Source organism: Allorhizobium paknamense, from assembly GCF_030815125.1.
GTDB lineage: Bacteria > Pseudomonadota > Alphaproteobacteria > Rhizobiales > Rhizobiaceae > Allorhizobium > Allorhizobium paknamense.
On sequence record NZ_JAUSWH010000014.1, the window covers coordinates 1 to 56969 of the forward strand.

Here is a 56969-nt window from a genome sequence, read left to right on the forward strand (position 1 = left end):
CAAGGCCTCAGGGCCTTGCCTTGCGCTTGTTCGCGGCCATTCAATCCCATCCCGTTCAACAGAACACCCATCCTGATTGAGTTTTGACCCTAGAGTGCTTCTGTGTTTCATGGAAACACAGAAGCACTCTAACTCTTTGTTTTTACGTATTTCCGGACGGAAAACCGGTTTCCACTTTTCCTGGAAATACCTAGTGATAAAAGCGCAGCTTTGCGCCACGCTTTCGCTAACCCACTGCATTTGGCAAAAGCCCGAGGCAATCCCGGTGATTTAGGGAGAAGACAAAGAACAAGAAGCGCATTTCAGAGGCAATGGCATGACGAACGGTTTGGCAGCGGCCATCTCCAGCTATCAGGCAGGAGATTTCGAAACAGCCTATCAGATGCTTGAACAGCAATTGACCTTAGGCGAGCACCTCGGTGCGCAGGCCTTGCTCGTTCTTGCACAATGCGCGACCAAAACCGGCAGAACCGAGAAAGCGATCACCTGCTATCGTCAAGCCGCGCAAAACCTGCCGGAGCAAGCACCGCAGTTGAAGGCTTTCGCCGATCAGTTGGAGAAGAAGTTGCATGCCCAAAGGCAATTGCAGCGTCTCCAGGCAGGGCGACTGGACCTCCGGCGGGGCATGATGACGCCATCGGTCCAGAGAGATTATCGCGAGGCTCTGCGAACAAGCCTCGCCATCGATGAGCAGCGCATCATGGATCAGGCCATGCTCGACCGGCTTCATCGGCGCGAGACGGACTGGATGACCCTGGACCGACCGGAACACCATCTGGCCTGGTGCGATGACCCCACCCTGAACGAAGCGGTGAGCCGTGCCGGAATGGCTGGCACAGAGGACAGCAGCGGCAGACCGGCTGCCGCTTCCACCGGTCCCGTGAAAATGGCATGGCTGGGTGGCAAAGAGGCTGAGAGGGACGGCAGCCGCCTTCTGCTGGAAAGCCTTCTAAACCATCTCGACCCTGCGCTTTTCGATTTTTGGATGATCGATGATGGCGACAGTCTCTTGCCGGAAGCAAGCCGCCATATCTCCATCGCAGGGCTGGAGGAGAAAGATGCGCAGGCGGTGATCGCCGCCGCCGATTTCGACATTCTCCTTGACCCGGCAGGTCCGGCCTCGGCAAGGCCAAGGCTGCTTTCGCGGCGGCTGGCGCGTTTTCATCTCGGCCTTGCCTTCTATCCGGGCCCTCGTCACGGCCTGATCTGCGATGGCCTGCTAGCGGACGAGCGGGTGATCGCGCCTGATACTGAAAAAAACTATGGCGCGCCTGCTCTGCGGCTGCCCGGCTGCTTTGCGCCGCTGCCGCCGCTTGCAAGGCATATTACCCTCCGTCAAAACCTCGGCTTGCCGCAGGACCGCACCGTACTTGCCGCCTTGCTGCCGCCGGAACGCATTGGACCACGCACGGCCGATCTCTGGGCAGACCTGCTTCACGCCGTCCCGGACAGCATGCTTTGGATTGGCATCGCCCATGAGCTCGCAAGACAGAATTTCACCCGCTGGTTCACGGAACAGGGTCTTCCCGTAGAACGTCTGCATATCAGCGACATGCCGAAGCCCGGGGAGCAGGCCGCCTGGCTTTCGGCAGCCGATCTGGCGCTGGATAGCTTTCCTTTCAACAGTCTGGATCAAAGCATCGCCGCGCTTTCCAGCGCGACACCTCTTGTCGCGCTCAAGGGCCGCACCTTCGCGGGACGCATGACCGCCAGCCTTCTCCAGGCAGCAGGTCTGGATGAGCTGGTCGCAGAAACCCGGGAGGACTATCTGCAAAGGCTGGTCACCCTTGCCGGATCGGCCGAGGTACGGGCTGCCATGCAGCACAAGATCAGGGAGCAGTTGAGCGGCCCATCCGCCTTTGGCGGGGAAGCCTTCGTGCGCGCGCTCTCGCCGATGCTGCTGGAAATGGCGGGGCGCCAGACCGCCTGAACCGAAGGTCCATCACGGCTCTCGAAATCACCATTCCGGCAATTGTCGTTGAGCGGGAAAACTGCTAAGGGACGCCGTTATGGGATCGAAATTCGGATGTCTCACGCCCGGTATCTATGTGCTGCAAGACCATAAGCGTCTTCCGGCGCGCTTTTTTGCGCGTGTTTGCGGCGCACTGAGCGATTATCTCCCGGCCTGACGGGAGTAAGCCATTCTGCCTGCATCCCCAATTCAGCCGAAAAGTCCGTTCAGGCTTTCCCTGTTTGGGATGATCCATTGACCTTCTTTCAAATCGACGGACTGAGAGCCATGAGCGCACCTCGCACCCTTTACGACAAGATTTTCGACGACCATCTGGTCGACCGTCAGGATGACGGCACCTGTCTTCTCTACATCGACCGTCACCTCGTGCATGAAGTGACGAGCCCGCAGGCCTTTGAAGGTCTGCGCATGACGGGGCGCAAGCTGCGCGCGCCGGAGCGGACGCTGGCCGTGGTGGACCACAACGTGCCGACCTCGCCGGACCGCCATCAGGGCATCAAGAACGAGGAAAGCCGCATCCAGGTCGAAGCGCTGGCCAAGAACGCCGCCGATTTCGGCGTGGAATATTACTCCGAAAAGGACAAGCGCCAGGGCATCGTGCATATCGTCGGCCCCGAGCAGGGCTTTACCCTGCCGGGCATGACCATCGTCTGCGGTGACAGCCACACCTCCACCCACGGCGCCTTCGGCGCGCTGGCGCATGGCATCGGCACCTCGGAAGTGGAACATGTTCTCGCCACCCAGACGCTGATCCAGAAGAAGGCCAAGAACATGCTGGTGCGTGTCGATGGCAAACTGCCGGAGGGCGTGACCGCCAAGGATATCATTCTTGCCATCATCGGCGAGATCGGCACCGCTGGCGGCACCGGCCATGTCATCGAATTCGCAGGCGAGGCCATTCGGTCGCTCTCCATGGAAGGCCGCATGACGGTCTGCAACATGACCATCGAGGGCGGCGCCCGCGCGGGTCTGATTGCCCCCGACGAAAAGACCTTCGAATACATCAAGAACAAGCCGCGCGCGCCGAAGGGCGAGGCGTGGGATCGCGCCGTCTCCTACTGGCAGACGCTGTTTTCCGACGAAGGCGCGCATTTCGACCGCACCGTGGTGCTGGATGCCGCCAACCTGCCGCCCATCGTCTCCTGGGGCTCTTCTCCGGAAGACGTCATCTCGGTTCAGGGCGTGGTGCCAAACCCGGACGAGATCGATGACGAAACCAAGCGTGCCTCCAAGTGGCGTGCGCTGGATTATATGGGCCTGACGCCTGGAACGAAGATCACCGACATCGCCATCGACCGCGTGTTCATCGGCTCCTGCACCAATGGCCGCATCGAAGACCTGCGCGCTGCCGCTGCCGTGATCAAGGACCGCAAGGTGGCTGCCACAGTCTCTGCCATGGTGGTTCCGGGCTCCGGCCTCGTCAAGGAACAGGCGGAAGCCGAAGGTCTGGACAAGATCTTCAAGGATGCCGGTTTTGAATGGCGTGAACCGGGCTGCTCCATGTGCCTGGCCATGAATGACGACCGCCTGAAGCCCGGCGAGCGCTGCGCCTCGACCTCGAACCGCAATTTCGAAGGCCGTCAAGGCTATAAGGGCCGCACACACCTCGTTTCCCCTGCCATGGCCGCCGCTGCCGCCATTGCCGGCCATTTCGTGGATATTCGTGACTGGAAATAAGTGCTGCGAAGCGGAAACAACAAAGGGCGGCTCGGTGAGCCGCCCTTTTTTAGATCGAATGATTCACGTGAAATAAGAGCATTTCCAGAAAAAGTGGGAACCGGTTTTCCGTCCGGAAATGCGTAAAAACAAAAGCTCTAGAAACTTGCCGTCATGGGATCGGGGCCAATGCGCGCAGACGCGCTGTCCAGCTTGGCGATCTCGGCCATATCCTCGGCTGACAAGGCGAAATCGAAGACCTTGAAATTCTCCTCGATGCGCGACGGGGTCACGGACTTCGGAATGACCACCAGACCGTTATCGATATGCCAGCGGATGATGACTTGCGCCGGGGTCTTGCCGTAGCGCTTGGCGATGCCGCCGATCACCGAATTGTCGAGGATCTTGCCCTGGCCGAGCGGGCTCCAGGATTGGGTGACGATCTGGTGCTTTTCGTGGAAGGCGCGGTGCTCCTTCTGCTGGAAATCCGGATGCAGTTCGATCTGATTGATCACCGGCACAACGCCGGTTTCACCGATGATCTTCGTCAGATGGTCGGGATAGAAGTTGGAGACGCCGATGGAGCGCGCCCGGCCCTCCTCCTTCAGCCGCACGAACGCCTTCCAGGTATCGACGAACAGGCCGCGATGCGGCGAGGGCCAATGGATCAGGTAGAGATCGACATAATCGGTGCCAAGGCGCTTCAGGCTGGCATCGAAGGCCTTGAGGGTGGAATCGAAGCCCTGATCGTTATTCCAGAGCTTGGTGGTGAGGAAAATATCCTTGCGGGCCACACCCGAGGAACGGATACCTTCGCCCACGCCCTCCTCATTTTCATAGACGGCCGCCGTATCGACATGGCGGTAACCTGCGGCAAGGGCAGCACTCACGGCAGGTGCCGCGCCATCATTCGGCGTCTGCCAGACACCAAGCCCCACCTGGGGAATACTGTTGCCATCGTGAAACGTGATGAAAGGTTGGTTTGTCACGGGAAATCTCCGGTTTTTGAAAACGGATAGGCCAAGCGCCAGAAGATGCACGGGCGAGACGCCCGGCGAAACGGAAGGCCCGGCGCGAGAGGCCAGGTATATTCCTATGTAGGTCAAAAGCTGTGCGGTGAAAGGACTGAGCAAAAAATTACGACCGAGCCGGGTGATCCCAATTGAAAAAGTGAAGAATATTCACGTTCAGAGCCCCATCACCTTCATGACGGTGCGACGGGAAAGATGGGGCAAGAGACGCCGCATATCGCGAGGCGCAACCGCCACGCAGCCCTCTGTCGGCCTATATCCGGGCCGCGCCTGATGGAAAAAGATGGCCGAACCGCACCCGCGCTGGCGGCGGTTCACGTTCCAATCCATCACCAGACAAAAATCATAGAGATCGTCCTGCCGCAGCAGGCGTTCATGGCTGACCGCCAGCGGCAACCGTACGAGGCGGTTATAGGCCGGATGCGCAGGGGCATCGCACCAGAGAAGATTTGCGGTAATCCGGCGCATCGGCAGCGATGTTGCAACGGTTTTGCCGCGATGAAAGCCTGAAAGCAGCCGCATTTGCCCCCGCGGCGTGCCGCCATCGCCCTCCCGTTTCCGGGTGACGATACCGGAGCGGCCGAGCGCTGCGCTGAGCCGCAAGGGACCGGCCTGCAGAATGCCCTGTTGCGGATGCCCCGGCTTTGGGCGCACAACGAGTGTGTTCAAGGATCGCTTTTTTGACGTTTTCACGACTTTTTGCTTTCTCCGTGACTTCTCTTGTCTTGAAGGGCCATTACGTAACACAATGTGCACGACAACAGGGCGTAATTGCCTTGCCATTGATAATGGAGACGATTGAAACATGGCAGCCCGGACGATCCTTCTGGTCGACGACGATGACGATCTGCGCGAGACGCTGGTGGAGCAGCTTTCGCTGTATGAAGAATTCTCCATCCAACAGGAATCCAACGCCACTAAAGGCGTTCAGGCTGCGCGCGCCAACCAGATCGACCTGATGATCATGGATGTGGGCCTGCCGGACATGGATGGGCGCGAGGCGGTGAAACTGCTGCGCAAGGGCGGCTTCAAGGCCCCCATCATCATGCTCACCGGTCACGATACCGATTCAGACACTATTCTTGGCCTGGAAGCCGGTGCCAATGATTACGTGACCAAGCCTTTCCGCTTCGCCGTGCTTCTTGCCCGCATCCGGGCGCAACTGCGCCAGCACGAACAGAGCGAGGATGCCACCTTCACGGTCGGCCCTTATGTGTTCAAGCCGAGCCAGAAGCTTCTGACCACCGAAGACGGCAAGAAGATCCGCCTGACGGAAAAGGAAGCGGCGATCATCCGCTATCTCTACCGCGCCGGGCAAAAGGTGGTGACGCGGGACGTGCTTCTCGAAGAAGTCTGGGGATATAATTCCGGCGTGACCACCCATACGCTGGAAACCCATGTCTATCGCCTGCGCCAGAAGATAGAACGGGATCCATCCAACGCCGAAATCCTGGTCACGGAAAACGGCGGCTACAAGATCGTTCCATGAGGTTTTCGCCGTGGCGCTCAGTGACGACATGCAATTGCTGTCCAGCCTGCCCCTGTTTCAGGGGCTGGAACCGGACCAGTTGCGGCTGATCGCCTTCGGCGCGGAACATCGGCCTATTGCCACCGGCCATTTGCTGTTTCGCGAGCGCTCACCCGCGGAATGCGCCTATGTGGTGGTGCGCGGCCGCTTTGAACTCTCCACCCAGGGCCGCGACGGCAAGCCACACGTGGCCGCCGTGGCAGAACCTGGCACCATGCTCTCGGAACTGGCGCTCGCCACCATGGTGGAGCGCAAATATACTGCCATTGCGCTGGAAGAGGCGGAGGTTATCCGCATTCCCCGCCCGCTCTTTCACCGCCTGCTGGAGGAATATCCCCAGCTTGCCCGCGTCATGCAGGAGCGGATTCGCCAGAACCTTCTGGCGCTGGCGAGCGGAGCCAAGGCCCTGGAAGACCGCTTTCGCTGACATCCGTCAGCAGCCAAGGTTTCTTACAGATCAAAATAGGCCGTCACCGGCACATGGTCGGAGGGCTTGTCCCAGCCACGGGCCTCGCGCAGGATATCGATGCGCTGGAGAACAGGGCGCAGGTCCGGCGAAGACCAGATATGGTCCAGCCTGCGGCCCCGGTCGGCGGCGTCCCAATCCTTGGCGCGATAGCTCCACCACGTATAGAGTTTTTGCGATGGATCGACCAGTTCCCGCATCAGGTCTACCCAGCCGCCCCGGCGGATCACTTCGGTCAGGCCCTCGGTTTCGACCGGCGTGTGGGAGACGATCTTCAGAAGCTGCTTGTGCGACCAGACATCGTTTTCCAGCGGCGCGATATTGAGGTCACCGACCAGAATGGCCGAGGTGTCCGGCTCGGCGGCGGCGGAAAGTGCCTTCATTTCCTCGACAAAATCCAGCTTGTGGCCGAATTTCGGATTGATCGTGCGATCTGGCTCGTCGCCACCGGCGGGTACGTAGAAATTATGCAGCCGGATGCGGCGTCCGCCGCGCTCGAAGATCGCCGAGATATGGCGGCTGTCGCCAACGCCGCAGAAATCCCGGCGATGATCTTCCGTCAGCGGAATTTTCGAAGCAATCGCCACACCGTGATAGCCCTTCTGCCCATGCAGGATGATGTGCGGATAGCCCAGCGCCTGCATGGCTTCCAATGGAAACTCGTGATTCTGGCACTTGATTTCCTGAAGGCAGAGAATGTCCGGGCGATAGGTGCCCACGAAGCGCTCGACAATCGGCATGCGCAGGCGCACGGAATTGATATTCCAGGTCGTCAGGGAAAGAACCATTCAAGACATCCTTTGCGGCAGGCGTGCCTGCCGGGGGATTACAGCATAATTCGACCGGAGTAAAACGAGGATCGATAAAATTATGCTTCCAAAATAAAACGTTAGAGCGCCGATCTGATTCAATCAGATCGAAAAGCGCTCGAAGAGAGGTTACAACATGCCGCCGGCTGATGAGGGGACAGTTGCAAACGAAAACCTGCCGGTTTCGGCGGGAACCCGGCAGGTTTGAGGATTTACCGTATCTTGTCCGAAACCGGAATTATGCAAAGAGGGAAACAGGCTTTCCTGCCCATTTTTCTGCGGTCCCGGCTGCTTATAGCAAGGCTCGAAGATGCGTCAGCCTCCTCGCCTTGAAAGATTTCGAATATCCCGGTTGCATCAGGTGCTTGAGATATTCGAAAATGGAATCCGAACTGCCATCTTCAATCACTCTTCGTATTATTGCCCGCGCCGGTTCACATCGTCATAGGGCACTTCAAAGACCTTTTCATCGAAGTTGACGCCCTGCTGGACGTTGAAGATCATCACCGAGGTATCCTTGCCCTGGGCGTCCGTTACCGTCCATTGGCGCAGTTCGAAGGTCTTGGGGTCGAACATCAGGGTAATGGTCTGGTCGCCGAAGATCGACTTGTCGCCCAGCACGATGGTGGTGAGATCCTGCTCTTCCTTCACCTGCCGCACCATCTGGTGAGTCAGATCGATGCGATCCGACAACAGCAGGCTGAGCGGGGTTTTCGACAGCGGATAGATATCCCAGGTCTTCAGCTTGAGATTGCCGATCACGACATTGCGGCCATCGGAAATCACCCGCATCGGCGAGGGCTGCTCATAATTGAAGCGCAGCTTGCCGGGCCGCTCGATGTAGAATTTGCCTGCCGTCTGTTCGCCGCGCGGACCGAACTGCACGAATTCACCCATCATCGTCTTTACGCTGGCGAAGTGATCGGCAATCTTCTGCGCGGTGCTGGCTTCGGCCTGCGCAAAGGCAGGGGTGGCAATTATGCCTGCTCCAAGGCCTGTCACACCCAAACCGGCAACACCAAGACCGGTCAGCCCAAGAAACATCCGCCGGTTGATTTCGACAAAAGGCCGCCTTGGGGCAGCAGTCTTTTTCATCATTCTCGTCTCCTTTTGTCCTTCCTTCATCACCAAGACGGCGTGATGATGACAGACACATGATTGTGAAATCCGCACCGGCCTTTCATGGAGAGGCTCACTCGACGGAACAACGCGGCATGCCAGCCGTGCGTTCCGGTGCAATGGACGGAAAGGTTCCCTTACCGTTCGATGATATCGGATTCCGTCGGCACCAGGATTTCCCGCTTGCCGGCATGGTTGGCGGGGCCAATGACGCCTTCCTGCTCCATGCGCTCGATCAGCGAGGCCGCCCTGTTATAGCCGATGCCGAGACGGCGCTGGATATAGGACGTGGATGCCTTGCCATCGCGCAGCACGATGGCGACTGCCTGATCATAAGGGTCGTCCGAATCGGAGAGATTGCCGGTTCCGGCAGGGCCATCGCCATCCTCGTCATCCTCATCGATGGTGATGGCCTCGAGATAGTCAGGCGCGCCCTGCGTCTTGAGATAGGCAACGATGTCTTCCACCTCGTTGTCCGAGACGAAAGGCCCGTGTACGCGCTGAATGCGCCCGCCGCCCGCCATGTAGAGCATGTCACCCATGCCCAGCAATTGTTCGGCCCCCTGCTCGCCTAGAATGGTGCGGCTGTCGATTTTCGATGTCACCTGGAAGGAGATGCGGGTCGGGAAATTCGCCTTGATCGTGCCGGTGATCACGTCCACCGAAGGGCGCTGCGTGGCCATGATGACGTGGATGCCTGCCGCGCGCGCCATTTGCGCCAGACGCTGCACCGCGCCTTCGATATCCTTGCCCGCCACCATCATCAGGTCGGCCATTTCGTCAATGATCACGACGATATAGGGCATGGGCTTGAGATCGAAGGTTTCGGTTTCATACATCGCTTCGCCCGTCTGGCGGTCGAAGCCGGTCTGCACCGTGCGGGTCAGCACCTCGCCCTTTTCAATGGCCTGTTCGACGCGGCTGTTGAAGCCGTCGATGTTGCGCACACCGATCTTGGACATTTTCTTGTAGCGCTCTTCCATCTCGCGCACGGTCCATTTCAGCGCCACCACGGCCTTTTTCGGATCGGTCACGACAGGCGACAGCAGATGCGGTATGCCGTCATAGATGGAGAGTTCCAGCATTTTCGGATCGATCATGATCAGGCGGCATTTTTCCGGCGGCAGCCGGTAAATCAGCGACAGGATCATGGTGTTGACGGCAACGGATTTACCTGAACCGGTGGTGCCCGCGACCAGAAGATGCGGCATCTTGGCCAGATCGGCAATCACCGGCTCGCCGCCAATCGTCTTGCCCAGCGCCATGGCAAGCTTGGCCTTGGAGCCCTCGAATTCGCGATTGCCGATCAGTTCACGCAGGAAAACCGTCTCGCGGGTTCGGTTCGGCAGTTCGATGCCGATGGCATTGCGGCCCGGCACCACGGCGACGCGCGCGGCAATGGCGCTCATCGAGCGGGCAATATCGTCGGCAAGCCCGATGACACGGGACGACTTGATCCCCGGGGCAGGCTCCAGCTCGTAAAGGGTTACGACCGGGCCGGGGCGCACTTCGATAATGTCGCCCTTGACGCCAAAATCCTCCAGCACGCCTTCCAGCATCCGGGCATTGTGCTCCAGCTGGTCGGCGGAAAGGCTGGCATCCTTGGCAACGGCGCGCGGCTGGGCCAGAAGTTCGATGGACGGAAGCTGATAGCCCCGGCCATTGTTGGGCGAAAAACCCTGAGCCGGACGCGAGCGCTCCGGTGGCGGCGGCGCCACGCGGCGGCGGGCGGGCACAGGCGCGGGTTCGTCCTCCTCGTCATCGAAGAGAATATCGTCATGGGAGCGGCCCCGTGCCTTAAGATCCGGCATGGGCAGATCGTCTTCGTCATCGAGCGAGACCGGGGGCGCGCCAATGCGGCGGCGGCTCGGCTGCTCGAAGGAAGGCTCGGCGCGGCTGCGGCCACTTCTCTCCGCCACGGGCGCGGCAAACTCTTCCTGATCGTTGAAGTCGTAGGGCTGGTCGAAATCGGCCCTTTCGCGCCGCTGCGGCGGCAGGCCGGCAAGACGGCGCAGACGGGCCTGCGAGGTAAACCAGGCATGGGTGAGCCCGCCCACCAGAAGCGCAATCGGCCCGGCGCGCTCATCGTCCTCTTCTTCCTCCTCGATGGCCACAGCCTTGGAGCGGGAAGCCTTGACCGGCAGTTCCGGGATATCATCCTCGAAATCGTCTTCCCGCCCGATGATCGCCGAGGCAAACAGCATCAGCCACAGCATCGGCACGGCAAAGACCGCACCCAGCACCATGGCGAAGGTGCCTGTGGGATAGGCGCCGACGAACAGCGCCGGAAAGCGCAGGATCATATCGCCGATGACCCCGCCAATGCCGTTGGGTAGTGGCCAGGTGGCTGGCGGCGGAAAACAGCCGAAAACGGCGGCACCAGCCACGGCGCTGGCGCCCCAGGCCATCAGGCGGCGCGACAGGCGGCGCACGCGGCGTCCGGAAATCAGCGCCAGCGACCATGCCAGCACCGGCAGCAGCGACAGGACGGCGGAGAGGCCGAGAAATTGCATGGCAAGATCGGCAAAGGCAGCACCGGGGTGCCCCAGAATATTGGTGGGTGCGCGCGCCGTGGCATAGGAGAAGCTCGGATCGGCGACATTCCAGGTGGCCAGTGCCGCCACCGCCGCCATCAGCCCGAGAAAGATGCCGAAACCGATCAGCGACAGAAACTGCCGATACAGGAAGCCGAACACGATGCTGCGCGGCGACCGTCGTTCCATTGCTGCCAGCGTGCTTCTGCTCATCCGTTTCGCCTGCCAATCCTGTTCGAAACCGTTGCCGGACATGGTGCCCGCACGGTTCACAAGATCGGGCGGGCTTCCGAATCAGAAGAATATCAGCAGGGGGGTTAATGTTCTTTTAACCATGAGGGACGTCCTCGATCAGCGGTCCCTCACCCGCTCAAAACAACGCGGCGGCGATCAGGTCGTCATCATCACCGGCATTGCTTGCAGGCGCGCTCGTGGTTTCAACGGCCCTGTCCATGGGCAGCAGGTTCTGATGGATCGTGCGTTCCTGCGCCATGGTGTAGATCGCAAAAATCCTTGCACTCAGCTCCGCCATCAGCGGATGCGACAGGTTCAGGTGGTGGCCCCGGCTCAAATGCGGTTCCAGTTGCGCGACGCAATTGTCCAGCATTGCGGCCAGTTGATCCTTGAAATCCAGTGTGGAGACAGCGGCATTGATGCGGGTAAAGACCTGCTGGCCCTCTTCGAAAAAGACCTTGAGCCCCTGATCCATCTGGCCAGACACCGCCTCCAGCGCGGTCAGCGCCGCCTGCAGCGGCTCGTTGATATGGTCGATATCGCCATTCTGATCCGCAACCAGCGTCAGGGTGACGTCTTCCACCCGGCGCATATCCTCGACAATGGCGTCCGCCGGCGTTTCAAGCTTGGCGGCGAAGGTGCGCAACTCGCCGCTGACGACATTGACCGAGCGCCCCTGATCCCCCAGCCGCGAGCAGCGCAGGTTGGAGTTGAGCGCCATGTAATGAATATCCGTCTTGATCGCACGGATCGTTTCGATCCCGGCCAGAAGCTCCTGCGCCGTCTGCGTGACGGAGCCGACAAGACCGTCGGATTGCTGGCCGCGTTCCTGCACCCGTTGCGAAAGATCGCAGGCCTGGCGGATATCCGCCTGCATCCGGTGCAGCAGGCTTTCCCCCTCGCCGCCGCCAGAGCGGTTCAACTCGTCCCTCAGCGTCAGGATTTGCGCGGCATCGGCGGTGAAGCTGGAAATGGTTTCGAAGATCGCTGCGCATTTCTGCCGGAAATCGGTGAGCATGTCCTGCAATTGCGCATGGGCAAGATCGAGGATCGCCTGCCGGAAGTGGCCCGCCGCCTCCGCCTCCCCGGCGGGAAGCCGGGCAAGCTGTTCCTCCAGATAGTCGAAGCTCGTCTGCACATGCTCGATGCGCTGGCGGGTGATGTCGCCGATCTGCAAGGCGGAGAGCACGGTGCCGACCTTGCTCTGGATGCCGAGCGCGATGGCTTTGACGTCGCGGGCAATCGCCCCCATGCTGCGATGCTGGTTTGCAAGCTCGGCGGAGCTTTTTTCAAGGCTCGCCGCAATCTTCGGCACCGTCTCGCGAAATTCCGTCAAAATGCCTTCCGAAAAGCTGCGGGCGGTATCGAGCTGGCCGCGCATGCCGGACAAATGCTCGGCAAAACGGTCGATCTCGGTGGCGCCCGACTGAATACGCTCCTGGATTTCCTCGGCAAAACCGGCAAATTCAGCGATCCCGGCCCCCGTGATCTTCACGGTGATGGCAAAGGTGCCGAGATAGCGGATGATCTCGCGCATCTCCACCACGTGATCCTGGGTGGAATGGCACAGATCGGTAATGCGGTTGAAGGAAACCTGCCGGGCCTCGGCCAGATCGGGCAGCCGGGCGAGATCCGCCACGGTGCGCCGCAGGCCCGTAACGGTGGTCTCCGTGGTCTTGCCGTCCAGGATACCGGCGAGGCTATTCAGGCTCTCCACCAGGCCGTTGATGATCTCGGTCACGGAGATCAGCGCATTGCCGCCGTCCAGAAAGGATTTTTCCAGCCGCGAATGGGTGGCCGCCAGCACGGTCTGGAGATCGTTTGCCCCCCGGAAGGACGAGGAAATTGGCTTGGGCTGGGAATACACGGCGTGACCTTTCATGGCTCTTTCGCTCAATTCCGAAGTCTGTCCGGTTCCTAATGAACCGGACAGACTTCGGAATTCCTCGTTTTCGTTTGTCTTTTCGGGAAAACCGGCTCCCACTTTTCCCGGACAAACTTTAGGACACAAAGAAGAATAGCAGGTAAATCCGTTTCAAATTCACACGAATTCCCATCAACGAACACCAGACCCAGCCACGAAGTCCCAAAATAGGCGTCAGGCCGCTGCGGTGCTGCGGGCCTGCGGCATCAGGGCCAGAACTTCGTCCGCATAGGCTTCGGCATTGGCCAGCGCCTTGGCAAGATTGCTAACCTTCTGCGGCTCCAGCATATGCAGGGCGCGGCGATATTCGAACATGTCGCGAAAGGCGGCCCGTTCGATGATCGGCGTATCCAGCACATGCACCGAGCGTGCCGCCAGCAGGCTCTTCACCGCCTGCAGGCCGCGCGTCGTCACCATGGAGTTGACGCGCGAAAGCAGGACCGAAAACGGGATGGAAATTCCGGCCTTGCGATCCAGATATTGCAGCAGTTCGATGACCTGCGCCCCGCCCTGGGCATCCATGCTGCTGCCCTGAATGGGAATGATCACATGATCGGAAAGCCCAAGCGCGGTGGCGAGAAGCGGCGATTGCGCGCCCGGCAGATCGACGATCACATGATCCACCTCGCCCTGATAGGCGGTGATCGTGCGCTGCAGGGCCGCCACCGACACATAGGTCGCCACCGTCAGCCGCCCGCAGGCCGGTGCCTCTTCGAACCAGCGGGAAATCCAGCGCTGCGGATCGGTATCGATCACCGCCACGCGAAAGCCGCGGCGGCCAAGCTCCGTGGCCAGCAACAGCACCGCCGTGGTTTTTCCCGCGCCGCCCTTGGTATTGGCAAAGGTGATGATGGGCATGGGCTTGACCTCTTTCAGCCTGAACAGCTGGCTCGGATACCATTGCCCCGCAAAATGCTGCGCAGGGGTCGGCATCCGCACCGGATTTCCTCGAAATCGCTTATATGTGCCTGCCCGGACTGGATCGAAGCTTATGGTGACGCAACCCAAAAGCGAAATCCTCTCCTTTCAGATTCACATTTCATCGCCGCTGGTCCTCCGCCAGAATCTCCGAAGCCAGCAGCGATAGCGGCAGCACCTTGCCAACACCGCCATGGGCAATCGCCTCCTTGGGCATGCCAAAGACGATGGAGCTCGCCTCATCCTGGGCCACGGTCTGCGCTCCGGCGGCCTGCATCTCCTTCAATCCACGCGCGCCGTCATCGCCCATGCCGGTCATGATGATGCCCATGGCATTGGCCCCTGCGGCGCTGGCCGCCGAGCGGAACAGCACATCCACCGAGGGGCGATGGCGGGAGACCAGCGGCCCCTCGCGCACAGAGACCTGATAGCGTGCGCCGCGCCGCTCCAGCAGCATGTGCCGGTTGCCAGGGGCAATCAGCACGTGACCGCGCAGGACCGGATCGCCATCCTCCGCCTCCTTGATATCCATGGCGCAAAGACCATTGAGCCGCCGGGCAAAGGCTGCCGTGAACTTCTCCGGCATGTGCTGGACGATGACGATGCCCGGCGCATTGGCGGGCAGTTTTTCCAGCACCTCCCGCAAGGCCTCGGTGCCGCCGGTCGATGCGCCGATACAGATGACCATTTCCGTGGTGCGGGCCATCGCCCGGCCGGAGGGTGGCGGCAGCACGGCATCGGCGGTCAGTTTCTGCTCGGGCGTATCGGCGGGCTTGCGCAGCAGACGGCGCTTTTCCAGCCGGGCATGGGCCGCGCTCTTCACCACATCGCAGATATGGGCGGCCTGTTCCGCCAGATGTTCAGCCACGCCGATGCGCGGCTTCAAGAGAACATCCACGGCCCCGGCCTCCATGGCCTGCATCAGCGTTTCACTGCCGGCATCGGTCAGGGAAGAGCACATCACGACGGGAATGGGCCGCTGCGCCATCAGCTTGCGCAGGAAGGTAATGCCATCCATGCGCGGCATTTCCACGTCGAGCGTGATCACATCGGGGATTTCCTCGGCGATCTTGCGCGCGGCGACAAAGGGGTCTGAGGCCGTTCCCATGACCTCAATGGCTGGATCGGATTCCAGCACGCTGGTCAGCGTCTGCCGGACACTGGCGGAATCGTCGATGATCAGCACACGGGTCTTTTTCGGCATGCTTCAAACCTTTTGAAAAACCGTATTTCCCAGCTGACGGATCGGCAAATTCATACCCGCCACCGATTCCGAATGGCCGACGAACAGATAGCCGCCCTCGTCCAAGCACTGGCAAAGCCTGGAGAGCACCTTGAGCTGGGTTTCCTTGTTGAAATAGATCAGCACGTTGCGGCAGAAGATGATGTGCATGGGCTGGCCGACGGGATAGCTCTCATCCATCAGGTTCAGCCGGGCAAAGCCCACCTTGGCGCGCAGTTTTGGGGAAATACGCACCTCGCCGCGCGCACGGTCCCGCGCCTGCATCACATAGCGGGACATATAAGGTGGTGGCACCGGCTGCAGCATTTCGGCGGGATAGATGCCGCGATGGGCCCTTTCCAGTACCTCGCAGGAGAGATCCGTGGCCAGGATGCGGAAATCCGGACCACCGCTCTGTTCGGCGTAATCGGCCATGACCATGGCGAGCGTATAGGGTTCCGCGCCGATGGAACAGGCCGAACTCCAGGCCCGGACCTGACGATGCCCCTCAGCCGCAAGGGCGGGAAGGGCCTTCTGGGCCAGAAACTCGAAGTGGCTTGGTTCACGGAAGAAATCCGTCTTGTTGGTGGTGACGGCATCTACCAGATGGATCAGCTCGGTTTCGAGCCCGCCTTCATCGAAGACGTGGTCGCAATAGGCATCGAAGCTGGTAAAACCGGTGGCGCGCAGACGGCGGCGCAGACGGCCCTCCAGCATCGTCACCTTGGTTTCCGGCATCTTGATGCCGCTATAGTCGAAGATGAAACTGGAAAGCCGCCGGAAATTGCGCGGGCTGATCCGGTCAGGATCCAGCGGCGGCAAGGAGGCGGAGACGCTTGCGCTCTCAAGCATGGGCCATCTCCGGCAGATTGGTCAGCGCCGGTGTTTCGGCGGCGGTGAAGAGCCGCACGAGATCGATGATCACCACGAATCCTGTCTCCCGTCGCACGACGCCGCGAATGTAATCGCTGCGCCAGGCGATGCCGATATCCGGCGCGCCCTCGATCTGCTCGAGCCGGAAGGGAATGACCTCGAACACCCGGTCCGCGACCAGCCCCACCGTCAGCACGCGATCGGCAAGCGGAATATCCATGACGAGAATGCGGGTATGCTGGGTCTTGACCGTGCGGGTACGGCCAAGCTTCAGACGCAGGTCGATGATCGGCACGCCCTGGCCGCGCACGTCGCGCAGCCCGAGCAGATATTCGGGACCATGAGGGAGTTGGAAACTCTCCTCATGATCGAGGATTTCGCGCACCGATTCCACCGGCACGGCAAAGACTTCCTCCCCCAGGCTGAAGGTCACGAACTGGGCTTCGCGTTTTTCAGCCGCCATGCTCATGCGCTTTCCCGGAAGTGGCGGTCTTCCTCGTCGGCGCCGCCCATGGAAAGGTCGAGCGCAAAGCCCTTGGCGCGGGCCTGCTGCTGGGAAACCGACTGGCCGGAGCCCTGGCGCGGCGAGGCCGAAACCGGACGCGCTGCCGGGCGCGGGGCCTCCTGCCGGATGCGGCGTACCGGCTCGCTCGGCTTGCCGCCATCCACCTTGAAGAAGGCAATGGAGGTTTGCAGCTCTTCGGCCTGGGCGGCCAGCTCTTCCGACGTCGCCGACATTTCCTCCGAGGCGCTGGCATTGCGCTGGATCACCTTGTCGAGCTGCTGGATCGCCTCATTGATCTGGCTGGCGCCGATATCCTGCTCGCGGCAGGCGGCGGAGATTTCCGAAACCAGTTCCGCCGTCTTGCGGATATCCGGCACCAGACGGTTCAGCATGTCGCCAGCCTGGGTGGCCACCTGCACGGTGTCGCCGGAAAGCGTGCTGATTTCGGCAGCAGCGGCCTGGCTGCGCTCGGCAAGCTTGCGCACTTCCGAGGCAACCACGGCGAAGCCCTTGCCATGCTCACCGGCACGCGCCGCTTCGACGGCGGCATTGAGCGCCAGAAGATCGGTCTGGCGGGCGATTTCCTGCACAATGGAAATCTTCTCGGCAATCGTGCGCATGGCGGTTACGGCACGCGAGACGGCCTCGCCGCTCACTTCGGCATCCTTGGCGGACTGGCGGGCAATCTTTTCCGTCTGGGCGGCATTGTCGGCGTTCTGCTTAATGTTGGCGGCCATCTCTTCCATGGAAGCCGAGGCTTCCTCGGCGGCAGATGCCTGTTCGGTGGCGCCTTCCGACAATTGTTCGGAGCTGGAGGAGAGTTCCTGGCTACCGGACGAGACATTATCGGCAGACGACAGCGCGTCGGCGACAACGCCGCGCAGCCGTTCGATCATGGTGTTCACATATTGCAGAAGCTCGCCAATCTCGTCGCGCGAGGTGATCTTCGCATATTCGGTCAGGTCGCCTTCGGAAACCTTGCGAACGGCATGGACGGCACGATTGATACCGCCGGTGATGCTGACGACGATCCAGAAGGCTGCAACCACGCTGACCAGAGTGGCAAAGCCGGCCAGTGACAGCAGCGTCAGGCGGATATTCGCATAATCCTGATTGGTCTGTTCATCCGTATCGCGCAACCGCTCACGCTCGATATTGACGATCTGCTCAAGCAGCTTGTCTATTTCACCGGTGGTAGTGCGCAGTTCACCGTTGGAGACCTTGATGGCAGCAGCCCGGTCGCCTGCATTGAGGAAGCCAAGCATCTTTTCATCCTGCTGGCGGAACTGGAGATTGAGCTCGGCCACCTTGTCCCAGATTGGCTTGCCTGCACTGGTCGCTTTCGATTTGGCGGCCTCGAGATCGGCCTCCAGTTCGGTACGGAGTTCCCGTGAGCGCTTGAGTGCGCGATCGGTTTCCTCCTGGCTGTCGGAAAGCAGCAGGTTTTTCTGCTGGCGCACGATCTGCGCCTGATTGCCCTGCAAGATGAGTGCCAGGCGCAACCGGTCCACTGGGCCGGCAAAGGCGTCGGTGATGGCGGTATTCATGGAAGAGACGCTGGAAATGCCCAGAACGGCACTTGCAATGAGCAGGGCCACGACGAAGCCGAAAGTCAGGGCAAGTTTCAGTTTGATGGTGAATCGCATGGCATCCTCGTTAGGAAGAGGTGGCGGCAGTGAGGACTGCCCGCTCGGTGTGATGGGAGAAAATCGCCAGGAGGTCGGGGAGAATGATGAATTCACCTCCGCGCTTGACAAGGCAATCGATGAAGTCGGCACGCCAGCGCATGCCGATGGCCGGGGGCGGTTCACTGGCGGCACGGGTCAGCGATGTCACTTCGTAGACCCTGTCGGTGCGGATACCGACCAGGATGGGCTCGCCCTCCATGTCGATCTCCGCCACGATGATGCGGCTATCGATGGTCGCCACCGCCGGCATCATGCCGAAGGCGAGCCTGATATCGGCAAGCGGTATGACCTTGCCGCGAAAATTGATGACGCTGGAGACGAAAGGCCGCGCCCCCGGCACCAGGGTTTCCGGCAGGAGATCGATGATTTCCTGCACCATGGTGGCCTTGATGGCGAAGGTCTCGGCGCCGAGGGTGAAGGTCAGCACGGAGAGATCGTCCTGATCGCCCCAGACCTCGTGAAAATCACGTTTGACGATGTTGGCGTTCATCCTGCGGCTCGCAATTGCGCCTCCTGATATTGTCCGGCAGCGACCAGATGCGTGACATCGAGGATCAGCGCCACGCTGCCATCGCCCAGAATGGTCGCGCCGGAGAAGGTCTGGACGTCATGATGCAGCTTGGACATGGATTTGATGACGGTCTGGTGGTCGCCGATGATCTGGTCCACCACCAGACCCACCCGCTCCTCGCCGGTGGAAATGATCACCACCTTCTGGTGGGGGTCCGGCACGGTTCCGGTGCCGAACAGGTCGCGCAGCCGGATGAAAGGCACGAGGCTGTCGCGCAGCGAAATGAAGTTGCGGTCGCGCGAGCGCAGGTCGTCGCCGGGCGAAAGCTCCAGGCATTCCTCCACCGCCGACAGCGGAATGACATAGGTGCCGGTGCCGACACGCACGAGCAGGCCGTCGATGATGGCAAGCGTCAGGGGAATGGACAGCGCGATTTCCGAACCGGCCCCGGGCGTGCTGGTCACGGTGATGGTGCCGCGTAGCGCCTCGACGGATTTCTTCACCACATCCATGCCGACACCGCGCCCGGAGAGGTTGGTGATCTGCTGGGCGGTGGAAAAGCCCGGTTGGAAGATCATCTGCAAAAGATCCTGATCGCTGATCTGGGCATTGGGCGCGATCATGCCCTGCGCTTCGGCCTTGGCGCGGACGCGCTGCCGGTCGATGCCGCGCCCGTCATCGCGGATCAGGATGGTGACATCGCCGCCGGACTGGCGGGCGATGAGGGTAATGGTGCCGTGGGCGGACTTGCCTGCGGCCAGGCGGTCCTCCGGTTTTTCGATGCCGTGATCGCAGGAATTGCGCACCAGATGCACCATGGGATCGGCCAGACGCTCGATCACCGCCTTGTCCACTTCGGTGCTCTCACCCTCCGTCACGAGGTCGATCTGCTTGCCGGTTTCGCGAGCAAGATCATGGATCAACCGGCGGAAACGGCCGAAGAGCTGGGTGATCGGCACCATGCGCAGCACCATCATAGTATCGCGCAGTTCGCCGGAAAGCCGCTCGACATCTTCCGAGACGGAACGCAGCAGGATATCGGCGCTGCCATTGGCAAGCTGGGACAGGCGGGACTGGGCAATGACCAGTTCGCCCACCCGGTCCATCAACTCGTCCAGCCGTCCGGCGGGCACGCGAACATTTTCCGCGCTCTTGGCCTGTTTCTGGTCGAGCGGGGCGGACGGTCCCTTCTGAGCTTGAGCAACCGGCGGTTCGTTTTCAGCCTTGGGTAGGGATGTCCCGGCCTCGGCAGAAGGCGCGGTCTCTGTCTCTTCGGCAATCTCCAGCTGCATGTCGTCCATGACGAAAAGGAAGACATCCTCGATGTCGGAGCGCGGCTTGTCCGTGGTGAGCCGGATGGTCCAGGCAAGGTAAAGGCCCGTCGGATCAAGCGCGGCGAGATCGGGAAGGGTGGACGTATCCACCACCATGTCACACGGCCCGAGATCCCGCAGCTCATCGAGAAGGCCGAGCGGATTGGTGCCGTTGGCCATGGTGTTTTCGGCAAGCCGCATGCGGATCGTCCAGCGCCGGGGACCGTTGGCGACCGGTTTGGCGGTGGCCAGCGGCGCGGCCACCACGGCCCCGCGCGCCGCAACCGTGCCGCCAACCGCTTCGTGCAGCCGGGCCAGCAGGACGTCGCCCGCCGCCTCGTGATCGCCGTTGGGGGTGGCGACCAGCGCCTTCATATGGTCCTGCGCGGCCAGAACCGCAGCGATCAATTCCTCCGAGGCCGCGACCTCGCCCTTGCGCACCCTGTCGAAGGCGCTTTCGCAATGATGGGTAAAGGCGGCCAGCGCCTCGAACCCGAACATCGCGCCGGATCCCTTCAAGGTATGGAGACCCCGAAAGACGGCGTCGATCTGCTGCTGGTCGCCCGGATTGTGCAGCAGGTCCAGGAGGCCGCTTTCGATCTGCTCGAAAAGCTCGCCCGCCTCCGTCCTGAAAACCTGAACGGGATCCGTGTGTGTCATTTGCCGAGAACCTTGCGGGTGATCTTGACCAGCTGGTCGGCGTCGAAGGGCTTGGTGATCCAGCCGGTCGCTCCGGCAGCCTTGGCGCGGCTCTTCATGTCCATGTCGGATTCGGTCGTGAGGAAGATGATCGGCACGCCCGTATGGGCAGGCGAGCGACGCAACGCCTCGATCATCGACAGGCCATTCATATTGGGCATGTTGAGATCGGTCACGATGAGATCGAACTGACCGGCCTTGGCCTTGTTCAGCCCGTCGAGCCCGTCCACCGCCTCGGTCACGCGGTAGCCGGCATTGGTCAGGGCGATTTTAGTGGTCATGCGGACGCTGGCGGAATCGTCAACGGTGAGAATATGGGCGCTCATGCGATGTCCTTTCGATCAGACCAGAAAGAAGAGAGGTTATGATCCCGGCTTTCGAGAAAGCCGCTGCGTTTCAACACGTCGAGCAGCGCGCCGCCGGGAGGGCTATCAAGGGAAAGCACGAGACCGCGCCGGGCCGCGGTGATGCGGGCAGCCTCGACGAGTTGCAGGAAGCTCAGATCGACCTCGGCATCCTCGGGAACGGCGAGCGAGACGCGCGATGACGAGGAAAGCGCCTCCAGCAGCAGTTCCTTCACCGCCTGCGCCTGACGGATCGTCAACATCCGGGGAAGAACAACGGGAGTTGTGGCCGTGCTTGCGGTCATGACACACCTTCACACAGCCGGAAAAAACAAGGGATGAGCCGCCCGAACAGGGCGGCAATGGTCGATGAAAACACCATTCACAGGCTTTGCCCCACGCTTGTGCATTGGCGCATGGCTGAAGCGCCGCGCCGCGCCGAGGAGGGCCGCGGCGCGCCTGCTTGAGCGAAGCGCGCTGTCGATGTACGAAATTCTTCAGGCCCCGCCGCTTCATGCCGCAGGTTGTAGCGAGATCCCCCTCGCGTTGAGCAGACTGTTGCGCCCGCAAGTTAACATTGCGCTAACATAGGAGGGGCGCTGCCACAAAAAATTGTATTTTCGGAATGTTTTAAATCATGAGAATTCTAATAAGCCTATGATTCAAAAGGAAGAAATCAAAAATTTTCCTTTTAAATCAAAGACCGCCCAAATTTGAGTATTTTCCTACATTTTAATGTATTTGATTAGTTGTAACTGCAATTCGCAATCTTGCCCCAGTTCGGGAGAGATTCCCGCCTGGATTTTACCGGTTTTGGAGCAAAGCGGGAGCGCAGGCGCTTCACGATCGCCCGAATTCCTTCACCGCCTGCATCACGACATAGGTCGATGTATTGGACACATGCGGCAGGCTGGAGATCTTTTCGCCCAGCACCTGACGATAGCGGCGAATATCGGTGGTGCGAACCTTCAGGAGATAGTCGAAGGACCCTGCGATCATGTGGCATTCTTCCACTTCCCGGATCTTGCGCACCGCCCTGTTGAATTCACCCAGTGCCGCTTCGCGCGTATCGGAAAGCTTCACCTCGGCAAAGGCGACGTGATCGAGCCCGAATTTCTGCGCATCCAGCACGGCCCGGAAACCGAGGATATACCCCTCTTCCATCAACCGCTTCAGACGAAGCTGACAGGGTGTTTTCGAAAGACCGACCCGCTCGGACAGCTCGGTGATCGACATGCGGCCATCCTCGGACAAAAGATCGACGATCTTGCGATCAAACTGGTCTAATTCACCAGAAACAGCCGATTTCTTCATCATATTCCCCATATATTGGATTTTAATAGGGAAAATCCTCCATAAATCGCTTTATTTCAAGATCTGCTTTTATCCGAGCCTCATGCTAGGCTGTGCGCAAGATCATATCCCTCATCATCCTCGTGTTTTGAAGGCAGGAAGTGCGCCATGAACCAGGCCGTCGTCCGCGACCAAGCGAAAGAGCGTTCCAATCCCTTTGCGCGCTTCGCGCCACCCATTCGCCCGCAAACGCCGTTGCGGCTTGCCATCACGGACGCCTATCGCCGCCGGGAGGCCGAATGTCTTGCGCCCCTGCTTGAGGCCGCCAGCGTGACTGCCGAGCAGCGCCGCGCGATTGCCGCAACCGCGCGCGGGCTGATTGTGGCGCTGCGCGCCAAGCACCGCGGCTCGGGCGTGGAGGGACTTGTGCATGAATATTCGCTCTCCTCGCAGGAGGGCGTGGCGCTGATGTGTCTGGCGGAAGCCTTGCTGCGCATTCCCGACGACGCCACGCGCGATGCCCTGATCCGCGACAAGATTGCCGAAGGTGACTGGAAGGCACATCTCGGCGGAGGCCGCTCCCTCTTCGTCAACGCTGCCACCTGGGGCCTGGTCGTGACCGGCAAGCTGACATCCACCGTCAATGACCGCAGCCTTTCGGCAGCGCTCACCCGGCTGATTGCCCGCTGCGGCGAACCGGTGATCCGCCGGGGCGTGGACATGGCCATGCGGATGATGGGCGAGCAGTTCGTGACCGGCGAAACCATCGAGGAGGCGCTGAAGCGGGCCCGCACGCTGGAAGCGCGCGGCTTCCGCTATTCCTACGACATGCTGGGCGAGGCGGCGACCACCGCCGCCGATGCCGAGCGCTATTACCGCGATTACGAGCAGGCCATCCATGCCATCGGCAAGGCCGCCGCCGGGCGCGGCGTCTATGATGGTCCCGGCATTTCCATCAAGCTGTCGGCGCTGCATCCGCGCTATGCCCGCGCCAAGGCCGAGCGGGTGATGGGCGAGCTTCTGCCGAAGGTGAAGGCGCTGGCGGTGCTGGCCAAAGGCTATGATATCGGCCTCAATATCGATGCAGAAGAGGCCGACCGGCTGGAGCTTTCGCTGGACCTGCTGGAAGAACTCTGCCTCGACCCCGGCCTTTCCCTCTGGAACGGCATGGGTTTTGTGGTGCAGGCCTATGGCAAGCGCTGCCCCTTCGTGCTGGATTTCATCATCGACCTTGCCCGCCGCGCCAAGCGCCGCATCATGGTGCGGCTGGTGAAAGGCGCCTATTGGGACGCGGAAATCAAGCGCGCCCAACTGGACGGGCTGGAGGATTTTCCGGTCTTCACCCGCAAGGTCCATACGGATGTGTCCTACATTGCCTGCGCCCGCAAACTGCTGGCCGCGCGCGATGTCATCTTCCCGCAATTCGCCACCCACAATGCCCAGACGCTGGCGACGATCCACCATCTGGCGGGTCCTGATTTCGAGACAGGCTCCTACGAATTCCAGTGCCTGCACGGCATGGGCGAGCCGCTTTACGACGAGGTGGTCGGGGCGAACAAGCTCGACCGGCCCTGCCGCATCTATGCCCCTGTCGGCACGCATGAAACGCTGCTCGCCTATCTGGTGCGGCGGCTTCTGGAAAACGGCGCCAACTCCTCCTTCGTCAATCGCATTGCCGATCCGGGTGTTTCCGTGGAGGACCTGGTGGCCGATCCGGTGGAGCTGGTCCGCGCCATGGCCAACCCCGGTGACAAGCATGACCGGATCGCCCTGCCCGCCGATCTCTTCGGAGCCTCACGCCGCAATTCCGCAGGGCTTGATCTGTCCAGCGAAACCACACTGGCCCAGCTGACCGATGCACTGATGCAGAGTGCCGCGATGGACTGGACAGCGGAGCCCGTGCTGGCCGCCGGTTATCACACAGGCACGGCGCGCGCGGTGCTCAATCCCGGGGACCATCAGGACAAGGTCGGCACGGTGGTCGAGGCCAGCGAGGCCCAGGCGGCAGAGGCCGTTGCCGCCGCCCGTGACGCCGTTGCCCGCTGGTCTGCCGTGCCGCCTGCCGAGCGAGCCGCAGCACTGGAGCGCGCCGCCGACAGCATGGAAGCCCGCCTGCCGGTGCTTCTCGGGCTGATCATGCGCGAGGCAGGCAAATCCGCACCGAATGCCATTGCCGAGGTGCGCGAGGCGGTCGACTTCCTGCGTTACTACGCCGAGCAGGCCCGCAAGACCCTGGGCGCTATCCATGGACCGCTGGGCCCGATCGTCTGCATCAGCCCCTGGAACTTTCCGCTGGCCATCTTCACCGGCCAGATTGCCGCAGCGCTGGTGGCGGGCAATCCGGTCCTGGCAAAGCCTGCGGAGGAAACGCCGCTGATTGCGGCGGAGGCCGTGCGCCTTCTGCACGAGGCGGGGATTGCCCGTGAGGTGCTGCAACTGTTGCCGGGCGATGGCCGGATCGGGGCCGCGCTTGTCGGCGCGGACGGTGTGGCGGGCGTGATGTTCACCGGCTCGACCGAGGTTGCCAAGCTGATCCAGAAACAGCTTGGCAACCGGCTTTTGCCGAACGGCAAGCCCATTCCGCTGATTGCGGAAACCGGCGGGCAGAATGCGATGATCGTCGATTCCTCGGCGCTGGCCGAACAGGTGGTGGCGGACGTGATCGCCTCTGCCTTCGACAGCGCCGGTCAACGCTGCTCGGCCCTGCGCGTGCTCTGCCTGCAGGAAGAGGTTGCAGACCGCATCCTGACCATGCTGAAAGGGGCGCTGCACGAATTGACGCTCGGCCCGACCACGCGGCTTTCCGTGGATATCGGCCCTGTCATTTCCGCCGAGGCCAAGGCCACCATCGAGGCGCATATTTCGGCGATGCGGGCAAAGGGCCGGTCTGTCGAGCAGATTGGCACTGGCGCCGGAACGGAGCATGGTACCTTCGTGCCGCCCACCATCATCGAGATCGAGGCGCTTTCGGATCTCAGCCGCGAAGTCTTCGGGCCGGTCCTGCATGTGCTGCGCTATCAGCGCCGCGACCTCGACCGGCTGATCGATGCGATCAACGCCACCGGCTATGGCCTGACGTTTGGCCTGCATACACGGCTGGACGAGACCATCGCCCATGTCACGAGCCGGGTGAAGGCCGGCAATCTCTACATCAACCGCAACATTATCGGCGCGGTGGTCGGCGTGCAGCCCTTTGGCGGACGCGGCCTTTCCGGCACCGGGCCGAAAGCGGGCGGCCCGCTTTATCTGGGCCGGCTGGTGGAAACGCCGCCGGTGCCGCCCCGGCACAGTTCGGTTCATACGGATCAGGGATTGCTGGATTTCGCGCGTTTTCTGGAAACGGAAGGCGAAGACGACGAGGCGGAGATCGCCCGCAATCTGGGCAGCATCTCGGCGCTTAATCTGGCGCAGGAACTGCCCGGACCGGTGGGAGAGCGCAATCTCTACGCCCTGCATCCACGCGGGCGCATTCTCCTCGTACCCCGCACGCTCACCGGGCTTTACCGGCAACTGGCCGCCTGCCTCGCCACCGGCAATAGCGCAATCGTGGATGTCACGGCTCTTGGCTCCAGCGTCCTCGACCGGTTGCCGCAGTCGCTGAAGCTGCGGGTGAACAGCGTCAGCCGCGATGGATGGGCGAAGGCCGTACACTTTGCCGGTGCACTCCTGGAAGCGGAAGGCGAAGAACTGATTGCCCTGAACAAGGCCATTGCCGATCTGCCGGGTCCGCTGGTACTGGTGCAGGCCGCGTCCAGCGAAGCGATCAGCCGAGATACAGACGCCTATTGCCTGAACTGGCTGGTCGAGGAAGTCTCCGTTTCGACCAACACCGCCGCCGCTGGCGGCAATGCCAGCCTGATGGCGATCGGGTAGAAAATCGGGTCTGCATGCCTTGCTGGAGCTGAAAACAAAACATTTCCAGGAAGAGTGTCATCGCGGTTTTCCGTCCGGACATATTCCAGCAAGGAAGACGGCAGGGCATGCAGCGTAAGACAATTGCGATCATTGGCGGCGGACCTGCCGGTCTGATGGCGGCGGAAACGGTGGCCGGACAGGGCCATGAAGTCACGGTATACGACGCCATGCCCACCATGGGCCGGAAGTTTCTGCTGGCGGGCAAATCCGGCCTCAACCTCACCCATTCCGAGGACTATGCGCGGTTTCGGGACCGCTACGGTGCGGCAAGCCCGGCCTTGCGGGCAGCACTCGATGATTTTACGCCGCAGCAGGTCTCAGCCTGGGCGGAGGGTCTGGGCCAGGAGGTGTTCACAGGTTCTTCAGGCCGCGTCTTTCCCAAGGTCATGAAGGCCTCTCCACTGCTCAGGCAATGGTTGAAGCGGCTGGAAGCGGAAGGGGTGCAACTCCTCACCCGGCATCGCTGGACCGGCTTTGAGGGAGCGGCTTTGCGCTTTTTAACCCCAGCCGGTGAAAGCATCGTCCAGGCGGACGCCACGCTGCTGGCGCTTGGCGGCGCAAGCTGGCCGAAGCTCGGCTCGGATGCCGCCTGGACACAGCCTTTGCAGCAGGCAGGCGTCCGCATTGCCCCCTTCCGGCCTGCCAATTGCGGCTTCGATGTTGCGTGGAGTGACCATTTCATAAGCCGCTTTGCCGGCATGCCGGTAAAGGCCGTCGCCGGAACTTCGGCTGCGGGCCGCATTCAGGGCGAATTCGTGATTTCCCGGCACGGGATAGAGGGAAGCCTTGTCTATGCCCATGCGGCAGCCCTCCGCGATGGGCTGGAACAGGGTGAAACGGCCTGGCTTCTGGACCTTGCACCGGGACGCAAGGCTGAGAAAATCGCCGCCGACCTCAACCGTCAACCCGCCAAGGCCAGCCTCTCCAACCGCCTGCGCAAGGCTGCCGGGCTGGACGGCGTGAAGCTGGCGCTGCTGCGCGAACGGGCACCTGACATGGCCAGCCTCGACGCCAGTCAATTGGCCGATCTGATCAAGGCGCTGCCTGTGCCCCTCATCCGGCCCAGGCCCATCGCGGAGGCGATCTCTTCAGCGGGCGGCGTGCTGCTCAGCGAATTGACAGACGGTTATATGCTGGCACAGCGACCGGGCCTGTTCCTCGCCGGGGAAATGCTCGATTGGGAAGCACCCACCGGCGGCTACCTGCTGACCGCCTGTTTCGCCACCGGCAGGGCTGCCGGAAAAGCAATGCTGGCCTGGCTTCAGGACACCCCCTTGTCAAAGGCCGAGAGCAACACGACATCCTGATAGTACCGTGTCCGGCCTTGTATTTTGCCGGACCTCAGGCAAACTGTCATGACTTTGTCATGGACGCAGCAGCCAAGGAGCCGTGATGACCGATCAGCCGGATTTGCCCGAAGAGGGCGTGGAACGGCCCGAAAGGCATTCTGCCTCAGTCGTTGATCTGAAAGACTACCGGCAGGCGCGCGACCCTCTGCCCGTGACCTTCCACCGCACGGAACTGGATGCGATTCTCTGGGTCTATGGCCGTATGGTGGGCGAAGGTGAGTGGCGCGATTATGCGCTGGACCACCTGAAGGACAAGGCGGTGTTCTCCGTCTTCAAGCGCTCCGGCGAAATGCCGCTCTACCGCATCGAGAAAAACCCGAAGCTCGCCGCCAAGCAGGGCGCCTACAGCGTCGTCAACACCAATGGCATGATCCTGAAGCGCGGCCATGACCTGAAGCAGGTGTTGAAGGTGTTCGACAAGGTGCTGAAGCTGATCGATTGAGCGGCGCGCCGTAAGACTTGTGATACCAAGGCTCGAAGATGCTAACGCATCCTCGCCTTGAAGAGATTTCGAATATCTCAAATGCATCAGGGGCTTGAGATATTCGAAAGGGGAATACCGAGAGTCATTTTCAATGACTCTCGGTATGAGTCACTACTCCGGCAGGCTGTCCTTGCCCTCACCCAGCGGACGTTGCATGAAAACCGTGTCCAGCCAGTGGCCGAACTTGAAGCCCGAGCCGGTAATGCCGCCGGAATGGACAAAGCCCAGCGACCTATGCAGACCGATGGAGGCCGGGCTTGCGCCACCGATTACCGCGATCATCTGCCGGTAGCCAAGCGCCGTGCACTGCTCGATCAAGGCGGTCAGCAGCAGCTTGCCAACGCCCCGGCCTCGGGCGGCTTCGCCCAGATAAATGGAATCCTCCACCAGGAAGCGATAGGCGGCGCGCGTCCGGAAGAAGGACGCATAGGCATAGCCCAGGACCTCACCCCCTTCCTCGGCAATGAGATAGGGAAATTTGCCTGCGAGAATGGCCTCCATCCGGCGGCGCATCTCCGCCTCGTCCGGCGGCTCCAGTTCATAACAGGCCGTTCCGCCAGTCACGGCCTGGGCATAAATGGCGGTAATGGCAGGGATATCGGCGAAGGAGGCGGGGCGAAGGGACAGGGTCATGACAGAACGTACGCAAATGAATTTTGCCCATCATTCACGCCGCGCGATCTGGAGCAAGACATTTCTTGCTGCATAATTCCTTAAATCGGAACGATCTAAGGAATTATGCAGCAGATATAAAGCGCTCCAGCGAACCTTTGTGCGCCATATAGGGCGCACGGCGCTGTAGGGGAAAACGGCGTTGAACTTAAAATAATCGGGAAAAGAAAAGGGCGGCCTTTCAGCCGCCCCGATCATTGCCCTGTTCCGCCCGATCAGCGACGGTCGCCCATGAAGCGCAGCAGGAACAGGAAGAGGTTGATGAAATCCAGATAGAGCGTCAGCGCACCCATGATGGCCTTTCGGCTTGCGGTGTCATAGCCGTCGCTGTCCAGATATATTTCCTTGATCTTCTGCGTGTCATAGGCGGTGAGGCCCGCGAAGATCACCACGCCCAGGATGGAGATGGCGAAGGCCATGGCGCTGGATTGCAGGAAGATATTGACCAGCGAGGCAATGATGATGCCGAACAGGCCCATGATCATGAAGGAGCCCATGGCGCTCAGGTCACGCCGCGTCGTGTAGCCATAAAGCGACAGCGCGCCGAACGAGGCCGCCGTCACGAAGAAGGTCTGCACGATGCTGGCCCCGGTATAGACCAGGAAGATCGACGACAGCGACAGACCCACCAGACCGGCATAGACCAGGAAGGTGGTGCGGGCGGCAGAAACGCTCATCGAGGCAATGCGGAAGCTCAGGAAGAACACCAGGGCCACGGGAGCCAGCATGACAACCCATTTCAGCGGGCTGCCATAAAGGGCGGCACCCAGACCGGTCAGCATCACGCCGTTGCCGAACTGTCCGACCGCCATGGAGGGATCGGTGGTGGTCGCCAGCATGGAGATCGCCCAGGCCGCGACACCGGTGATCGCCAATCCCAGCGCCATCAGGTTATAGACCTTGACCATGTAGGCGCGAAGCCCCTGGTCGATCATCTCGGCGGAGCTGGCGCCGCGCTGAGCCTGATAGTTGCGAAAGTCAGACATCGTTTCCTCTCACGGGCGCGTGCCAAATGCTTGGTGCGCCTCAACAAACAGCTCCGAAAACACCGGCGTCACAGCCGCCGTCGCATGCGGAGCCTTGCATGCGTGAAAACAATATGGGTCGGGTAAGGCCTTGAAGCAAGAGGATTTCCGTTAAACTGCGGTAATGAAGGGCGCGGACGCGCCTACAATTCCCTCAGCACCGGCGCCGCCTTCTGCCCCAGCACCCGCCAGGTGCCGGCAAGGCCGATGCCGATGGTTGTGACCAGCGCCAGCGCCAGCGTGGCCAGCGCCACCATCGGCAGGAAGGTTACGGGCAGCTTCATCACCTGGCTCACCACATACCAGGCCGCCACGCTGCCCGCCAGAAGCGCGAAGATGGCCGTGGCAAGCCCCAGCAGCAGATATTCATAGGTGAAGGCGCGGATCAGCATGGCCCGCGTCGCACCCAGGGTCTTCAGAACGACGGCATCATGGGTGCGGGCGCGGTTTCCGGCGGCCAGCGCCCCGGCCAGCACCAGAACAGACGAGATCAGCGCAATGGCAGCCGCCGCACGAATGGCGACAGCCAGTTGTCCGACCAGTTCGTTGACCGTATCCAGCGCATCCTTGACCCTGACCGACGTGATGGTGGGGAAGGTTTGCGTAACACTGCGCAGGATGCGTGCCTCATCCTCCGCCTTGGCCTGCGGTTCCATCAGCGTGGCGATCCAGGCATGCGGCGCGCCCGCAAAAGTATTGGGCGAGAACACCATGACGAAGTTGATCGACAGCGACTGCCAATCCAGCTTGCGGAAATTGGCGATGGTGGCGGTGATGTTGCGGCCCAGCACATTAACCGTCACCTTGTCGCCAAGCTTCAGGCCAAGCTCCTTGCCCTCCTGCTCGGAAAAGGACACGAGCGGCTCGCCCTTGTAATCGGCGGGCCACCATTGTCCCTGCGTCACCGTGGAATTGCGCGGCACCTCGGTGGCATAGGTGATGCCGCGATCGCCGCGCAGCACCCACCGGCCTTCCGGCGGCACGTTCATTTTCGTCACATCCTGACCGTTGAAGGCGATGATCCGTCCTCTCAGCATCGGCACTTCGGTCAGCGTGCCGCCCGGCGCTTCCCGGCCGATCAAGGCGCGGAAATCCTCAAGCTGGCTGCGCTGGATATCGACGAAGAAGAAATTCGGCGCCTTCTCGGACAAAGTGCCCGTCAAACTGCGGCGCAGATTGCCATCGATCAGCGACAGCGTCACCAGCAGCGCCAATCCAAGCCCGAGGGAGAGAATGACGGACGGCGTCAGCGCGCCGGGGCGATGAATATTGCCCACCGCCAGCCGCAGCGCGGGCGAGGAAACGCGCGGGCTGCGCCGGGCAAGGGCCGCAACCCCATAGGCCACCAGCCGCAACACCACAAAACTGCCAGCCATGGCGACAAGGAAAATCAACGCCAGCCGCCGGTCATAGGCGGTGGCCACCGCCAGCGCCGCCAGGGCGGCAATGGCCAGAGCCGCCGTGCCGACATAGGGCCAGGAGGGCAGCTTGCGCATCTCGAACCCCTGATCGCGGAACAGCGCAGTGGCTGGAACCTCCCGGGAATGACCAAGCGGCATGGCGGCGAAGGCCAGCGTCGTCATGAGACCGAACAGGGTCGCCAGCAGCAGGGAGCGGGGGTAAAGTGCAAAATCGGCAGTGATCGGCAGATATTGCGCCAGATAATAACCGGCAATCCACGGCGCCACCATGCCCAGCATCAGCCCGAGCGCAATGCCGATACCGCTGACCAGCAGGATCTGGAAGAGATAGACCAGCACCACCACGCTTGCCGGCGCGCCCAGGCATTTCAGCGTCGCGATGACGGTGCGTTTGGAATCGAGAAAGGCGCGCACCGCATTGGCAACGCCAACACCGCCGACGATCAGCGCCGTCAGGCCGACCAGCGTCAGAAACTGGGAGAAGCGTCGGATATTCTCCGTGAGATTGGGGGCGGCGCGCTCGGCGGTACGGATCGACCATCCGGCATCGGGAAAATCCCGCTTGGCCTGGTCTTCGATGGCGGCAAGCGGCGGGGCATCGGCTTTCAGCCGGATCTTGTAGACATGTTCCACCAGACTTCCGGTGTCGATCAGGCCCGAAGCCGCAAGCGCCTGCTCGCTGACCATGATGCGCGGCGCAAAGCCGAACCCTTCCGAAACAGCATCCGGCTCGCTCTCGATCCGCCCGGTGACCACCAGCGTGGCGTTGCCGATCAACAGCCGGTCGCCGGGCTTCAGGGAAAGCCGGTCGAGCAGCAGCGGGGCCGCCACCATGCCGTAAGCATCGCCCTGCCGGGCGAGAAGATCGGCAACCGGCCTGTCCGGCTCGGCCTTGAACGTGCCGTAGAGAGGGTAAAGCCCATCCACGGCCTTGATCTCCACCAGCGATTGATCGCTGCCATCCGGCAGGCGCGCCATGGAGCGCAGGCCGGTGGAGGTGGCCACCGTGCCGAGACTGTCCAGAAAGGCCCTTTCCCTGTCACTGGCGGCACGGTTGTTCAGTTCGAACCTGAGATCGCCACCAAGCAGCGTCGTACCCTGGCTGGCAATGGACCGCGTCATGGCGCTGGACACGGAATTGACGGCGGCAATGGCCCCCGTTCCGATGGCGATGCAGGCGAGGAAAATGTAGAAACCCTTCAACCCGCCCCGCATTTCCCGAAGCGCCAGACGGAAGGCAAGAGCGAAGCGGGACAACAGAGCGCCCCTCATACCTGGACAGCCTTTTCCAGACGGGCTTCCGGCTCTTTCATCTCCGGCTCGATCCTGCCGGAGCGCACCCGCACCTGCCTGGAGCAGCGGGCGGCAAGGGCCGGATCATGGGTCACCAGCACCAGCGTCATTTGCCGTTCCTGCTGCTTTGAAAACAGGAGATCGGCGATCTGCCGCCCCGTCGCGCCGTCGAGATTGCCGGTCGGCTCATCGGCGATCAGCACGGCGGGGGATGGCGCAAGCGCGCGCGCTATCGCCACACGCTGCTGCTCGCCGCCGGACAATTGCCCGGGATAGTGATGCAGGCGTTCGCCAAGCCCGACCGCCTCCAGCTCGCGCCGGGCGATGGCAAAGGCATCGGCGACATTGGCCAGTTCCAGCGGCACGGCAACGTTTTCCAGCGCCGTCATGTTGGCGATGAGGTGAAAGCTCTGGAAGACGATACCGATATTCTTGCCGCGGAAATCCGCCAGCGCATCCTCCTTCAGGCCATGGAGAGCCTGACCGTTGACATGGATTTCACCGCTGTCCAGCCGCTCCAGCCCGGCCAGCACCATCAGAAGCGTCGATTTGCCCGAGCCGGACGGCCCCACAATCCCGACGGATTCACCCGCCATGATATCCAGATCGATCTTTTTCAGCACATGGACGGAGGCTGCGGCACTGCCAAGCGTCAGATCTGCATTGCGAAGCTGGATAATGGTTTTTCCCACGGATTTACGTCCTATATAGGCTTTGATAGGTGCAGAGAGGCAGTGTCGCCAATTTAGGAAAGCAGACATGGGTTTTAAAGTTGCAGGGCTTCACTTCGCCGTCATTCTGCTTGCGGGCCTGACATTTCCCCTGCTGGCGGGCGCACAGGAACAGTCGGAAGACGCCGCCCCCCAGGATATGCCGGTGATGCAGGATGATGCGGGGGCCGAGGCGCCGGTGGCCGAGCGGCAGATCCAGCTTGTCGGGCTGGGCGACAGCCTGATGGCGGGCTATCAGTTGCAGGGTTCCGAAAGCCTGCCGAGCCAGCTGGAAAAAGTGCTGCATGACCGGGGGCTGAATGTGGCGATCAGCAATGCCGGGGTTTCGGGCGATACCAGCGAAGGCGGGCTTTCCCGGGTGGACTGGTCGGTGCCGGACGGCACGGATGGCGTGATCCTGGAACTGGGCGCCAATGACGCCCTGCGCGGCATTGCCCCGGAAGAGACGGAAAAGAACCTGGCGGCCATCATCGAGAGGCTGAAGGCGCGCAAGATCGGCGTGCTGCTGGTCGGCATGATCGCTCCACCAAACATGGGCAGCGAATACGGCAAGCGCTTCAACCCGATCTATGCCCGGCTTTCGGAAAAATACAATCTGCCGCTTTATCCCTTCATCCTGGAGGGCGTGGCCACCGATGCCAGCCTGAAACTCGGCGACGGCATGCATCCCAATGCCAAGGGGGTCGGCATTATTTCAGGCAAAATGGCCCCCGTGGTCGAGAGTTTTGCGAAAGCTCTAGAGGATAACAAAAGTTAACATCTTGCTTACCAAGTGGAGGCATGATTCGCTGGAGAACAGTTTTCGCCCGGCAAGCGGGCGGAGACGGAAATGATCGGGAATACAAAGCCATGGAACGGCTTTTGATTCGCAGGCCGTTCCGACAGTTCGGGGAGAGCTCGCCATGCCGAGATTGTTTACTGCCCTCGAAATTCCGCGCAGCGCGGCCTTGAGCCTGTCCCTGCTGCGCGGCGGTCTCCCAGGAGCCCGCTGGATCGACGTGGAAAATTACCACATCACCCTGCGCTTCATCGGCGATGTCGATGGCCGCACCGCCGACGAGATCGTCGACCGGCTGGACCGGATCGACAGGCCGGAATTTGAGCTCAGCCTCAACAGCATCGGCTCCTTCGGGTCAAAAAAGCCCCATTCTCTGTGGGCTGGCGTGCAGCCGAGCGCCGAAATGACCGCGCTTCAGGGAGAAATCGAACGGATCTGCCAGCGCATCGGCCTTCCCCCGGACCCCAGGAAATTCACCCCGCATGTGACGCTGGCCCGGTTGAAATCGGCCCGTCTCGATGATGTGATCCATTACCTGTCAGGGCGCGGCAATTTCCACACCGCGCCCTTTCTCGTTTCCCGCTTCGTGCTGATGTCCTCGAAGGAATCGGTGGGCGGCGGCCCCTATCTGACGGAAGAGGTGTTTCCGCTCTACGAAGCGCAGACGGAATTCGGCTGGTCCGACAGCCTGCAGCATCCGGCGTGAGGAGAGGCCGATGCGGGATCAGAAACTGGCCGCCGAGAATGTCCGCGAGCGGATGGGCACACTGACCGAGTGGGAATTGTCGGATGATGGCTTGAGCATTCGCCGCGACTTTGCGTTCCGGGATTTCGCGGAGGCTTTCGGCTTCATGGCCGAATGCGCGGTGGTGGCGGAAAAGCTCAACCATCACCCGGAATGGTTCAATGTCTATCGGAGGGTGGAGGTTTGCCTCACCACCCATGATTCGGGCGGCCTGACGGCAAGGGATTTCGATCTGGGGCTGGCCATGGACCGGATCGCCGCCCGCCGGGTTTGACAGAACCGAGCGGGCTTCCCATATCAGCGAGACCGGAAGGAAAGGCGCTTTCGCCTTTCTTTCCGAGATCTGAACAGGAAGGCTTGCCATGGATGATGTCAAGATTGGTGAAATCCTGCTGCCGGGCGATGAGAAGACCCAGGAGCAGCAGGAAGCCCGGGTGAAATCCCGCTTCTGGCCGACAATGCGCAAGGCCATCCGCCAGATTCCCTTCAGCCGCGACGTGATCGCCGCCTTCTTCTGCGCCACCGACCGGCAGACGCCGCTCAGGGTACGGGGCATTCTCTTGGCGGCCCTTGGCTATTTCGTGCTGCCTTTCGATGCCATCCCCGACATGCTGGCCGTGGTGGGCTTTACCGACGACATTGCGGTGCTGACCACGGCGCTGGCGCTGATCAACGGCCATATCCGGGAACATCATTACGAAGCCGCCGATGCCGTGCTTGCCGATGAAGAGCAGCAGGCGGCCACAAAGAGCTGATCCCGGCCCGGCGTCCAAACTCTTGCCCCATTCCTTGTGTTGGTGACGAAAGCCGGGTTTCAGCCGGTGCATTCAGCTTGTCCTATTCACGTTTCCGTTCCTGAACGTCGAGATTGCGCCGGTTTGCGACAAAAAACCCGCGATTTCGCAAGGAAATGCCGCAGGCCCGCAAGTTTCATCGATTCGGGCGGCTGGTAATCCTGCTGCGTTCAGGGTTTGGTAACCAAAATTAAGTCAAATTGAATGCAATTGATGCGTATTGGCGCGAGCGCGAATCGCCAGCCAATGCGGAAAGGAATGGCAGCAAAGTGCTGAACAAGCTTTGCACGATGCTGGAACCGGTCCACCGTGAGGGGCCGGTGGTGGTGTTGGATCAAGAAAGCGGCAGGAAAAAATGTTTGTAAAAAGAATCGCAACCGCATGCGCAATGATGCTGGCCATGGCCGGCGTGGCAATGGCGCAGTCGCCCAGCCCGACCCGCATCGAGCAGTTCAAGGCTTGGGGCGCCTATTCCTACAAATCTGGCGCCAACACGGTCTGCTACGTGCTCTCCGTCCCGACCAGCAAGGAACCCGCCTCCGTCAACCACGGCGATGTGTTCTTCATCGTATCGCAGCGCCCCGGCCAGAACATCTCCTACGAGCCGCAGGTCATGGTGGGCTATCCGCTGAAGGCCGGCTCCAAGGTAACGGTGAAGATCGATGCCAAGAGCTTCTCGATGTTCGTCAAGGACAGCGCCGCCTGGGTGGAAAATGCCGCCGAGGAGCCGGCCCTGGTTCAGGCCATGAAGACCGGCAAGAGCATGTCGGTCCAGGCCGTCTCCGGCCGTGGCACCCAGACCAATTACGCCTATTCGCTGCAAGGCATTTCGGATGCGCTGAAACGCATCGAAAAGTGCAAATAAGCAGAGTTTTGGAAAAGAAAGGGCCGGGTCACCGGCCCTTTTGCTGTCAGCCTGCCTATTTCGGCGGTTTATGGGTCGCCAGTGCCACATTTCGGCAGGTTTTGCCGGAATAAAAAGCGTACCGCTCTTCAGGAAGGTGTCCTTGAATTGGCCGTCACGGGCCGATAAAACGCCTCAACTTGATCAGAAGAGGTTACAGCCATGGCGCGCACGCTTTTCCTGCTTCCCGGTGACGGTATCGGTCCGGAGGCGATGAACGAAGTCCGCAAGATCATTTCCTACATGAACGAGGAATTGGCGGCGGGTTTTGAAACCGATGAGGGTCTGGTGGGCGGCTCCGCCTACGACGCCCATGGCGCGGCCATCAGCGAAGCGGACATGGCCAAGGCCATGGCGGCGGATGCCGTGCTGTTCGGTGCGGTCGGCGGCCCGAAATGGGATGCCGTACCTTACGAGGTGCGCCCGGAAGCAGGCCTGCTGCGCCTGCGCAAGGATCTGGAGCTTTTCGCCAACCTGCGCCCCGCCATCTGCTATCCGGCGCTGGCTTCCGCTTCTTCGCTGAAGCCGGAACTGGTGGAAGGCCTGGATATCCTGATCATCCGCGAACTGACGGGTGGCGTCTATTTCGGCGAGCCGAAGACCATCACCGATCTCGGCAATGGCCAGAAGCGCGCCATCGATACCCAGGTCTACGACACCTATGAGATCGAGCGTATTTCCGCCGTGGCCTTCGAAATGGCCCGCACCCGCCGCAATACCGTGTGCTCCATGGAAAAGCGCAACGTCATGAAGTCCGGTGTGCTGTGGAACCAGGTGGTAACCGAGACGCACAAGGCCAAGTATTCCGATGTGAAGCTCGAGCATATGCTGGCCGATGCCGGCGGCATGCAGCTGGTCCGCGCGCCGAAGCAGTTCGACGTCATCGTCACCGACAACCTGTTCGGCGACATGCTCTCCGACGTCGCCGCCATGCTGACCGGCTCGCTCGGCATGCTGCCGTCGGCCTCGCTCGGCGCACCGGACGGCAAGACCGGCAAGCGCAAGGCGCTCTATGAGCCGGTGCACGGTTCCGCCCCGGACATTGCCGGTCAGGGCATTGCCAACCCGATCGCCATGATCGCCTCCTTCGCCATGTGCCTGCGCTATTCCTTCAACCTGGTGAAGGAAGCCGACGCATTGGAAAAGGCCATTGCCAACGTGCTCGACAAGGGCATCCGCACCGGCGACATCATGGCCGAAGGCTGCACCAAGGTCGGCACCGCCGAAATGGGCGATGCCATCCTGGCCGAGTTCAAGACGCTGGTGCAGTAATCAGGAGTCTGTATCCGAGCCCTACAGCGCCGTGCGTTTTATCAAACGCACGGCGCTGTAACTCTTTAAATCTTCTGCATAATTTTATCCTTAAATCGATTCCGATTTAAGGAATTATGCAGTATGTCATGTGCCTGTAATTCCGCGCCCTTACCATGATAGCGCGGAATAAGGATGGGCCTGAGGGGTCCGCAAGGACAGGCGCATCCCAAACCGTTGATCAGCAGGAATGCCGGTGGCTTACTGCATAACTCCTTAAATCGGAGTCGATTTAAGGTGAGAATTATGCAGCAGGTTTAAAGTGTTAAAGCGCGCTTTAGCCGGCATTCGCTTGAAAACGATGGGCGGGACATGAAAGCCGTTTTTCGGCGTTTACGAAAAGGCAGGGCGCGATATCCCATGCCTGAATGCAAGGCGCGTCTGTGCATGACCGTCGCGCTGAGCCTGATTGCACTGGCCTGTCTGGTCTTTGACAGGGCAACCGGGGTGCTGGGCCGCTTTGCCAGCCCCGAAGCGCGGGAGTGGGCAAAACTGCTCTCCAATATGGGCGATTCCGGCTGGAGCCTGTTGATCAGCGCATTGCTTGCGATAGAGGGTGCGGCCATGGCGCGGCTGGCCCGGCGGGCAAGCCATAGAGCAAGGGCGGCGTTCTTCAGTGCGCTTGGATGTTATTGTTTCCTCAGCCTCGCACTCTCCGGCCTCATCGCCAATCTTCTGAAGCGTTTGATCGGTAGGGCACGTCCGGGAGAGTTTCCGCTGGAAGATCCCTTCCATTTCCTGCCGCTGGCCGGACGCGCCAGTTTCGAAAGCTTTCCATCCGGCCATTCCACCACCATCGGCGCGCTGTTCATGATTGCCGCCCTGCTGGCGCCGCGTTACCGGATCGCCTTTGCCGTGGCGGCACTCTGGTGCGGCATGGGGCGTGTCATGCTGGGCGCGCATTATCCAAGCGATGTGCTGGCGGGTTTGAGCTTTGGTGCCTGGTTCACCTGGTTCATGGCCATTGTCTTTGCCCGGCACGGGCTGGTCTTCCGCCTCGATGCACACCATGTGCCGGTTCTCAGCCAGCCGCTCATTCGCTGTCCGCAGGCCGAGGCCAGGGCGAAAAGGCAGACTTCTTCTGCGTTGGCTGCAACGGCAGTTTTGCAAACCTCATGAAAATGCCCGGAACCAGGGTTCCGGGCATTGATTTGGCAGATGACGCGGCGTGATCAGGCGTCGATATCGTTATTCTTGGTTTCCCGCAGGAACAGCATGCCGATCACGAAGGATATGCCGGCGATGACAATGGGATACCAGAGACCGTAATAGATATCGCCCTTGGCCGCGCTCATGGCGAAGGCCGTGGCGGGCAGAAGACCACCGAACCAGCCATTGCCGATGTGATAGGGCAGCGACATGCCGGTATAGCGGATGCGGGTGGGGAACATTTCCACCAGCATGGCGGCAATCGGGCCATAAACCATGGTCACATAGATCACCAGCACCGTCAGGATGGCCACGAGCGGCACCCATTTGACCTGGGCCGGATCGGCCACCATCTTGAAGGCGCCGCCATTGGCAATGGTGTAGACCGGCATGGACTGCATGCCAGCGGCTGCGGCTTCATCCGCCGTCAGCAGCTTGTCCGCCACCAGCTTGTCCGTGGGCACCGTGGTGCTCGGACCGCCGCGCACGGCTTCGGCATTCAGCTTCAGTTCCGGATTGGCGGCAATGAAGGCGTTCAGCTTGGCGTCCGGCACCTTCACCGCATCACGGACCAGCGGATAGCCGGCATCGTGCAGGGCAATGTTGACGCTCTTCTGCAGGCTGGCATCGAGAGCCTTGGCATTGGCGCCGGCCTTGATGCTGTCATAGCTCGAAATTTCGGCATTGCCGAGCTTGATCGCGGCCGTGGAGCCGGCAGCACCGGGCACGACTTCATAGGGCACCGAATTCTTCGTCAGCAGAGCGGTTGCGATATCGCAAGAGGTGGTGAACTTGGCCGTCCCCGTCGGATTGAACTGGAAATTACAATCTGCCGGATCTGCCGTCACCGTGGCCTTCACCGTCGCCTGCGCTTCAGCCAGGGCCGGATTGCCTGCCCAGGTCATGGCCTTGAAGAGCGGGAAGTAGGTGAGCATGGCCAGCAGCAGGCCCGCCATGATAATCGGCTTGCGGCCGATCTTGTCCGAAAGCCAGCCGAAGACGACGAAGAACATCGTGCCGAGCGCCAGCGCAATCGCCACCATGATATTGGCGGCCTGGGCATCCACCTTTAGCACGTTCTGCAGGAAGAACAGCGCATAGAACTGGCCCGAATACCAGACGACGGCCTGACCGGCGACAGCGCCCAGCAGCGCCAGAATGGCGATCTTGGCATTCTTCCACTGGCCGAAGGCTTCCGAAATCGGCGCCTTGGACTGGGTGCCCTCCTCCTTCATCTTCTTGAAGGCGGGGGATTCGTTCATCTGCATGCGGATCCAGACGGAAATGCCAAGCAGCACCACCGACAGCAGGAAGGGAATACGCCAGCCCCAGGCCGCAAAGGCTTCCTTGCCCATGGCCATCTGGATACCGAGGATGATCAGAAGCGACAGGAACAGGCCCAGCGTTGCCGTGGTCTGGATCCAGGAGGTGTAGAAACCGCGGCGGCCATGCGGCGCATGTTCGGCCACATAGGTGGCGGCACCGCCATATTCGCCGCCCAGCGCCAGGCCCTGCAGCATGCGCAGCACGATGAGGATGATGGGCGCGGCAATGCCAATGGTGGCCGAACCCGGCAGGATGCCCACCAGGAAGGTGGAAGCGCCCATGATCAGGATCGTGACGAGGAAGGTATATTTACGCCCGACAAGGTCGCCAAGCCGGCCAAAGACCAGCGCTCCGAACGGGCGTACGAGAAAGCCCGCCGCAAAGGCCAGCAGCGTGAAGATGTTGCGGGTGGTCTCCGGGTATTGGGAGAAGAAGGTTGCGCCGATATAGATCGCCAGCGAACCGTAGAGATAGAAATCATACCACTCGAACACGGTGCCGAGCGACGAGGCGAAAATGACTTTCCGCTCCTCAGCCGTCATGCCGCGTGCCGAACCGTGCATGGTTGCGACATTTGCCATTGTTGATCCTCCTCAACATGTTCCGCGCCAGCCGCCGCCCCCTCCTCCGAGGCAATGTGTCGCGGCTGCGACTGAGCAGTAAACTGACAGAATTCGAGGCGAATCGAGAGAGATGCTTTGGGCTTATGACTTTCGTCTAATGCGGCCTGGAGTGTTTCCAAGGAAAAGTGGAACCGGTTTTCCGCCCGGAAACACGAAAACACTCTCTTCGGTGCGTGATTGAGGCATGACACGTGGCCTTTTTTAGCGCCGGGACGCTCTCGCGGGGAGCCCTGTTTCTTGACAGCGGCAGAAAAGGGAGTAAAGGCAGAGGCGGAAGGAAACGTGAGATGAGCCAAGCTTTGATCATCGCCGCCATGGAAGGCAACCGGGCAGTCTCTGCCGCGGAGCCATTGGCATGCGCGTTTCCTCTGACCATCACGGCCAAAACGACGATTAAAACCGTCTGACGTCTCTGGCCCACCGCTCTCTCCCCGGCAAGGCCGGGGACAGGAAGAACGCGGAATGCCGCGCTTCCCCCTCACCAAAGCCGAGGAGAGACAGAAAGAGAGCAGGTATCATGGGTTTCAAAGTTGCAATCGCAGGCGCCACCGGCAATGTCGGCCGCGAGATGTTGAATATTCTGGCCGAGCGCGGCTTCCCCGCCGATGAAGTGGTGGCGCTGGCTTCCGCTCGCTCGCAAGGCACCGAAGTGTCCTTTGGCGACAAGGTGCTGAAGGTCAAGAATCTGGAAAACTACGATTTTTCCGATACGGACATTTGCCTGATGTCGGCGGGCGGCACCGTTTCGCAGAAGTGGTCGCCGAAGATCGGCGCGCAGGGCTGCGTCGTCATCGACAATTCCTCCGCCTGGCGCTACGATTCCGAGGTTCCGCTGATCGTGCCGGAAGTGAACCCGGACGCCATCGCGAGCTTCTCCAAGAAGAACATCATTGCCAATCCGAATTGCTCGACCGCCCAGCTCGTCGTGGCGCTGAAGCCGCTGCATGACGTGGCCACCATCAAGCGCGTCGTCGTCTCCACCTATCAGTCGGTCTCCGGTGCCGGCAAGGAAGGCATGGACGAGCTCTTCACCCAGACCCGCGCCGTCTTCGTGGCCGATCCGGTGGAAAACAAGAAGTTCACCAAGCGCATCGCCTTCAACGTCATTCCGCATATCGATGTGTTCATGGAAGACGGTTACACCAAGGAAGAATGGAAGGTGCTGGCCGAAACCAAGAAGATGCTGGACCCGAAGATCAAGGTCACCTGCACCGCCGTGCGCGTGCCTGTCTTCATCGGCCACTCGGAATCGGTCAATATCGAGTTTGAAAAGGAAATCACCGCCGATCAGGCCCGTGAGATCCTGCGCGAAGCCCCCGGCTGCCTCGTCATCGACAAGCATGAAAACGGCGGCTACATCACCCCGGTCGAATCTGCGGGTGAAGATGCCACCTATATTTCGCGCATCCGCGAAGATGCTACCGTTGAAAACGGCCTGAACATGTGGGTGGTTTCCGACAACCTGCGCAAGGGCGCAGCTCTCAACGCCGTGCAGATCGCCGAGCTTCTGATCAATCGCGGCCTGATCAAGCCGAAGGCCCTGGCCGCCTGATTCTGAAATCACGCGCTTTTGAAAAAGGGTCGGTTTGGAGGGTGTTTTTTCCAAAACACCCTCCAAAATCTATGTTTTCCAGCATGTCCGAAGGGAAAACGGTTTCCAGTTTCCCTGGAAATGCTTCGGATTACTGCTTTTTCGCATTTCCGAACGGGAAACCGGTTCCCACTTTCCCTGGAAATGCTCTGTAAGCCCGCCCTTTTTTATGGTTTACACGAAGTTTAAACGCTTCATGCTTACGGACATGAGGCAGACACACACGGCGCGGCACCGGCAAGGGCCGCGCTTCCCGTATGGATGAGGTTTCGATGGGGATGAACAGGTTTCGCGCGGCAGCCTTTCTGGCGGTAACGGCGCTCTGTGGCATGGGTGGACAGGCTTTGGCGGCACCCGCTTGCAGCAACACATCTGCTGGCTTCGAGCAGTGGGTGGATGGTTTCAAGGCAGAGGCTGCCGGTCGTGGCGTCAGCCGCTCGGTTCTCGACCGCGCATTCGCCAATGTCCATTATAACCAGCCGACGATTCGCGCCGACCGGGGCCAGAAGAGCTTCAAGCTCTCCTTCGATGAATTCATGAAAAAACGGGGCGGCCAGGCAATCATCAGCCGTGGCAAGGCCATGAAGCGCGCCAATGCCCAGCTTTTTTCCACGATCGAGCGCCGCTTCGGCGTTCCTGCCGGCCCGCTCATCGCCATCTGGGGCATGGAAACCGGCTTCGGCAATTATATGGGCAATGAACACACGCTCTCTGCCGTCTCGACGCTGGCCTTCGACTGCCGCCGCAGCGACTACTTCAAGGACCAGCTCTATGCGGCCTTGAAACTGGTGGGAGATGGCGACCTGGATGTCAATTCGCGAGGGGCTGCCCATGGCGAGATCGGCCAGACCCAGTTCCTGCCGAAGAATGTCACGCTTTACGGCGTCGATGGCGATGGCGACCGCCATATCGACCTGATCCATTCCCGTGCGGATGCCTTGTCCTCCACGGCAAACTTCCTGAAGGGGCACGGCTGGCAGCCGGGTCTCGGTTATCAGCCGGGCGAGCCGAATTTCACCGCCATCGGCGGCTGGAATGCGGCCACCGTCTACCAGCAGGCCATTGCCTATATCGGCAAGGAAATCGACCGACCCTAACAGTCCGTCCAATAATCGCCACTGGCCGTCTGCAAATGGCAATTCCTGCGCTTCCGGTACTCACGTACGTTAAGTACGCTCCGTTCCGGTTCTCGAAATCACCATTTTCGCCAGGCCAGCAGCAATTCTTGAACAGACTGTAAAAAAAGCGCTTCCGCCGAAGAATTGGCGGAAGCGCTTTTTCATGGAGCCTGTGCTTGTGGACATTCGGCTTTGGGTAAGCCTCCTGCCCACTCCCGCTTAGAGTGCTTTTCGATCTGATTGAATTAGATCCGCGCTCCAACTCATTGTTTTTTACAGATTTCCGGACGGAAAGCCGGTTTCCACTTTTCTCGGGACAATACTCTAATGCAGTGTGCCGACGGGGTGATTATCATCCAGAATTTGGAAAACTTCCTGAAGGGCGCTGACGAGAACATCGGCTAACTGATCCAGTTCCTGGCTCAAGACCAGGGCCGCCAGATTGGACGTATCCGCCTGTGCGTCCGGTTCGAAATCGTCGTTCATTGCTATCCTGTGTCTCCGGGATCATCCCGGCCTTTATCAGCGCCATCCTCATGATGGTAAACGCCGAACAGCTTCGTTTCGTTCGATACAGCATCCTGCGGCAGAAGAAAACCGCATCATGCCGTAGCGCCTTGTTTTTGCATCGAATTCGGGAAAATTACCTTGCGGCGCCGTCTTCGTCAGCCTCAAGACTAGACGGCCTGACTTGCGCGGACCTGACGGCCAGCTTTCAGACCGCTTTGAGGACGGGCCATTGCCGGACATTGTGCCGGACAACCGCGAATCAGTCCTCGATCTTGCGGGCCTCGGAAACCAGCATGATCGGAATGCCATCCCGGATGGGATAGGCAAGCTTTGCCTTTTCAGACACCAGTTCGTTTCGCTCGCGGTCGAGCGTCAAACGGCCCGAGGTCAGCGGACAGACCAGCAATTCCAGCATTTTCGGGTCTACCCCGTTCATGCGCTGATCCATGGCGGTGCCTCACTGCAACAGGGTGTCGGCATCGCCGAACCCGCGCGCCAGATAGATTTCGGTGATGGCGATCAGGGTTTCCGCCCGGGATTTGAGATCCGGCGCTTCAAGGATCGCCTGCTTTTCGGCAGGACCGAAGGGGGACATCATCGACAGGGAATTGACCAGCGTCAGATTGCTGGCCCGCTGCACGCTTTCCCAATCCGCTTCCAGCTTGTTGGCTTCCAGATAGTCCCGGAAGGTGGAGAGCAGCTTGTCACGATCGACGCTTTTTTCCTCGTCGGCGGAGGTGAGATCGGCCATGAAGGGCGAAATGCGCGCCATGCGGAAGGGGCGGTGGCTTTTCACCTCCTCCAGCAGCCGGAAGCGGCAAATGCCGCCCAGCGACACGATATAGCGGCCATCGCCGGTTTCCGCATAGGAGGTGATGCGCCCGATACAGCCCATCTGGCTCAGCGCCGGCACGCCCGGCTCAAGTTCCAGCGGTTCCACCAGAGCCGGCTGGATCATGCCGATCAACCGGTCGCCCTTGAGGGCGTAGTCGAACATTTCCAGATAGCGCGGCTCGAAGATATTGAGCGGCAATTGTCCCGCTGGCAAAAGCAAGGCCCCGGAGAGCGGAAAAACCGGCAAAGTCTCCGGTAAATCCGCCGCTGAGAGATATCTTGCATTGCCGACGTGCATTCCTGCCTCCTGCAGTGGCGGTCGCGGGCGTGATGCCTGCCTCACCTCTGCCTTTGCATCGAAATCCGAAATTGCCGGGTAGTTTCGGAAATTCGAACGTAAGAGTAAAGCCTATGTGGAGCGACGGGACGAGAACTCAAGCCCGCATCAGCTCCCTGTCAGGAAAACAACAGCGCCGAAAGCTTTCGCCGCGCCTGAATGGTGGCCGGGTCCTTGAAGCCCCAGACATCGAAGAATTCCAGCAGCTGGCGGCGCGCGCCGTCATCATCGAAGGTGCGATCCTTTTTCATGATCAGCAGCAGATGATCGGCAGCCTCATCGCGACGGCCTTCGACATTGCGGATTTTCGCCAGCTTGAGGCGGGCGGCGTGGTCATCGGGATCGAGCGAGAGCTGATGCTCCAGCGCCACCGGATCGCCGAGCTTGCGCGCTTCCTCGATCTGCGCGAGGCGGGTGGCCACGGCCTGGATTTCCGGTGTCTTCGTCAGCGTTTCCGGCAAGCCTTCCAGAATCTGCCGCACCCGCTCATGCTGATCGAGCGCAATCATGCAATTGGCAATGCCCGCAACGGCAGCAGCATTTTCGGGATCGGCCTGCATGACAGCAGCGTAAAGCTGTGCGGCACCGTCGAAATCACCCTCGTCATAAAGACCCTTGGCCTCTTCCAGCACGGCGGCGATCTCCGCTGCCTGATCGGCTCCGCCCTCCGGGCCTCCGAGCTTGTCGATGAACTGGCGCACCTGACTTTCCGGCAACGCACCCATGAAGCCATCCACCGGGCGGCCATTGGAAAAGGCGATGACGGCGGGAATGGACTGAATGCCGAGCTGCCCGGCGATGGCGGGATGGTCATCGATGTTCATCTTGACCAGCTTGACCTTGCCCTTGGCCTCGTTGACCACTTTTTCGATCACCGGCGTCAGCTGGCGGCAGGGGCCGCACCACGGCGCCCAGAAATCCACCAGCACCGGCTGCCGCCGGGATTCCTCGATAACATCCTTGGTGAAGGCCTGGGTGGTGGTTTCCTTGATCAGGCCACCCGGCTGGGGCGGAGCAGCCGTGCCGAAGCTGGCCTGGGCCGTCATCTGGGCGCCACCATAACCGCCATAGGGATTGCCTGTATCGCTCATCGGAAACTCCCGCCTCTCATGCTACCGTTTTCGGCCAACCTATCGGCTACCTGCCGTTTAAATCGTATGTCAGGCCGTGACTTTCAAGACAAGCGGCCTGTGGCCCGTTGCCTCAAGAAAGCGCAGCAAATCCTCCCGCCGGATCGAGGTCGTCGCATCGTTGGACAGCGGGTGGCAGTTGATGATTTCGTTCTCCATCAAGGTCTCGTCCAGCACGAAGGTCACGTTGAGACCGCGATCGTTGATGGCTCCAAACGCTGTCACCGAACCGGGAATGACGCCCAGATACTCCATCAGCTTTTCCGGTTTGCCGAAGGAAACCTTGCTGGCCGCGCCGATCAGCGTATGCACGGTTTTCAGGTCGACAACGGCATTTTCCTCCACCGTCAGCAGGAAGAACTGATCCTTCTTGTCCTTCACGAACAGGTTCTTGGTGTGGCCGCCGGGAATTTCATCGCGGAGCGAAACGGATTCGGCCACGGTGAAAACCGGCGCATGCCGCTTTGTGCTATGGGCAATGCCAAGGTCATCGAGAAACTGGAAAAGAGCTTCCTGGGTGGCGGGCGCGGTTTCGCTCATGGAGATGGGTCCTGCTCTGTCATGGAACCTGCCGGATGAGAATAGAATGACCCGGCAAGGGATGGAATGCGTTATCCTCTACGACCGCAGGCATCAGCTTGCAATTCCTGCAGCTTCGAAATTTCCTTTTTGCAGCAAAGACTTCCGATCTGCTTGCAAAATTTCCGGCCGGAAGCGTCATTTCCCTGTTGCAATCGAAAAGCAGTTGGGCCATATAGCCCCCGTCGCCGCAAGACAGCGACCCACGGTTCAGCGAACTACCCCGGACCGATGGCTTGATGAGCGGGTGTAGCTCAGGGGTAGAGCACAACCTTGCCAAGGTTGGGGTCGAGGGTTCGAATCCCTTCGCCCGCTCCAAATCTTCCATTGTCCGAACCGAAGACATAGGTAACAGTTTGTACCTAAGACATAGGTGACAATCTCGTGCCGAACGGATTGTCGATGGTTTGTAGTGTTCTCTGTTCCAGGTCTATATATCCTAGATCATACTACATGAAGCTGACGAGCCAAATGCCGTCTTCCAATACATAGATGTCATACGCCCATATGCGGGCTGCTGTGCTGGACGCCGTGGAATGCGCTGCACCGGGGTGCAACGCATGACGCCGTGAGGGACGGATCAGCCTTTCAACCCATCCATGGTTTCGGTGCGTGTCGGACGGCTGCCGACCAGCATGACCAGCACTCCGGCTGCCGCAAGGCAGGCTGCGAGGAAGAACATCGGCGCGATGGTGCTCTGGGTTTGGTCACGGATGAAAGGCACGACATTCTGGGCGATGAAACCGCCGAGATTGCCGACTGAATTGATGGCCGCCAGACCGGCTGCGGCACCGGCCCCTTTCAGAAAGCGCGAGGGCAGGCTCCAGAAGACCGGCTGACCGGCAAAGATCCCCGCTGCGGCAATGCAGAGAAAGGCAAATTGCAGCACTTCATTCGTGAGCACCGCCGAGAGCACGAGGCTGACGGCGCCAACAAAGGCGGGCAGCACGATATAGGGAATCTTGTTCTTCACCCGGTCCGCGGCGGCTGGCACGACATAAAGCGCCAGGGCGACAACCACCCAGGGAATGATATTGATGAGCCCGTTGACGGTGTTGGAGACACCGAACTCCTTGACGATGGTGGGCAGCCAGTAGCTGAGGCCGTAGGCCGCCAGCGGAAAGCCGATATAGCAGACGGACATCAGCAGCACGAGCGGATTGGTCAGCGCCTTGAAGCCGTCATCCGCATGCTCTTCCATCCCCGCATTTTCCTGGGCGAGCCGATCGTGCAGCCATCGCTTTTCGTCATCCGCCAGAAAGCTTGCAGTCTCGGGGCGGTCATCCAGATAGAACAGCGTGACGATACCAGCGATCACCGCCGGAATACCGGTAGCGAGGAAAACCCATTCCCAGCCAGCATAGCCCAGAAAACCATCCAGATCGAGCAGCATGCCGCCCAACGGCGCACCGACTGCATTGGCAAGCGCGCTGAAGATCATGAAAAGGCCGACCATGCGGCCACGATAGTCCTTGGGAAACCACAGCGTCAGCAGATAGAGCACGCCGGGAAAGAACCCCGCCTCACACACGCCCAGCAGGAAGCGCAGGATGTAAAACATGGTGGCATTCTGGGTATAGGCCAGCGCAATGGTCACGGCGCCCCAGGATACCAGAATGCGGGCGAACCAGCGGCTGGCCCCGAAACGGTTGAGAAACAGATTGCTCGGCACCTCGAAGAGGAAATAGCCGATGAAGAACAGTGACGCTCCCAGCCCATAGGCATATTCGCTCAGCCCCAGCGCACCGACCATCTGCAGCTTGGCATAGCTGACATTCTGACGGTCGATATAGGCGATGAGATAAAGCAACCCAAGAAACGGCATCAGCCGCCAGGTGATCTTGGAAATAAGATGTTTTTCGGAAACCAAACTTCTCCCTCCCCGATATCCGGGACCGCCGATGATATCGGCGGTCGCAATACGACGGGAGAGTAACCCGAAAAGCGTGCAATGGTTCCGGAAAATCAACTTTTCGTAAAAATGTAGTCCGTTTCCTGCACCAACACCTCACCGGGTCGCAGCACGGCTTCCGGAAAACCCGTCTGATTGATGGCATCCGGCCAGATCTGGGTTTCGAGGCAGAGGCCGGCATAAGGGCCATAGCGGCGGCCCTCAAGCCCTGCTACCGGCACATCGAGATAAACGCCTGCATAAAACTGCACGCCGGGCTCGGTGGTGGCCACCGTCATGGACACGCCGGAGAGCGGGCTTGCCACCTTCCCGACCGGTCGCTTGGCCACGCGGGAGGAAGACAGGCAGAAATTATGATCGAAGGGCACCTGCACGCCCTGATCCTCGGTGCGGATGGGCCGGCTGACACGGAAATCGAAAGCGGTCCCGGCCACAGGGGCGGCGTGACCGTGCGGGATCAACCGTTCATTGACCGGCAGATAGGTCTCCGCGGCAACTTCCAGTTCGTGATCGAGAATATCCGCCGTGCCATCCAGATTGAAATAGGAATGCTGGCAGAGATTGACCGGTGTCGGCTGGTCAGCCGTCGCCTCGTAGCGTACCGCCAGCACGCCTTCAGGCTGGAGATGATAGGTGACGCGGGCCGTCACCGTGCCCGGATAGCCTGCGCGCCCGTCCGGATCGCGCACCTCCATCACCACCCGGTCACCGGCAAGATCGATGATCGACCAGTTGCGGACGGCAAGCCCGTCGCTGCCGCCATGCAGATGGGTTACGCCCCCTTCATTGCATTCGAGCTGATAGGCCCGGCCATCCAGCGTAAATCGGCCCTCTGCCAGCCGGTTGGCGACCCGGCCCGGCGTTGCGCCGAAATAGGGGGAATGCTCGAGATAGGACGCAAAGCTTTCGAAGCCCAGCACCAGCGGCGGCGCGTGGCCCGCAAGGCGCAGGTCCTGGATGACAGACCCGAATGTCAGCACCCTGGCCATCAGGCCGCCGCCTGACAGCGTCACCCGCTCCACGACCGAGCCATCCGGCAGTCTTGCAAATTCTTCCCGCATATCCTGAACTCCTCCCCGGTTTTATTCAGAAACCGGCTTATGCGAAGAGTCATTGAAGATGACTCTTCGCATTCCCTTTTCGAATATCTCAAGCCCTTGATGCATTTGAGATCTTCGAAATCTCTTCAAGGCGAGGATGCACTAGCATCTTCGAGCCTTGGTATTATCGATCCTTGCCGATCTCTTCCAGATCATAGGACGTGGTCTGGTACATTTCATTGATCCAGTTGCCGAACAGCAGATGGGCATGGCTGCGCCAGCGGTTGAGCGGCGTCAGCGTATCGTCATTATGCGGGAAGTAATCATGCGGCATCTTGATGGGCACGCCCGCATTCACATCGCGGAAATACTCGTCCGCCAGCGAGGTGGAATCATATTCGACATGGTTGAACATGTAGAGCCGGTTGCCGCGCTCTTCATGCACGAGACAAACGCCCATCTCGTCGGATTCCATCAGGATCTTCAGGTCCGGGACCTTTTCAATGTCGGCGCGGCGCACCTCCGTCCAGCGCGAAACCGGCACCTGGAAATCATCGGAAAAACCGTTGAGATAGATGGAGGACGGCGCGAGATTGCGGTGGCGATAAACCCCGAACGCCTTCTGCTTCAGCGGATGTTTCGGCACCTTGTGGAAGTGGTAGATTGCCGCCATGGCCCCCCAGCAGACATTCATGGTGGAGTGGACATTGATTTCCGTCCAGTCGAAGATCTGCTGCATCTCGTTCCAGTAGGTCACCTCCTCATAGGCAAGCGTCTCCACCGGGGCACCGGTGATGATGAAGCCATCGAACTTGCGGTGCTTTACCTCCTCCCAGGTCTGGTAGAAGGAAAAGAGATGATCCTCGGACGTGTTCTTGGCCTTGTGACCGCCAACGCGCACCAGCGACAATTCCACCTGCAGGGGAGAGGCGCCGATCAGCCGGGCAAACTGCACTTCCGTCTTGATCTTGTTGGGCATGAGGTTGAGAAGCCCGATCTGCAAGGGGCGGATATCCTGGCGGATAGCCACCGTCTCGGTCATGACCCGCACACCCTCGTTCACCAGGGTTTCAAAGGCAGGCAGCGTATCGGGAATCTTGATCGGCATGGTCCAACTTCCTGTTACGGCGAATGATTTCGCTCAAACACACCGGCGGCTTGCCAATCGCCACGGCCTCGGAAGTCTTTCCAACTTGCCTCGGCCCTTTAGCAACTTATTTAACGTGGCTGCAAGCCGGCCGGCCAAATCACCACGATGGAGGCGTGTCATACGCCCGCAGCGGTTACGAATCAATGAAAATCGCACACTACAGCGCCGTGCGCCAAATATGGCGCACAAAGGTCGCTGTAACACTTTTAATCTGCTGCATAATTTTCACCTTAAATCGATTCCGATTTAAGGAATTATGCAGGAGCGGCAGGTGAGGCAGGCGGCATCCATAACGAAAAACCCCGAGGCCGTTTCCGGCTTCGGGGATCAATGCATATCGGTCTGTCGTGCCGATGGCAGCGCGGATTATGCGCTTTCCTTCGGGGTCAGAACCTGACGGCCACGATACATGCCGGTCTTCAGGTCGATATGGTGCGGACGGCGCAGTTCGCCGGAGTTCTTGTCTTCGACATAGGTCGGAGCCTTCAGGCCGTCTGCAGAGCGGCGCATACCGCGCTTGGACGGGCTTGTTTTTCTTTTCGGTACAGCCATTTAACTTACTCCAGGTGACGGTCGAAAGCCGGTTTCCGGCCTCGCGGAGGCCGCACGGCAGGCGTTTCGATCTCGGAATTTGGCGGGCTTATACATGCCAAGTCCGCCTTTGACCAGCCCCTTCCACCAGATTTTTTCGATTCCGATGAGGCACTTGGCCCGGCATGGCTGGGGTTTTGTCCTAAAGCATGTCGCGCAAAAGTGTGCAGCGGTTTTGCGATAACGACATGCGTTAAACCAAGAATGTAAAGCACGTTGCATGCGGCTGATAAGCCGCAACGTGCTTTAGTTCCCTGCGATGGACGCAACCTGCCGATAGGCGTCCTCAACCTCTTCCGGCAGTTCATCCTCGGGAATGACCCAGGGCTCGGCGAGCGCGGCATTCACCCAGGCGATCCAGGCCGGATGGCGGCGGATGGTCTCCATATAGGCGAGCGCTGTCCGATCCTGCGTCAGGTTGAAGGTGGTGAAACGGTTCACCACCGGCGCAAACATGGCATCCGCCGCGCTGAAACTCTTGAACAGGAACGGGCCGCCGGAGCGGTCCAGGCATTCCTTCCAGATGGTTTCGATGCGGCGGACATTGTCCATCACCCCGTCAGGCAGCGCGATGGCCTTGACCGGACGGCGCATATTCATCGGGCAGGCATTGCGCAGCGCACGGAAGCCGCAGGCCATTTCCAGCGAGATGGAGCGGGCAAGCGCGCGATCCCGGCTGTCCGTGGGCCAAAGCCCGGCCTCGGGAAACAGTTCCGCGACATATTCGATGATAGCAACGGATTCCCAGACCTTGACCGCCCCATGTTGCAGCACCGGCACCTGACCGGAGGGGGAGATCGCCTTGATGGCAGGATTGCCTGCCGAAAAATCGAAGCGCACCAGCTTTTCATCGAAGGGAATGCCGCAGCCGGTCAGCGCCATCCATGGGCGAAGGGACCAGGAGGAGTAATTCTTATTGGCAATAAACAGGGTCAAATCCGTCATCGACATCCATTCCGCTCGAAAATCCTATCCTCTTTGACCATAGGAGCAGAGCGCCCTGCTGACCAACGCAAACTGCTGACATCACTCATCAAGACAGGTGATGTAAGGACCGGCATTGCGGGCGCGGCGTTCCACCATGGCGGCAAGGCCACGCAGCCCCGGCCCCGGCCTTCCGGCATTGCGGGTAATGGGATTGGGCAGGGCCACGGCCAGAAGAGCCGCCTGCCGGGCCGAAAGCTTTGCGGCGGGCACCTTGAAATAATGGCGGGCAGCGGCTTCCGCACCGTAAATACCGGGACCCCATTCCGCAACGTTCAGATAAATCTCCAGCGTGCGCCGCTTCGACCAGATGACATTGGCGGTGAGCGCCATGGGAATTTCCAGCCCCTTGCGGATGAAGGAGCGGCTATTCCAGAGATAGAGATTTTTCACTGTCTGCATGGTGATGGTGCTGGCGCCGCGTGTCGCCTCGCCGTCAAGGGCATCATCGATAACGCTGCGCATCTGCACCCAGTCGACACCATTATGGCTGCAGAACTGGCCATCCTCCGACATCAGCACCGAGCGCAGGAGAGAGGGGGAAATCTCATCCAGCGAGACCCATTGCCGGTCATAGCCGCGAAACAGCGCCAGATCGGCCAGCATCAGCGTCGAGACGGGATGCACGAAGGACGGACGATAGAGGATCATCAGGACAAGGGGCAGTACGGCCAGAAAAACAAGGACCTTGGCGATTTTCTCCAGCAAGATCCGCCTGCCTCCCTTGTCTTCTTCCGGTCCGTCTTGCGGCAACGTGTCGTCGTCCTGCCCAGCGCTCTCCGGCGCCTGTTGCGAAGCCTGATCGACGCTCACCACCCTGTCCCTCATCCCCTGGCCGTTACGCAACAGCAGCCCTGCCGCTTCTCTCACCTTCCCATCTAAAGGACAGGATAAAAAGCGGAAAGAGGGTGGCCCTGTCTTTCTGTCCCCGGTTTTTCGGCTGATCAGCGGGGAAATTCCCGTTGCACGCGGGGTAAAGGCCATGCAAAAGAGCGCAAAACACGCAGGCCGCAAGCCTGGCCCGGCATGCTGAGAGGCTTTTCATGTTCGAAGATCGTTTGCGAGAAACGGCGGCGCAGGTTCAGGCATTGCTGACTGAGCTGCTCGGCACCGATCTCCTCGAGGGCGAAATCGCCCGCCCGCCACGCCTGATGGCGGCCATGCGCCATGCAGTGCTGAATGGCGGCAAGCGGCTTCGGCCTTTTCTGGTCATGGAAACCGCCCGGCTGCTCGGCGGCGATGCAAAAGCCGCCCTGCGAGTGGGGGCGGCGCTCGAATGCCTGCACTGCTATTCCCTGGTTCACGACGATCTCCCGGCCATGGACAATGACGATCTGCGCCGGGGCCAGCCGACGGTCCATATCGCCTTCGACGAGGCAACCGCCATTCTGGCCGGCGACAGCCTGTTGACGCTGGCCTTCGACATTATCGCGGCGCCGGAAACAGCGCTGCCAGCAGCACGACGGGCCGATCTGGTGCTGGCGCTGGCGCGCGCCGCAGGTCCGGGCGGCATGGCTGGCGGCCAGATGCTCGATCTGGAAGCCGAAAAACAGGCTCCGGACGAAGCGGGGATCGTCACCCTGCAAGCCATGAAGACAGGCGCCCTGCTGCGCTTTGCCTGCGAAGCGGGCGCACTGATCGCCACCGACGATCGAGAGCACCACCAGCGCCTGCAAGCCTTTGGAGCGCTGATCGGCCGCGCCTTCCAGCTGGCAGACGACCTGCTCGATCTTACCGCCGATGCCGCGACCCTGGGCAAGGCGACCGGCAAGGATGCCGGACGCAACAAGGGCACGCTGGTTTCCCTGAAGGGCCAGGCCTGGGCCGAGGCGGAGCTGGACCGGCTGATCGACGCGGCAATTGCCCTGCTCGTCCCTTACGGAGACAGCGCCCAGGTGCTGATCGAAGCCGCCCGCTTCGTGGCAAACCGCAGAAGCTAAGAGGATATAGCGCCGTGCGTTTTATCAAACGCACAAAGGACGCTGTAACACTTTAAATCTACTGCATATTTCTTAAAACGATTCCGATTTAAGGAATTATGCAGTAGCCGGTAGAGCGGCCCGCGCATCCATCACCGCAGATCATACGGGCCATCAGAAACTTTCGGATGTTCCATAGCTCTCTTTCGGTTAGACTCCTGACATAGCAGGAGAGTCCAATGTCTGAGCTTGAGCCTTACCTGCCGCAGATGGCAGCAGCCTATATGGTCTATCTGGTTGCCGTTCTCAGCCCCGGTCCGGCCAATATCGCCATCATCAACGGCGCAATCCTGCATGGCCGCCGCCACGGGCTGGTGCTGGCCTGGGGCGTGTTTGCCGGTTCATTCACCTGGGCCATGGCGGCTGCCCTTGGGCTATCGATCGTTCTCAGCCGTTACGGACATGCGCTGCAACTGCTGAAAATCGCAGGCGGTTTTTACATGCTGTTCCTGGCCTACAAGGCCTCGCGCAGCCTGTTCAGCCCGGCGGCGTTGCTGGACAGGAGCGAGGCGGCTCCGAGCGGAACACTGCGCATCTTCCTGACCGGTTATGCCATCCACCTGACCAACCCAAAGGCAATCTTCGGCTGGCTGGCGATCATCTCGCTCGGTCTGCCTGCCTCAGCCCCGGGCAGCGCAGTTGCGGTGATTGTCGGCGGCTGCCTCAGCACCAGCTTCCTGGTCTTTACCGGCTATGCGCTGATGTTTTCCACCGAACGGGCCGCCCGGCTCTATCGCGCTGCCCGCAGGCCGCTGGACGCCGCAATGGCGCTAATCTTCGGCGCGGCCGGTGCACGCATGCTGTCGAGCACGCTCTGATACAGGGCAGAAAGAAAAAAGGCGCCGAGATGAACGGCGCCTTTTCCTTGATAGAGAACCTCAAAATGTTCAGTTCTGGGTAAGCGGCGAGATCGACACTTCCACGCGGCGGTTCTGCGCGCGGCCTTCCGGCGTGGCGTTGCTCGCCACCGGCTGGCTGGGGCCGAAGCCCATGGCCGACATGCGGCGCGAATCGACGCCCTGCGATGCCAGATAATTGGCAACCGATTCGGCGCGGCGTTGCGACAGATCCTGATTGTGCTGCAGGCTGCCGGTGGAATCGGTATGGCCGTTGACGTCGATCAGAGTGCGGTTGAACTTCTTCAGCACGATCGCCACCGAATTCAGGGTCGGGTAGAAGGGCGGCAGCACCTGGTCCTGATCGGTGGGGAAGGTGATGTTGGAAGGCATGTTCAGGATGATTCGGTCGCCCTGACGGGTGACGGAAACGCCCGTCCCCTGCAACTGTGCGCGCAGTTCCGCTTCCTGATTGTCCATATAGCTGCCGATGGCGCCACCGGCCAGTGCGCCGATGCCGGCACCGATCAGCGCGGCGTTACGCTTGCCATGGCCGCCACCGCCGACAGCCAGACCGCCGAGCGCGCCAACGGTTGCGCCGATCAGCGCGCCGCCTGCCGTATTCGACATCTTCTGTTGGCCCGTATAGGGGTCGGTGGTGGTGCAGGCGGTCAGATAGGTCGCGGCCAGCGCGACAAGTGCAAGTCTCTTGATCATCGGATAGGTGTCCATTCCCCGTCGTTTCCGCTCCTTCATTTACCATGAATTGCGGCATAAGCGAGGAGAAGGAATGTCCCTATTCTGCTGCTGTTTTCTGGCCGTATCGCTTTTCGATGTAATCGATGACCAGGGCCTCGAATTCCTCGGCAATGCGCGGACCGCGCAGCGTCATGGCCTTTTCACCGTCGATGAACACCGGAGCCGCCGGATTTTCGCCCGTACCGGGAAGGGAAATGCCGATATCGGCATGCTTGCTCTCGCCCGGACCGTTGACGATGCAGCCCATGACGGCAACGTTCAGCCCTTCGACGCCCGGATATTTTTCCCGCCAGATCGGCATGTTCTTGCGGATATCGTCCTGGATCTTCTGCGCCAGTTCCTGAAACACCGTGGACGTGGTGCGCCCGCAGCCGGGGCAGGCCGCCACCACCGGCACGAACTGCCGGAAGCCCATGACCTGCAACAATTCCTGCGCCACCTGCACCTCGCGGGTGCGGTC

The 56969-nt window shown here is 60.6% G+C and carries 53 protein-coding genes, 1 tRNA gene and 1 riboswitch (1 of these 55 running past the window's edge); of the genes, 20 read left to right on the forward strand and 34 right to left on the reverse strand.

Translation table 11 applies throughout. The features are described 5' to 3' along the window. The first annotated feature begins 316 nt into the window (after positions 1-316). Together QO005_RS18245 and leuC are read left to right on the forward strand one after the other, a co-directional pair. Complete coding sequence (locus QO005_RS18245; protein ID WP_307159501.1) at positions 317-1930, forward strand: O-linked N-acetylglucosamine transferase family protein; 1614 nt, start codon at positions 317-319, stop codon at positions 1928-1930. 309 nt (positions 1931-2239) lie between these two features. Next, a complete protein-coding gene (leuC, locus tag QO005_RS18250) occupies positions 2240-3649 on the forward strand; it encodes a 3-isopropylmalate dehydratase large subunit (RefSeq protein WP_307159502.1) in 1410 nt (469 codons plus the stop codon). 137 nt (positions 3650-3786) lie between these two features. On the opposite strand, the gene QO005_RS18255 is transcribed toward leuC, so the two are convergent. Then, positions 3787-4617, reverse strand: coding sequence for an aldo/keto reductase (locus QO005_RS18255; protein ID WP_307159503.1), 831 nt, complete (start codon positions 4615-4617; stop codon positions 3787-3789). A gap of 198 nt (positions 4618-4815) precedes the next feature. Then, positions 4816-5328: a L,D-transpeptidase family protein gene (locus tag QO005_RS18260; protein ID WP_307159504.1), complete on the reverse strand. Its 513-nt coding sequence runs from the start codon at positions 5326-5328 to the stop codon at positions 4816-4818. Between the two features lie 136 nt (positions 5329-5464). Between QO005_RS18260 and QO005_RS18265 the strand changes: the two genes are divergently transcribed. Next, positions 5465-6148, forward strand: a complete 684-nt coding sequence (locus QO005_RS18265) for a response regulator transcription factor (protein ID WP_307159505.1) — start codon at positions 5465-5467, stop codon at positions 6146-6148. Positions 6149-6158: 10 nt separating this feature from the next. Further along, the gene (locus QO005_RS18270; protein ID WP_307159506.1) at positions 6159-6614 is read left to right on the forward strand and encodes a cyclic nucleotide-binding domain-containing protein; all 456 of its coding nucleotides are present in this window, start codon (positions 6159-6161) and stop codon (positions 6612-6614) included. A gap of 23 nt (positions 6615-6637) precedes the next feature. Here the strand turns inward: QO005_RS18270 and QO005_RS18275 are convergent, their stop codons facing one another. The 13 genes from QO005_RS18275 to QO005_RS18335 all read right to left on the reverse strand — a co-directional run bounded on the left by QO005_RS18275 (position 6638) and on the right by QO005_RS18335 (position 21651). Then, complete coding sequence (locus tag QO005_RS18275) at positions 6638-7441, reverse strand: exodeoxyribonuclease III (RefSeq protein WP_307159508.1); 804 nt, start codon at positions 7439-7441, stop codon at positions 6638-6640. A 438-nt stretch (positions 7442-7879) separates the two neighbouring features. Next, positions 7880-8557 carry an outer membrane lipoprotein carrier protein LolA gene (locus tag QO005_RS18280; RefSeq protein ID WP_370878109.1) on the reverse strand — a complete coding sequence of 226 codons (678 nt, stop codon included), beginning with the start codon at positions 8555-8557 and terminating at the stop codon, positions 7880-7882. A gap of 161 nt (positions 8558-8718) precedes the next feature. Continuing rightward, the gene (locus tag QO005_RS18285; RefSeq protein WP_307159510.1) at positions 8719-11328 is read right to left on the reverse strand and encodes an FtsK/SpoIIIE family DNA translocase; all 2610 of its coding nucleotides are present in this window, start codon (positions 11326-11328) and stop codon (positions 8719-8721) included. A 157-nt stretch (positions 11329-11485) separates the two neighbouring features. Next, on the reverse strand, positions 11486-13231 hold the full coding sequence (locus QO005_RS18290) for a methyl-accepting chemotaxis protein (protein ID WP_307159511.1): 1746 nt from the start codon (positions 13229-13231) through the stop codon (positions 11486-11488). A gap of 216 nt (positions 13232-13447) precedes the next feature. After that, positions 13448-14131, reverse strand: a complete 684-nt coding sequence (locus QO005_RS18295; RefSeq protein WP_307159604.1) for a ParA family protein — start codon at positions 14129-14131, stop codon at positions 13448-13450. Between the two features lie 181 nt (positions 14132-14312). Continuing rightward, positions 14313-15395, reverse strand: a complete 1083-nt coding sequence (locus QO005_RS18300; RefSeq protein WP_307159512.1) for a protein-glutamate methylesterase/protein-glutamine glutaminase — start codon at positions 15393-15395, stop codon at positions 14313-14315. Positions 15396-15398: 3 nt separating this feature from the next. Next, positions 15399-16265 carry a CheR family methyltransferase gene (locus QO005_RS18305; RefSeq protein WP_307159513.1) on the reverse strand — a complete coding sequence of 289 codons (867 nt, stop codon included), beginning with the start codon at positions 16263-16265 and terminating at the stop codon, positions 15399-15401. Further along, the gene (locus QO005_RS18310; protein ID WP_370878105.1) at positions 16258-16755 is read right to left on the reverse strand and encodes a chemotaxis protein CheW; all 498 of its coding nucleotides are present in this window, start codon (positions 16753-16755) and stop codon (positions 16258-16260) included. The genes QO005_RS18305 and QO005_RS18310 overlap by 8 nt, the downstream gene beginning before the upstream one ends. Beyond that, a complete protein-coding gene (locus QO005_RS18315; RefSeq protein WP_307159514.1) occupies positions 16752-18437 on the reverse strand; it encodes a methyl-accepting chemotaxis protein in 1686 nt (561 codons plus the stop codon). Before QO005_RS18315 ends, QO005_RS18310 begins: the two co-directional genes overlap by 4 nt. 10 nt (positions 18438-18447) lie before the next feature. After that, positions 18448-18969: a chemotaxis protein CheW gene (locus QO005_RS18320; RefSeq protein WP_307159515.1), complete on the reverse strand. Its 522-nt coding sequence runs from the start codon at positions 18967-18969 to the stop codon at positions 18448-18450. Beyond that, positions 18966-20963, reverse strand: coding sequence for a chemotaxis protein CheA (locus tag QO005_RS18325; protein ID WP_307159516.1), 1998 nt, complete (start codon positions 20961-20963; stop codon positions 18966-18968). Before QO005_RS18325 ends, QO005_RS18320 begins: the two co-directional genes overlap by 4 nt. After that, positions 20960-21328 carry a response regulator gene (locus tag QO005_RS18330; protein WP_307159517.1) on the reverse strand — a complete coding sequence of 123 codons (369 nt, stop codon included), beginning with the start codon at positions 21326-21328 and terminating at the stop codon, positions 20960-20962. Before QO005_RS18330 ends, QO005_RS18325 begins: the two co-directional genes overlap by 4 nt. Further along, on the reverse strand, positions 21325-21651 hold the full coding sequence (locus QO005_RS18335) for an STAS domain-containing protein (RefSeq protein ID WP_307159518.1): 327 nt from the start codon (positions 21649-21651) through the stop codon (positions 21325-21327). Before QO005_RS18335 ends, QO005_RS18330 begins: the two co-directional genes overlap by 4 nt. A gap of 33 nt (positions 21652-21684) precedes the next feature. Here QO005_RS18335 and QO005_RS18340 point away from each other — a divergent pair, with 33 nt between their 5' ends. Next, the gene (locus QO005_RS18340) at positions 21685-21813 is read left to right on the forward strand and encodes a hypothetical protein (RefSeq protein ID WP_307159519.1); all 129 of its coding nucleotides are present in this window, start codon (positions 21685-21687) and stop codon (positions 21811-21813) included. A gap of 373 nt (positions 21814-22186) precedes the next feature. Here QO005_RS18340 and QO005_RS18345 read toward each other — a convergent pair whose 3' ends face one another. Next, positions 22187-22660: an Lrp/AsnC family transcriptional regulator gene (locus QO005_RS18345; protein ID WP_307159606.1), complete on the reverse strand. Its 474-nt coding sequence runs from the start codon at positions 22658-22660 to the stop codon at positions 22187-22189. A 147-nt stretch (positions 22661-22807) separates the two neighbouring features. Here QO005_RS18345 and putA point away from each other — a divergent pair, with 147 nt between their 5' ends. From putA to QO005_RS18360, 3 genes are all read left to right on the forward strand, one after another. Then, a complete protein-coding gene (putA, locus tag QO005_RS18350; protein WP_307159520.1) occupies positions 22808-26512 on the forward strand; it encodes a trifunctional transcriptional regulator/proline dehydrogenase/L-glutamate gamma-semialdehyde dehydrogenase in 3705 nt (1234 codons plus the stop codon). A gap of 107 nt (positions 26513-26619) precedes the next feature. Further along, the gene (locus QO005_RS18355; RefSeq protein WP_307159521.1) at positions 26620-27861 is read left to right on the forward strand and encodes a TIGR03862 family flavoprotein; all 1242 of its coding nucleotides are present in this window, start codon (positions 26620-26622) and stop codon (positions 27859-27861) included. A gap of 85 nt (positions 27862-27946) precedes the next feature. Then, positions 27947-28345, forward strand: a complete 399-nt coding sequence (locus QO005_RS18360) for a DUF2794 domain-containing protein (RefSeq protein ID WP_307159522.1) — start codon at positions 27947-27949, stop codon at positions 28343-28345. Between the two features lie 153 nt (positions 28346-28498). On the opposite strand, the gene QO005_RS18365 is transcribed toward QO005_RS18360, so the two are convergent. The 4 genes from QO005_RS18365 to QO005_RS18380 all read right to left on the reverse strand — a co-directional run bounded on the left by QO005_RS18365 (position 28499) and on the right by QO005_RS18380 (position 33490). Continuing rightward, a complete protein-coding gene (locus tag QO005_RS18365) occupies positions 28499-29020 on the reverse strand; it encodes a GNAT family N-acetyltransferase (RefSeq protein ID WP_307159523.1) in 522 nt (173 codons plus the stop codon). Between the two features lie 254 nt (positions 29021-29274). Further along, complete coding sequence (locus tag QO005_RS18370; protein ID WP_307159524.1) at positions 29275-30045, reverse strand: Bax inhibitor-1/YccA family protein; 771 nt, start codon at positions 30043-30045, stop codon at positions 29275-29277. A 182-nt stretch (positions 30046-30227) separates the two neighbouring features. Continuing rightward, positions 30228-32777, reverse strand: a complete 2550-nt coding sequence (locus QO005_RS18375) for an ABC transporter permease (RefSeq protein WP_370878106.1) — start codon at positions 32775-32777, stop codon at positions 30228-30230. Further along, positions 32774-33490, reverse strand: coding sequence for an ABC transporter ATP-binding protein (locus QO005_RS18380; RefSeq protein WP_307159525.1), 717 nt, complete (start codon positions 33488-33490; stop codon positions 32774-32776). Before QO005_RS18380 ends, QO005_RS18375 begins: the two co-directional genes overlap by 4 nt. A gap of 67 nt (positions 33491-33557) precedes the next feature. Between QO005_RS18380 and QO005_RS18385 the strand changes: the two genes are divergently transcribed. The 7 genes from QO005_RS18385 to QO005_RS18415 all read left to right on the forward strand — a co-directional run bounded on the left by QO005_RS18385 (position 33558) and on the right by QO005_RS18415 (position 39180). Continuing rightward, entirely contained in the window at positions 33558-34286 is a 729-nt protein-coding gene (locus tag QO005_RS18385) for an arylesterase (protein WP_370878107.1), read from the forward strand. Between the two features lie 145 nt (positions 34287-34431). Continuing rightward, positions 34432-35013: an RNA 2',3'-cyclic phosphodiesterase gene (thpR, locus tag QO005_RS18390; RefSeq protein WP_307159526.1), complete on the forward strand. Its 582-nt coding sequence runs from the start codon at positions 34432-34434 to the stop codon at positions 35011-35013. 10 nt (positions 35014-35023) lie between these two features. Beyond that, positions 35024-35326, forward strand: coding sequence for a 4a-hydroxytetrahydrobiopterin dehydratase (locus tag QO005_RS18395; RefSeq protein ID WP_307159527.1), 303 nt, complete (start codon positions 35024-35026; stop codon positions 35324-35326). Positions 35327-35414: 88 nt separating this feature from the next. Next, complete coding sequence (locus QO005_RS18400) at positions 35415-35807, forward strand: YkvA family protein (RefSeq protein ID WP_307159528.1); 393 nt, start codon at positions 35415-35417, stop codon at positions 35805-35807. A 394-nt stretch (positions 35808-36201) separates the two neighbouring features. Beyond that, the gene (locus tag QO005_RS18405) at positions 36202-36711 is read left to right on the forward strand and encodes an invasion associated locus B family protein (RefSeq protein ID WP_307159529.1); all 510 of its coding nucleotides are present in this window, start codon (positions 36202-36204) and stop codon (positions 36709-36711) included. Positions 36712-36912: 201 nt separating this feature from the next. After that, positions 36913-38022 (forward strand): 3-isopropylmalate dehydrogenase, encoded by a 1110-nt coding sequence (gene leuB / locus QO005_RS18410; protein WP_307159530.1) that lies wholly within the window; start codon positions 36913-36915, stop codon positions 38020-38022. Between the two features lie 426 nt (positions 38023-38448). Then, positions 38449-39180 carry a phosphatase PAP2 family protein gene (locus QO005_RS18415; protein ID WP_307159531.1) on the forward strand — a complete coding sequence of 244 codons (732 nt, stop codon included), beginning with the start codon at positions 38449-38451 and terminating at the stop codon, positions 39178-39180. A gap of 53 nt (positions 39181-39233) precedes the next feature. Here the strand turns inward: QO005_RS18415 and QO005_RS18420 are convergent, their stop codons facing one another. Next, complete coding sequence (locus QO005_RS18420; protein ID WP_307159532.1) at positions 39234-41117, reverse strand: MFS transporter; 1884 nt, start codon at positions 41115-41117, stop codon at positions 39234-39236. Between the two features lie 559 nt (positions 41118-41676). Here QO005_RS18420 and QO005_RS18425 point away from each other — a divergent pair. Continuing rightward, positions 41677-42711: an aspartate-semialdehyde dehydrogenase gene (locus tag QO005_RS18425; RefSeq protein WP_307159533.1), complete on the forward strand. Its 1035-nt coding sequence runs from the start codon at positions 41677-41679 to the stop codon at positions 42709-42711. A gap of 317 nt (positions 42712-43028) precedes the next feature. Further along, positions 43029-43847, forward strand: coding sequence for a lytic murein transglycosylase (locus QO005_RS18430; protein WP_370878110.1), 819 nt, complete (start codon positions 43029-43031; stop codon positions 43845-43847). 345 nt (positions 43848-44192) lie between these two features. Here QO005_RS18430 and QO005_RS18435 read toward each other — a convergent pair whose 3' ends face one another. The 5 genes from QO005_RS18435 to QO005_RS18455 form a co-directional block, all read right to left on the reverse strand. Then, entirely contained in the window at positions 44193-44354 is a 162-nt protein-coding gene (locus QO005_RS18435; RefSeq protein WP_307159534.1) for a hypothetical protein, read from the reverse strand. Between the two features lie 283 nt (positions 44355-44637). After that, complete coding sequence (locus QO005_RS18440; protein ID WP_307159535.1) at positions 44638-44826, reverse strand: Trm112 family protein; 189 nt, start codon at positions 44824-44826, stop codon at positions 44638-44640. Positions 44827-44835: 9 nt separating this feature from the next. Continuing rightward, positions 44836-45510 carry an LON peptidase substrate-binding domain-containing protein gene (locus tag QO005_RS18445; RefSeq protein WP_307159536.1) on the reverse strand — a complete coding sequence of 225 codons (675 nt, stop codon included), beginning with the start codon at positions 45508-45510 and terminating at the stop codon, positions 44836-44838. A gap of 158 nt (positions 45511-45668) precedes the next feature. Then, positions 45669-46640: a thioredoxin gene (trxA, locus tag QO005_RS18450; protein WP_307159537.1), complete on the reverse strand. Its 972-nt coding sequence runs from the start codon at positions 46638-46640 to the stop codon at positions 45669-45671. A gap of 69 nt (positions 46641-46709) precedes the next feature. Beyond that, positions 46710-47219 (reverse strand): prolyl-tRNA synthetase associated domain-containing protein, encoded by a 510-nt coding sequence (locus QO005_RS18455; RefSeq protein ID WP_307159538.1) that lies wholly within the window; start codon positions 47217-47219, stop codon positions 46710-46712. 282 nt (positions 47220-47501) lie between these two features. On the opposite strand from QO005_RS18455, the gene QO005_RS18460 reads away from it, so the two are divergent. Then, a tRNA-Gly gene (locus QO005_RS18460) sits at positions 47502-47576 on the forward strand. Between the two features lie 262 nt (positions 47577-47838). Here the strand turns inward: QO005_RS18460 and QO005_RS18465 are convergent. The 6 genes from QO005_RS18465 to mtgA form a co-directional block, all read right to left on the reverse strand. Next, positions 47839-49128: an MFS transporter gene (locus QO005_RS18465; RefSeq protein WP_307159539.1), complete on the reverse strand. Its 1290-nt coding sequence runs from the start codon at positions 49126-49128 to the stop codon at positions 47839-47841. A 95-nt stretch (positions 49129-49223) separates the two neighbouring features. Then, on the reverse strand, positions 49224-50231 hold the full coding sequence (locus tag QO005_RS18470) for an aldose epimerase family protein (RefSeq protein WP_307159540.1): 1008 nt from the start codon (positions 50229-50231) through the stop codon (positions 49224-49226). Between the two features lie 163 nt (positions 50232-50394). After that, positions 50395-51318 (reverse strand): homoserine O-acetyltransferase MetA, encoded by a 924-nt coding sequence (metA, locus tag QO005_RS18475; protein WP_307159541.1) that lies wholly within the window; start codon positions 51316-51318, stop codon positions 50395-50397. Between the two features lie 78 nt (positions 51319-51396). Continuing rightward, positions 51397-51474: riboswitch (SAM riboswitch) on the reverse strand. 252 nt (positions 51475-51726) lie between these two features. Then, the gene (gene rpmF, locus QO005_RS18480; RefSeq protein ID WP_007604390.1) at positions 51727-51912 is read right to left on the reverse strand and encodes a 50S ribosomal protein L32; all 186 of its coding nucleotides are present in this window, start codon (positions 51910-51912) and stop codon (positions 51727-51729) included. A 285-nt stretch (positions 51913-52197) separates the two neighbouring features. Further along, positions 52198-52896, reverse strand: a complete 699-nt coding sequence (locus QO005_RS18485) for a glutathione S-transferase family protein (protein WP_307159542.1) — start codon at positions 52894-52896, stop codon at positions 52198-52200. A gap of 81 nt (positions 52897-52977) precedes the next feature. After that, a complete protein-coding gene (gene mtgA / locus QO005_RS18490; protein ID WP_307159610.1) occupies positions 52978-53643 on the reverse strand; it encodes a monofunctional biosynthetic peptidoglycan transglycosylase in 666 nt (221 codons plus the stop codon). A 335-nt stretch (positions 53644-53978) separates the two neighbouring features. On the opposite strand from mtgA, the gene QO005_RS18495 reads away from it, so the two are divergent. Continuing rightward, positions 53979-54875: a polyprenyl synthetase family protein gene (locus tag QO005_RS18495; protein WP_307159543.1), complete on the forward strand. Its 897-nt coding sequence runs from the start codon at positions 53979-53981 to the stop codon at positions 54873-54875. A 218-nt stretch (positions 54876-55093) separates the two neighbouring features. Beyond that, positions 55094-55732: a LysE family translocator gene (locus QO005_RS18500; RefSeq protein WP_307159544.1), complete on the forward strand. Its 639-nt coding sequence runs from the start codon at positions 55094-55096 to the stop codon at positions 55730-55732. A gap of 69 nt (positions 55733-55801) precedes the next feature. Here the strand turns inward: QO005_RS18500 and QO005_RS18505 are convergent, their stop codons facing one another. Together QO005_RS18505 and ispG are read right to left on the reverse strand one after the other, a co-directional pair. Then, positions 55802-56467, reverse strand: coding sequence for a YiaD family glycine zipper/OmpA-like lipoprotein (locus QO005_RS18505; RefSeq protein WP_307159545.1), 666 nt, complete (start codon positions 56465-56467; stop codon positions 55802-55804). Positions 56468-56546: 79 nt separating this feature from the next. Further along, on the reverse strand, positions 56547-56969 hold the 3' portion of the coding sequence (gene ispG / locus QO005_RS18510) for a flavodoxin-dependent (E)-4-hydroxy-3-methylbut-2-enyl-diphosphate synthase (protein WP_307159546.1). Its footprint extends 828 nt past the window's final position; 423 of the gene's 1251 nt are visible here — the last part of the coding sequence; its start codon lies off the right edge, out of view; its stop codon occupies positions 56547-56549.

What these genes read in the sequence shown, in the direction of transcription:
- QO005_RS18405 (WP_307159529.1), top strand. Translation starts at nt 36,202, where the DNA reads ATGTTTGTAAAAAGAATCGCAACCGCATGCGCAATGATGCTGGCCATG.
- QO005_RS18495 (WP_307159543.1), top strand. Translation starts at nt 53,979, where the DNA reads ATGTTCGAAGATCGTTTGCGAGAAACGGCGGCGCAGGTTCAGGCATTG.
- QO005_RS18455 (WP_307159538.1), bottom strand. Translation starts at nt 47,219, where the DNA reads ATGAGCGAAACCGCGCCCGCCACCCAGGAAGCTCTTTTCCAGTTTCTC.
- thpR (WP_307159526.1), top strand. Translation starts at nt 34,432, where the DNA reads ATGCCGAGATTGTTTACTGCCCTCGAAATTCCGCGCAGCGCGGCCTTG.
- QO005_RS18315 (WP_307159514.1), bottom strand. Translation starts at nt 18,437, where the DNA reads ATGCGATTCACCATCAAACTGAAACTTGCCCTGACTTTCGGCTTCGTC.
- rpmF (WP_007604390.1), bottom strand. Translation starts at nt 51,912, where the DNA reads ATGGCTGTACCGAAAAGAAAAACAAGCCCGTCCAAGCGCGGTATGCGC.
- QO005_RS18375 (WP_370878106.1), bottom strand. Translation starts at nt 32,777, where the DNA reads ATGAGGGGCGCTCTGTTGTCCCGCTTCGCTCTTGCCTTCCGTCTGGCG.
- QO005_RS18415 (WP_307159531.1), top strand. Translation starts at nt 38,449, where the DNA reads ATGACCGTCGCGCTGAGCCTGATTGCACTGGCCTGTCTGGTCTTTGAC.
- QO005_RS18355 (WP_307159521.1), top strand. Translation starts at nt 26,620, where the DNA reads ATGCAGCGTAAGACAATTGCGATCATTGGCGGCGGACCTGCCGGTCTG.
- metA (WP_307159541.1), bottom strand. Translation starts at nt 51,318, where the DNA reads ATGCCGATCAAGATTCCCGATACGCTGCCTGCCTTTGAAACCCTGGTG.
- QO005_RS18420 (WP_307159532.1), bottom strand. Translation starts at nt 41,117, where the DNA reads ATGGCAAATGTCGCAACCATGCACGGTTCGGCACGCGGCATGACGGCT.
- QO005_RS18470 (WP_307159540.1), bottom strand. Translation starts at nt 50,231, where the DNA reads ATGCGGGAAGAATTTGCAAGACTGCCGGATGGCTCGGTCGTGGAGCGG.
- QO005_RS18295 (WP_307159604.1), bottom strand. Translation starts at nt 14,131, where the DNA reads ATGCCCATCATCACCTTTGCCAATACCAAGGGCGGCGCGGGAAAAACC.
- QO005_RS18325 (WP_307159516.1), bottom strand. Translation starts at nt 20,963, where the DNA reads ATGACACACACGGATCCCGTTCAGGTTTTCAGGACGGAGGCGGGCGAG.
- QO005_RS18430 (WP_370878110.1), top strand. Translation starts at nt 43,029, where the DNA reads ATGAACAGGTTTCGCGCGGCAGCCTTTCTGGCGGTAACGGCGCTCTGT.
- putA (WP_307159520.1), top strand. Translation starts at nt 22,808, where the DNA reads ATGAACCAGGCCGTCGTCCGCGACCAAGCGAAAGAGCGTTCCAATCCC.
- leuB (WP_307159530.1), top strand. Translation starts at nt 36,913, where the DNA reads ATGGCGCGCACGCTTTTCCTGCTTCCCGGTGACGGTATCGGTCCGGAG.
- QO005_RS18330 (WP_307159517.1), bottom strand. Translation starts at nt 21,328, where the DNA reads ATGAGCGCCCATATTCTCACCGTTGACGATTCCGCCAGCGTCCGCATG.
- QO005_RS18300 (WP_307159512.1), bottom strand. Translation starts at nt 15,395, where the DNA reads ATGCCGAAAAAGACCCGTGTGCTGATCATCGACGATTCCGCCAGTGTC.
- QO005_RS18365 (WP_307159523.1), bottom strand. Translation starts at nt 29,020, where the DNA reads ATGACCCTGTCCCTTCGCCCCGCCTCCTTCGCCGATATCCCTGCCATT.
- QO005_RS18280 (WP_370878109.1), bottom strand. Translation starts at nt 8,557, where the DNA reads ATGAAAAAGACTGCTGCCCCAAGGCGGCCTTTTGTCGAAATCAACCGG.
- QO005_RS18400 (WP_307159528.1), top strand. Translation starts at nt 35,415, where the DNA reads ATGGATGATGTCAAGATTGGTGAAATCCTGCTGCCGGGCGATGAGAAG.
- QO005_RS18440 (WP_307159535.1), bottom strand. Translation starts at nt 44,826, where the DNA reads ATGGATCAGCGCATGAACGGGGTAGACCCGAAAATGCTGGAATTGCTG.
- trxA (WP_307159537.1), bottom strand. Translation starts at nt 46,640, where the DNA reads ATGAGCGATACAGGCAATCCCTATGGCGGTTATGGTGGCGCCCAGATG.
- QO005_RS18340 (WP_307159519.1), top strand. Translation starts at nt 21,685, where the DNA reads ATGAGCCGCCCGAACAGGGCGGCAATGGTCGATGAAAACACCATTCAC.
- QO005_RS18500 (WP_307159544.1), top strand. Translation starts at nt 55,094, where the DNA reads ATGTCTGAGCTTGAGCCTTACCTGCCGCAGATGGCAGCAGCCTATATG.
- QO005_RS18310 (WP_370878105.1), bottom strand. Translation starts at nt 16,755, where the DNA reads ATGAGCATGGCGGCTGAAAAACGCGAAGCCCAGTTCGTGACCTTCAGC.
- QO005_RS18505 (WP_307159545.1), bottom strand. Translation starts at nt 56,467, where the DNA reads ATGATCAAGAGACTTGCACTTGTCGCGCTGGCCGCGACCTATCTGACC.
- QO005_RS18370 (WP_307159524.1), bottom strand. Translation starts at nt 30,045, where the DNA reads ATGTCTGACTTTCGCAACTATCAGGCTCAGCGCGGCGCCAGCTCCGCC.
- QO005_RS18425 (WP_307159533.1), top strand. Translation starts at nt 41,677, where the DNA reads ATGGGTTTCAAAGTTGCAATCGCAGGCGCCACCGGCAATGTCGGCCGC.
- QO005_RS18265 (WP_307159505.1), top strand. Translation starts at nt 5,465, where the DNA reads ATGGCAGCCCGGACGATCCTTCTGGTCGACGACGATGACGATCTGCGC.
- QO005_RS18305 (WP_307159513.1), bottom strand. Translation starts at nt 16,265, where the DNA reads ATGCTTGAGAGCGCAAGCGTCTCCGCCTCCTTGCCGCCGCTGGATCCT.
- QO005_RS18245 (WP_307159501.1), top strand. Translation starts at nt 317, where the DNA reads ATGACGAACGGTTTGGCAGCGGCCATCTCCAGCTATCAGGCAGGAGAT.
- QO005_RS18275 (WP_307159508.1), bottom strand. Translation starts at nt 7,441, where the DNA reads ATGGTTCTTTCCCTGACGACCTGGAATATCAATTCCGTGCGCCTGCGC.
- QO005_RS18360 (WP_307159522.1), top strand. Translation starts at nt 27,947, where the DNA reads ATGACCGATCAGCCGGATTTGCCCGAAGAGGGCGTGGAACGGCCCGAA.
- QO005_RS18345 (WP_307159606.1), bottom strand. Translation starts at nt 22,660, where the DNA reads ATGAAGAAATCGGCTGTTTCTGGTGAATTAGACCAGTTTGATCGCAAG.
- QO005_RS18290 (WP_307159511.1), bottom strand. Translation starts at nt 13,231, where the DNA reads ATGAAAGGTCACGCCGTGTATTCCCAGCCCAAGCCAATTTCCTCGTCC.
- QO005_RS18485 (WP_307159542.1), bottom strand. Translation starts at nt 52,896, where the DNA reads ATGACGGATTTGACCCTGTTTATTGCCAATAAGAATTACTCCTCCTGG.
- QO005_RS18320 (WP_307159515.1), bottom strand. Translation starts at nt 18,969, where the DNA reads ATGAACGCCAACATCGTCAAACGTGATTTTCACGAGGTCTGGGGCGAT.
- QO005_RS18445 (WP_307159536.1), bottom strand. Translation starts at nt 45,510, where the DNA reads ATGCACGTCGGCAATGCAAGATATCTCTCAGCGGCGGATTTACCGGAG.
- leuC (WP_307159502.1), top strand. Translation starts at nt 2,240, where the DNA reads ATGAGCGCACCTCGCACCCTTTACGACAAGATTTTCGACGACCATCTG.
- QO005_RS18285 (WP_307159510.1), bottom strand. Translation starts at nt 11,328, where the DNA reads ATGAGCAGAAGCACGCTGGCAGCAATGGAACGACGGTCGCCGCGCAGC.
- QO005_RS18385 (WP_370878107.1), top strand. Translation starts at nt 33,558, where the DNA reads ATGGGTTTTAAAGTTGCAGGGCTTCACTTCGCCGTCATTCTGCTTGCG.
- QO005_RS18395 (WP_307159527.1), top strand. Translation starts at nt 35,024, where the DNA reads ATGCGGGATCAGAAACTGGCCGCCGAGAATGTCCGCGAGCGGATGGGC.
- QO005_RS18335 (WP_307159518.1), bottom strand. Translation starts at nt 21,651, where the DNA reads ATGACCGCAAGCACGGCCACAACTCCCGTTGTTCTTCCCCGGATGTTG.
- QO005_RS18435 (WP_307159534.1), bottom strand. Translation starts at nt 44,354, where the DNA reads ATGAACGACGATTTCGAACCGGACGCACAGGCGGATACGTCCAATCTG.